General features: G+C 60.2%; 54 protein-coding genes and 1 tRNA gene. 22 read left to right on the top strand and 33 right to left on the bottom strand.

Annotated elements, in window-relative coordinates; translation table 11 throughout:
* Positions 1–26: 26 nt before the first annotated feature.
* The 3 genes from NZ453_RS10850 (at position 27) to NZ453_RS10840 (ending at position 2,542) form a co-directional block, all read left to right on the top strand.
* Entirely contained in the window at positions 27–809 is a 783-nt protein-coding gene (locus NZ453_RS10850; protein ID WP_263770587.1) for a UDP-2,3-diacylglucosamine diphosphatase, read from the top strand.
* The gene (locus tag NZ453_RS10845) at positions 800–1,990 is read left to right on the top strand and encodes a glycosyltransferase (protein ID WP_263770586.1); all 1,191 of its coding nucleotides are present in this window, start codon (positions 800–802) and stop codon (positions 1,988–1,990) included. The genes NZ453_RS10850 and NZ453_RS10845 overlap by 10 nt, the downstream gene beginning before the upstream one ends.
* A gap of 177 nt (positions 1,991–2,167) precedes the next feature.
* Entirely contained in the window at positions 2,168–2,542 is a 375-nt protein-coding gene (locus NZ453_RS10840; RefSeq protein WP_338051160.1) for a diacylglycerol kinase, read from the top strand.
* Here the strand turns inward: NZ453_RS10840 and NZ453_RS10835 are convergent.
* The 4 genes from NZ453_RS10835 to aceE form a co-directional block, all read right to left on the bottom strand.
* A complete protein-coding gene (locus tag NZ453_RS10835; protein WP_263770585.1) occupies positions 2,446–4,155 on the bottom strand; it encodes a GGDEF domain-containing response regulator in 1,710 nt (569 codons plus the stop codon). The two genes, NZ453_RS10840 and NZ453_RS10835, sit on opposite strands and share 97 nt — an antisense overlap.
* Before the next feature lie 235 nt (positions 4,156–4,390).
* A complete protein-coding gene (gene lpdA, locus NZ453_RS10830; protein ID WP_263770584.1) occupies positions 4,391–6,244 on the bottom strand; it encodes a dihydrolipoyl dehydrogenase in 1,854 nt (617 codons plus the stop codon).
* A 13-nt stretch (positions 6,245–6,257) separates the two neighbouring features.
* A complete protein-coding gene (gene aceF, locus NZ453_RS10825) occupies positions 6,258–7,583 on the bottom strand; it encodes a dihydrolipoyllysine-residue acetyltransferase (RefSeq protein ID WP_263770583.1) in 1,326 nt (441 codons plus the stop codon).
* 13 nt (positions 7,584–7,596) lie between these two features.
* Entirely contained in the window at positions 7,597–10,284 is a 2,688-nt protein-coding gene (aceE, locus tag NZ453_RS10820; protein WP_263770581.1) for a pyruvate dehydrogenase (acetyl-transferring), homodimeric type, read from the bottom strand.
* 279 nt (positions 10,285–10,563) lie between these two features.
* Here aceE and NZ453_RS10815 point away from each other — a divergent pair, with 279 nt between their 5' ends.
* The 5 genes from NZ453_RS10815 to NZ453_RS10795 all read left to right on the top strand — a co-directional run bounded on the left by NZ453_RS10815 (position 10,564) and on the right by NZ453_RS10795 (position 15,571).
* Entirely contained in the window at positions 10,564–12,459 is a 1,896-nt protein-coding gene (locus NZ453_RS10815) for a thiamine pyrophosphate-dependent enzyme (RefSeq protein ID WP_263770580.1), read from the top strand.
* A 33-nt stretch (positions 12,460–12,492) separates the two neighbouring features.
* Positions 12,493–13,107 (top strand): indolepyruvate oxidoreductase subunit beta, encoded by a 615-nt coding sequence (locus NZ453_RS10810; protein ID WP_263770579.1) that lies wholly within the window; start codon positions 12,493–12,495, stop codon positions 13,105–13,107.
* A gap of 77 nt (positions 13,108–13,184) precedes the next feature.
* The gene (gene folD, locus NZ453_RS10805; protein ID WP_263770578.1) at positions 13,185–14,039 is read left to right on the top strand and encodes a bifunctional methylenetetrahydrofolate dehydrogenase/methenyltetrahydrofolate cyclohydrolase FolD; all 855 of its coding nucleotides are present in this window, start codon (positions 13,185–13,187) and stop codon (positions 14,037–14,039) included.
* A gap of 10 nt (positions 14,040–14,049) precedes the next feature.
* The gene (gene purE / locus NZ453_RS10800) at positions 14,050–14,553 is read left to right on the top strand and encodes a 5-(carboxyamino)imidazole ribonucleotide mutase (RefSeq protein ID WP_263770576.1); all 504 of its coding nucleotides are present in this window, start codon (positions 14,050–14,052) and stop codon (positions 14,551–14,553) included.
* Between the two features lie 4 nt (positions 14,554–14,557).
* The gene (locus NZ453_RS10795; protein ID WP_263770575.1) at positions 14,558–15,571 is read left to right on the top strand and encodes an L-threonylcarbamoyladenylate synthase; all 1,014 of its coding nucleotides are present in this window, start codon (positions 14,558–14,560) and stop codon (positions 15,569–15,571) included.
* A 27-nt stretch (positions 15,572–15,598) separates the two neighbouring features.
* Here the strand turns inward: NZ453_RS10795 and NZ453_RS10790 are convergent, their stop codons facing one another.
* Together NZ453_RS10790 and NZ453_RS10785 are read right to left on the bottom strand one after the other, a co-directional pair.
* Complete coding sequence (locus NZ453_RS10790; protein WP_263770574.1) at positions 15,599–16,177, bottom strand: SRPBCC family protein; 579 nt, start codon at positions 16,175–16,177, stop codon at positions 15,599–15,601.
* 155 nt (positions 16,178–16,332) lie between these two features.
* A complete protein-coding gene (locus tag NZ453_RS10785; protein ID WP_263770573.1) occupies positions 16,333–16,794 on the bottom strand; it encodes a CreA family protein in 462 nt (153 codons plus the stop codon).
* 226 nt (positions 16,795–17,020) lie between these two features.
* Between NZ453_RS10785 and msrP the strand changes: the two genes are divergently transcribed.
* Positions 17,021–18,016, top strand: coding sequence for a protein-methionine-sulfoxide reductase catalytic subunit MsrP (msrP, locus tag NZ453_RS10780; protein WP_263770571.1), 996 nt, complete (start codon positions 17,021–17,023; stop codon positions 18,014–18,016).
* A 73-nt stretch (positions 18,017–18,089) separates the two neighbouring features.
* Complete coding sequence (locus NZ453_RS10775; RefSeq protein ID WP_263770570.1) at positions 18,090–18,758, top strand: protein-methionine-sulfoxide reductase heme-binding subunit MsrQ; 669 nt, start codon at positions 18,090–18,092, stop codon at positions 18,756–18,758.
* Between the two features lie 324 nt (positions 18,759–19,082).
* On the opposite strand, the gene NZ453_RS10770 is transcribed toward NZ453_RS10775, so the two are convergent.
* Positions 19,083–20,186, bottom strand: a complete 1,104-nt coding sequence (locus NZ453_RS10770) for an EAL domain-containing protein (protein WP_263770569.1) — start codon at positions 20,184–20,186, stop codon at positions 19,083–19,085.
* 231 nt (positions 20,187–20,417) lie between these two features.
* On the opposite strand from NZ453_RS10770, the gene NZ453_RS10765 reads away from it, so the two are divergent.
* A complete protein-coding gene (locus tag NZ453_RS10765) occupies positions 20,418–21,581 on the top strand; it encodes an MFS transporter (protein WP_263770568.1) in 1,164 nt (387 codons plus the stop codon).
* A gap of 16 nt (positions 21,582–21,597) precedes the next feature.
* On the opposite strand, the gene NZ453_RS10760 is transcribed toward NZ453_RS10765, so the two are convergent.
* From NZ453_RS10760 to NZ453_RS10705, 12 genes are all read right to left on the bottom strand, one after another.
* A complete protein-coding gene (locus NZ453_RS10760) occupies positions 21,598–22,254 on the bottom strand; it encodes a MerR family transcriptional regulator (RefSeq protein ID WP_263770567.1) in 657 nt (218 codons plus the stop codon).
* Between the two features lie 52 nt (positions 22,255–22,306).
* Positions 22,307–22,498 carry a MerR family transcriptional regulator gene (locus tag NZ453_RS10755; protein WP_263770565.1) on the bottom strand — a complete coding sequence of 64 codons (192 nt, stop codon included), beginning with the start codon at positions 22,496–22,498 and terminating at the stop codon, positions 22,307–22,309.
* A 142-nt stretch (positions 22,499–22,640) separates the two neighbouring features.
* Positions 22,641–23,219: a hypothetical protein gene (locus NZ453_RS10750; protein WP_263770564.1), complete on the bottom strand. Its 579-nt coding sequence runs from the start codon at positions 23,217–23,219 to the stop codon at positions 22,641–22,643.
* Between the two features lie 96 nt (positions 23,220–23,315).
* Entirely contained in the window at positions 23,316–24,947 is a 1,632-nt protein-coding gene (locus NZ453_RS10745; RefSeq protein WP_263770562.1) for a methyl-accepting chemotaxis protein, read from the bottom strand.
* A 286-nt stretch (positions 24,948–25,233) separates the two neighbouring features.
* The gene (locus NZ453_RS10740; protein ID WP_263770561.1) at positions 25,234–25,929 is read right to left on the bottom strand and encodes a helix-turn-helix transcriptional regulator; all 696 of its coding nucleotides are present in this window, start codon (positions 25,927–25,929) and stop codon (positions 25,234–25,236) included.
* Positions 25,916–26,218: a helix-hairpin-helix domain-containing protein gene (locus tag NZ453_RS10735; protein ID WP_263770560.1), complete on the bottom strand. Its 303-nt coding sequence runs from the start codon at positions 26,216–26,218 to the stop codon at positions 25,916–25,918. The genes NZ453_RS10740 and NZ453_RS10735 overlap by 14 nt, the downstream gene beginning before the upstream one ends.
* A gap of 85 nt (positions 26,219–26,303) precedes the next feature.
* Positions 26,304–26,672 (bottom strand): VOC family protein, encoded by a 369-nt coding sequence (locus NZ453_RS10730; RefSeq protein ID WP_263770559.1) that lies wholly within the window; start codon positions 26,670–26,672, stop codon positions 26,304–26,306.
* A 203-nt stretch (positions 26,673–26,875) separates the two neighbouring features.
* Positions 26,876–27,430 (bottom strand): YbhB/YbcL family Raf kinase inhibitor-like protein, encoded by a 555-nt coding sequence (locus NZ453_RS10725; protein ID WP_263770558.1) that lies wholly within the window; start codon positions 27,428–27,430, stop codon positions 26,876–26,878.
* A 55-nt stretch (positions 27,431–27,485) separates the two neighbouring features.
* A complete protein-coding gene (locus tag NZ453_RS22200) occupies positions 27,486–27,824 on the bottom strand; it encodes a helix-turn-helix transcriptional regulator (protein ID WP_420851626.1) in 339 nt (112 codons plus the stop codon).
* A 491-nt stretch (positions 27,825–28,315) separates the two neighbouring features.
* Positions 28,316–30,703, bottom strand: a complete 2,388-nt coding sequence (gene parC, locus NZ453_RS10715; RefSeq protein ID WP_263770556.1) for a DNA topoisomerase IV subunit A — start codon at positions 30,701–30,703, stop codon at positions 28,316–28,318.
* Position 30,704: 1 nt separating this feature from the next.
* Positions 30,705–32,654: a DNA topoisomerase IV subunit B gene (parE, locus tag NZ453_RS10710; RefSeq protein WP_263770555.1), complete on the bottom strand. Its 1,950-nt coding sequence runs from the start codon at positions 32,652–32,654 to the stop codon at positions 30,705–30,707.
* A gap of 444 nt (positions 32,655–33,098) precedes the next feature.
* Positions 33,099–33,359: a hypothetical protein gene (locus NZ453_RS10705; protein WP_263770554.1), complete on the bottom strand. Its 261-nt coding sequence runs from the start codon at positions 33,357–33,359 to the stop codon at positions 33,099–33,101.
* A gap of 223 nt (positions 33,360–33,582) precedes the next feature.
* Between NZ453_RS10705 and NZ453_RS10700 the strand changes: the two genes are divergently transcribed.
* Positions 33,583–33,957, top strand: coding sequence for a hypothetical protein (locus NZ453_RS10700; protein WP_263770553.1), 375 nt, complete (start codon positions 33,583–33,585; stop codon positions 33,955–33,957).
* Positions 33,958–34,408: 451 nt separating this feature from the next.
* Here NZ453_RS10700 and NZ453_RS10695 read toward each other — a convergent pair whose 3' ends face one another.
* A complete protein-coding gene (locus tag NZ453_RS10695) occupies positions 34,409–34,957 on the bottom strand; it encodes an NUDIX hydrolase (RefSeq protein ID WP_263770552.1) in 549 nt (182 codons plus the stop codon).
* Between the two features lie 1,306 nt (positions 34,958–36,263).
* Here NZ453_RS10695 and NZ453_RS10690 point away from each other — a divergent pair.
* Positions 36,264–37,217 carry a TonB family protein gene (locus NZ453_RS10690; protein WP_263770551.1) on the top strand — a complete coding sequence of 318 codons (954 nt, stop codon included), beginning with the start codon at positions 36,264–36,266 and terminating at the stop codon, positions 37,215–37,217.
* A 183-nt stretch (positions 37,218–37,400) separates the two neighbouring features.
* Here NZ453_RS10690 and NZ453_RS10685 read toward each other — a convergent pair whose 3' ends face one another.
* From NZ453_RS10685 to uvrA, 10 genes are all read right to left on the bottom strand, one after another.
* Positions 37,401–37,871 carry a hypothetical protein gene (locus NZ453_RS10685; RefSeq protein WP_263770550.1) on the bottom strand — a complete coding sequence of 157 codons (471 nt, stop codon included), beginning with the start codon at positions 37,869–37,871 and terminating at the stop codon, positions 37,401–37,403.
* Positions 37,868–38,020: a hypothetical protein gene (locus tag NZ453_RS10680; protein ID WP_263770549.1), complete on the bottom strand. Its 153-nt coding sequence runs from the start codon at positions 38,018–38,020 to the stop codon at positions 37,868–37,870. Before NZ453_RS10680 ends, NZ453_RS10685 begins: the two co-directional genes overlap by 4 nt.
* Entirely contained in the window at positions 38,007–38,315 is a 309-nt protein-coding gene (locus NZ453_RS10675; RefSeq protein WP_263770548.1) for a helix-turn-helix domain-containing protein, read from the bottom strand. Before NZ453_RS10675 ends, NZ453_RS10680 begins: the two co-directional genes overlap by 14 nt.
* 11 nt (positions 38,316–38,326) lie before the next feature.
* The gene (locus NZ453_RS10670; RefSeq protein WP_263770547.1) at positions 38,327–38,581 is read right to left on the bottom strand and encodes a helix-turn-helix transcriptional regulator; all 255 of its coding nucleotides are present in this window, start codon (positions 38,579–38,581) and stop codon (positions 38,327–38,329) included.
* 82 nt (positions 38,582–38,663) lie between these two features.
* Positions 38,664–39,164 (bottom strand): hypothetical protein, encoded by a 501-nt coding sequence (locus NZ453_RS10665; protein ID WP_263770545.1) that lies wholly within the window; start codon positions 39,162–39,164, stop codon positions 38,664–38,666.
* A gap of 98 nt (positions 39,165–39,262) precedes the next feature.
* On the bottom strand, positions 39,263–39,457 hold the full coding sequence (locus NZ453_RS10660; RefSeq protein ID WP_263770544.1) for a hypothetical protein: 195 nt from the start codon (positions 39,455–39,457) through the stop codon (positions 39,263–39,265).
* A 56-nt stretch (positions 39,458–39,513) separates the two neighbouring features.
* Positions 39,514–40,731, bottom strand: a complete 1,218-nt coding sequence (locus NZ453_RS10655; RefSeq protein ID WP_263770543.1) for a tyrosine-type recombinase/integrase — start codon at positions 40,729–40,731, stop codon at positions 39,514–39,516.
* 166 nt (positions 40,732–40,897) lie between these two features.
* Positions 40,898–40,973, bottom strand: a tRNA-Ala gene (locus NZ453_RS10650).
* A 144-nt stretch (positions 40,974–41,117) separates the two neighbouring features.
* The gene (locus NZ453_RS10645) at positions 41,118–41,414 is read right to left on the bottom strand and encodes an HU family DNA-binding protein (protein ID WP_263770542.1); all 297 of its coding nucleotides are present in this window, start codon (positions 41,412–41,414) and stop codon (positions 41,118–41,120) included.
* Between the two features lie 161 nt (positions 41,415–41,575).
* The gene (uvrA, locus tag NZ453_RS10640) at positions 41,576–44,422 is read right to left on the bottom strand and encodes an excinuclease ABC subunit UvrA (RefSeq protein WP_263770541.1); all 2,847 of its coding nucleotides are present in this window, start codon (positions 44,420–44,422) and stop codon (positions 41,576–41,578) included.
* A 124-nt stretch (positions 44,423–44,546) separates the two neighbouring features.
* Between uvrA and NZ453_RS10635 the strand changes: the two genes are divergently transcribed.
* From NZ453_RS10635 to NZ453_RS10625, 3 genes are all read left to right on the top strand, one after another.
* Positions 44,547–45,734 carry an MFS transporter gene (locus NZ453_RS10635; RefSeq protein ID WP_263770540.1) on the top strand — a complete coding sequence of 396 codons (1,188 nt, stop codon included), beginning with the start codon at positions 44,547–44,549 and terminating at the stop codon, positions 45,732–45,734.
* 42 nt (positions 45,735–45,776) lie between these two features.
* Positions 45,777–46,247 (top strand): single-stranded DNA-binding protein, encoded by a 471-nt coding sequence (gene ssb, locus NZ453_RS10630; protein ID WP_263770539.1) that lies wholly within the window; start codon positions 45,777–45,779, stop codon positions 46,245–46,247.
* A gap of 324 nt (positions 46,248–46,571) precedes the next feature.
* Positions 46,572–48,203: a methyl-accepting chemotaxis protein gene (locus tag NZ453_RS10625; protein ID WP_338051159.1), complete on the top strand. Its 1,632-nt coding sequence runs from the start codon at positions 46,572–46,574 to the stop codon at positions 48,201–48,203.
* 415 nt (positions 48,204–48,618) lie between these two features.
* Here NZ453_RS10625 and NZ453_RS10620 read toward each other — a convergent pair whose 3' ends face one another.
* Together NZ453_RS10620 and NZ453_RS10615 are read right to left on the bottom strand one after the other, a co-directional pair.
* A complete protein-coding gene (locus NZ453_RS10620; RefSeq protein WP_263770538.1) occupies positions 48,619–48,930 on the bottom strand; it encodes an H-NS histone family protein in 312 nt (103 codons plus the stop codon).
* A 309-nt stretch (positions 48,931–49,239) separates the two neighbouring features.
* Positions 49,240–49,941 carry a GntR family transcriptional regulator gene (locus NZ453_RS10615; protein ID WP_263770537.1) on the bottom strand — a complete coding sequence of 234 codons (702 nt, stop codon included), beginning with the start codon at positions 49,939–49,941 and terminating at the stop codon, positions 49,240–49,242.
* A gap of 218 nt (positions 49,942–50,159) precedes the next feature.
* On the opposite strand from NZ453_RS10615, the gene uxuA reads away from it, so the two are divergent.
* Complete coding sequence (gene uxuA / locus NZ453_RS10610; RefSeq protein ID WP_263770755.1) at positions 50,160–51,203, top strand: mannonate dehydratase; 1,044 nt, start codon at positions 50,160–50,162, stop codon at positions 51,201–51,203.
* A gap of 102 nt (positions 51,204–51,305) precedes the next feature.
* Here uxuA and NZ453_RS10605 read toward each other — a convergent pair whose 3' ends face one another.
* Positions 51,306–52,085, bottom strand: coding sequence for an IclR family transcriptional regulator (locus NZ453_RS10605; RefSeq protein WP_263770536.1), 780 nt, complete (start codon positions 52,083–52,085; stop codon positions 51,306–51,308).
* Positions 52,086–52,399: 314 nt separating this feature from the next.
* Between NZ453_RS10605 and NZ453_RS10600 the strand changes: the two genes are divergently transcribed.
* The 5 genes from NZ453_RS10600 to NZ453_RS10580 all read left to right on the top strand — a co-directional run.
* Entirely contained in the window at positions 52,400–52,879 is a 480-nt protein-coding gene (locus NZ453_RS10600) for a NanQ anomerase/TabA/YiaL family protein (RefSeq protein ID WP_263770535.1), read from the top strand.
* A 1-nt stretch (position 52,880) separates the two neighbouring features.
* On the top strand, positions 52,881–53,873 hold the full coding sequence (locus NZ453_RS10595) for a Gfo/Idh/MocA family protein (RefSeq protein ID WP_263770534.1): 993 nt from the start codon (positions 52,881–52,883) through the stop codon (positions 53,871–53,873).
* A 71-nt stretch (positions 53,874–53,944) separates the two neighbouring features.
* A complete protein-coding gene (gene yiaK / locus NZ453_RS10590; protein WP_263770533.1) occupies positions 53,945–54,949 on the top strand; it encodes a 3-dehydro-L-gulonate 2-dehydrogenase in 1,005 nt (334 codons plus the stop codon).
* A gap of 179 nt (positions 54,950–55,128) precedes the next feature.
* Complete coding sequence (locus NZ453_RS10585; RefSeq protein WP_263770532.1) at positions 55,129–56,103, top strand: C-terminal binding protein; 975 nt, start codon at positions 55,129–55,131, stop codon at positions 56,101–56,103.
* Between the two features lie 15 nt (positions 56,104–56,118).
* The coding region (locus tag NZ453_RS10580) for an alcohol dehydrogenase catalytic domain-containing protein (protein WP_263770531.1) at positions 56,119–56,323 on the top strand (205 nt) is incomplete at its 3' end.

The following is a 56,323-nucleotide window of genomic DNA, read 5'->3' as shown; positions in this document are numbered from 1 at the left end:
TAATACGCGCCGCTCAGCATGGCGGCGTGATCCAGGTGCGCTCGATATTTCTCTCTGATATCCACCTTGGTACGCGAGCGTGCCAGGCGGAGCGCCTTCTCGATTTCCTGCGCCACTTTGCGGCGGAGAACGTCTTCCTGATCGGCGATATCGTCGACTTCTGGGCGATGCGTCGTAGCATCGTATGGACCACCGCACAAAACACCTTCGTACAGAAGATCCTTCGCCGCGCCCGGCATGGCGAACGCGTCGTCTTTATCCCCGGCAATCACGACGAAGCGTTGCGTGATTACCTTGGGATTGCCTTCGGCGACATCGAAGTGGTCGGCGAATATGCGCACACCTTGGCTGACGGGCGCCGTTTCCTCCTATTGCACGGGGACGAATTCGATCAGATCACCCGCTACCACCGCTGGGTCGCCGTCCTCGGCGACGTCATGTATGACCTGCTGGTCCGCCTCAACTCGATCGTTTCGCTCGTTCGCCGGCGTTTCGGAATGACCTGCTATTGGTCGCTGGCCGGTTACGCAAAACGCCGCGTGAAGACCGCGATGCAGTTCATCTTCGATTTCGAGGACACAGCGCGCCGGGCCGCGCGTCAACGCGGTTTCGACGGCATCGTGTGCGGGCACATCCACAACGCGGTGATCCGGGAGACTGACGGAACGATCTACGTGAACTGCGGCGACTGGGTCGACAGTTGCACAGCGATCGTTGAGCACCTGGATGGGCGGCTCGAACTGATTGCCTGGGGAAGCCAAGAAGCTGTTGCAGCAATCACGAGAACAGGAGTCGCCGAATGCGCGTAGTCATGGTTTCCGACGTCTATTTCCCACGCGTCAATGGCGTTTCGACTGCGATCCAGACGTATCGCCGCTCACTGCGGGCGCATGGTGTCGAAGTCGCGCTGGTAGCGCCGGATTACGGCGCCGGCGACGATGAGCCGTGGATCACTCGCGTCCCGGGGCGACCGGTGCCCGGCGATCCGGAGGACCGGATTGCGCGTTGGGGGCATATGCACGATGCGGTCGAGGCCATCGTCGAGCGCGGCTGCCACCTGATCCACATCCAGACGCCCTTTGCCGCCCATTACGCGGGGCTATTCGCCTCGCGCCGGTACGGCGTCCCGGTCATAGCAACGTATCACACGCTCTTCGAAGAGTATCTCAAGCATTATGCGCCCTGGGTGCCCGCCGGCTGGTTGCGCGCGCTGGCTCGATCTTTTTCGCGGCGGCAATGCAATGCGCTGGACGGCGTCATCGTCCCGTCACGTGCGATCCGTGACCGGCTGGGGATGTACGGAGTGGGCAAGGTCATGCACATCCTGCCGACCGGCGTTGCGCCGCACTTGGCCGAACCCGGCGCTCGTGCCGCTTTTCGTTCCCGCCTGGGTGTCGGCGAAACGCGACCACTCGCCCTGTTCGTAGGTCGCGTGGCGCACGAGAAGAATATCGGCTTTCTGCTCGACGTCGTCGATCTCGCCAGGGAATCGATTCCCGATCTTCTACTCGTCATAGCCGGTGAAGGCCCGGCGGTTGCGTCGCTGCAACGTTCGGTGGCGGACCGAAAGTTAGGCAGTAACGTAACCTTTATCGGATATCTCGACCGCAAAACCGAACTGCCGGCGTGCTACGCAGCGGCCGATGCCTTCGTGTTCGCTTCGCGTACCGAGACACAGGGCCTCGTCCTGCTTGAAGCGATGTCGGCCGGGTTGCCGGTCGTCGCACTGGCCGAAATGGGAACCACCGACATCGTTGGCCCTCGCAAGGGGGCTATCGTTCCCGACGACAATCCTTACGCGTTTTCCATGGCGCTGGTCGAGCTTCTGCGCGATCCTTGCCTCAAGAGCCGTCTTGCCGCGGAGGCGCGGGCCTACGCGGCGCAGTGGTCGGATGCAGCACTGGCCGGCAGGATGGCGACGCTCTACCGGCAGATCGTTGCCGAGCACGCGCGCAACAACGCCCACGACTTTCACCTGTTACCGCGTTGAGCGGACATTCCACCGGTCGTTTGCGATACGCGAAAGGCACATAGCGCCTTGATGCGGGAGCTTATGGTGAAACGGCTACCCCAGCCTTGCACTGACTCTCGGTCTCGCCTCTAGGGCGGGAAAACCCCTTTCAAACTCGGTATACTCGCCGCTTTTCTGGCCGGCAAGGAGACGCGTGTGCTCAACGAGAGCCCATTCAAGGGGAAAACGGGGCTGCAACGAATATGGAACGCCTTCCACTATTCGATGGCCGGCCTGCGTGCAGCGTTCGCCGGGGAGCAGGCGTTCCGCCAAGAGGCGCTGCTTGCTGCCGTCTTGATTCCCTTGGCGTTCTGGCTACCCGTGAGCGGGATCGGGCGCGCCGCAATGATCGCAAGTGTCCTGCTTGTTCTGATTGTGGAGCTGCTCAATTCAGCGATCGAAGCCGTGGTCGACCGCGTTTCCCTCGACCGGCATCACCTTTCCAAGCGCGCCAAGGACATCGGCAGCGCCGCCGTGCTGCTGTCGCTGCTCGACGTCGCCGTCGTCTGGGCCTGCGTGCTCATTGGCTGAGCGTAACCCGCCGCTTTTTCAACGCGGTTGCGGCCTAGTCGCTTCGCATCGAGAAGCGCATTGTCTGCCGCTTCCGTCAATATCTGCGCGGTGTCGTATTCCGGGTAGGAGGCGATACCCGCGCTGAACGTCGCGAAAAGTACGCCGCGCTGATGCGCGTGCGGTAGGGTGGAGAAGTCCTCGCGAATGCGGTTGATCACCGTCTTCGCTTGGTCGGGCGTGACATCCGGGAGCGCGATGAGGAACTCTTCCCCACCGTAACGCCCGATGAGATCAGAAGAGCGCAAGCGCCCCTTGAGCAGCCACGCTAGGCCGCGGATTACCTGATCGCCGACCGGGTGGCCGTACGTATCGTTCACCGACTTGAAGTGATCAATGTCGATCATGGCGACTGTCAGCCCGGTCTGCGGCGCCATTTTTTCCGCCATGATCTTGAGCCGCGACTTGGCGGCCGTGTGATTGAGCAGCCCGGTGAGCCCATCGAGCCGAGTGGAGCGCTGCGTTTCGCGGAAACGCTCGATCTTCGTTTTGACGACCGCTGCAAGCAGCACCGGGTTGAAGGGCTTCATCAGGAATTGGTCGCCGCCCAGACGCAACGCTTCGACCTGCATGGCTACATCCGATTCGCCGGAAAGGTAGACGATCGGCAGCGAGGTGTAGGCCGACATCTGGCGCAGCACCCGCGTCGCCTCGACGCCGTTGAAGCGCGGCATGTACATGTCCATAAGGATCAGATCGGGGCGGTAGGCTTCGAGCACGCCGAGCAGGGTTCCGGGATCGCGGATCGCATGGCTTTCGATGCCATGTTCGGCGAGGGTGCGCTGGATGAGAGCGACAGCGACGCGCGAGTCTTCGACCACCAGCACACGGTACTTCTCTGGCTCGTAGCTCTGCACGAGATCAAGCACGCAGTTGAGTACCATCGCCGAGCCTTCTTCTTGCGGGATGGTGACGTCAATGCCCGAGCGCATCAGCGCGACGATGGTTTCAATGGCCGGATGCGCGCCGAGGTAAATAAGTTGGCTGGCGGCGCAGCGAGCGCGAATTTCGGCGATGCGGGCGTGATCGCCGGCACCGGTCGATTTCGGCGGCGGGATGAAGAGGACGGCCAACGGCATATCGCCGGTGGGCAGCTTGCCGCTCCAAGCGAGTTCGCGCGTCTGGAAACCGTAGAAATCGATCTGTTGGCGCAGCGCGGCCGCCATTTCGCGCATCTCGGGGGCGACTACGAGCCAGACGAGACGCGGCTTGATCCAATCAACTCCACCGAGATCCGGCGCGCGCTCTTCGAGTCGGCGTTCCGGTGCCGTATTGCGGGAGTTGGCGACGGCACCGAGCAGCGTGTCGAGTTGCCGCTGCAGCGCGGCGGTGTCCTGTGCATCGATCGGGTGCGAAGCCGGGCTGCCGAGCTTGGCCAGGGCTGAATTCTCGAGCCCCTCGCAAATACGCACGAGGCCCGGAAGGCGCATGCGGTTGAAGTGCTCCGCCAGGCAATTGACGGCGACGGCGAATTCGATGAAGAACTCGAATGTGCCTTCTGCGAGATAGCTCTCCCAGCGTGTTCGCAGCACGTAGATGCGATCGTTGATGACGTTCTGGGAAGGCTGAGCCATGGTGGGGACGTATCGAGACGTCCGGCCATTATCCGGCATCGCCTCCCGCGAGACAATGTTTGCGTGCTGAGCGGTCGAGCTAAGCAGATATATGGGCGCCAGATATCGGCAGGGCAGTGCTTTCTTGAAACGTAAAGGTTACGGGATCGGACGAGTTACTTCTCGTCCACGAGGCAAAAAACGCCCCGGGCACCGAGCAGCGATCTCGGCGGCCGGGGCGTACTTGGAGCGAGGATTACTTTCTGGACCTTGCCGGCGGCAGATCGGTACAACTGCCGTGAGCGACTTCCGCCGCCAAGCCGATCGTCTCGCCCAAGGTCGGATGCGGGTGGATCGTCTTGCCGATATCGATCGCATCGCAGCCCATCTCGATGGCCAGACAAATCTCGCCGATCATGTCGCCTGCCGCCGGCCCAACAATCGCGCCGCCGATGACGCGGTGCGTTTCGGCGTCGAAGAGGAGCTTGGTGAACCCGTATTCGGCCCCGTTGGCGATGGCCCGTCCCGATGCCGCCCACGGAAAGCGGGCGACTTCAACGGTGCGCGATTCCTTCTTCGCCTGCGCCTCGGTGTATCCGACCCACGCGACTTCCGGATGCGTGTACGCCACGCTGGGGATGACTTGGGCGTCGAAGGCCGCGCGGGCCAGGTCGTTATTGCCGTTCAACTCGCCCGCTGCCACTTCCGCGGCGACGTGGCCTTCATGCACGCCCTTGTGCGCGAGCATCGGGTTGCCGACGATGTCGCCGATAGCGAAGATGTTCGGGACGCTCGTACGCATCTGCGCATCGACGGCGACGAAACCACGCTCGTTGACCGCGATGCCGGCGTTTTCCGCACCGATCTTCTTGCCATTGGGCGAGCGTCCGGCGGCTTGCAGAATCAGATCGTACTTCACTGGCCCGGCCGGGGCGTTCTCGCCCTCGAAGGTGACGTAGAGGGCGTCTTCCTTGGCTTCGACGGCCGTCGTCTTGGTCTTCAGCATGACCTTGTCGAAGCGGTGCAGGTTCTGCTTTTCCCACACCTTCACGGCGTCGCGGTCGGGTCCTTGCATCAGCCCATCGAGCATTTCGACGACGTCGACGCGCGTTCCGAGGAACGAGTAAACAGTGGCCATTTCCAGACCGATGATGCCGCCGCCGACGACCAGCATTTTCTCCGGGACGAAGCGCAGTTCGAGCGCACCCGTCGAATCGACGATGCGCGGATCGTCCGGCAGGAACGGCAGGTGAACCGCCGAACTGCCCGCGGCGATGATGCATTTCTTGAAACGGACGGTCTTCTTGGTCCCCGTTTTTTCCTGACCCTCTCCTGAGGTCAGTTCGACTTCGACGTGGCTGGCGTCGAGGAAACGCCCGTAACCGCGCACGACGTCCACCTTGCGCGCCTTCGCCATGCCGGTGAGGCCCGTGGTCAGTTTGCCGACGACTTTGCCTTTGTAGTCCCGCAGCTTATCGACTTCGATCTTCGGCGCGGCGAAAGAGACGCCGCAATCGGCGAGATGGCCGGCTTCTTCGGCGGCCACGGCCACGTGAAGCAGTGCCTTCGACGGGATACAGCCGACATTCAGGCAGACGCCGCCGAGCGTCGCATAACGTTCGACCAGCACCGTCTTCAAACCGAGGTCGGCGGCGCGGAACGCGGCCGAGTAGCCACCGGGACCGGCACCGAGGACGAGCATGTCGCATTCGATGTCGGCTATTCCCGCATACTGGCTGGCAGGTGCAGCGGTAGCTTGCGCGGGCCCGGTTGGCGATGCGGCTGGCGCAGGCGCCGCGGTGGACGAGGAAGCCGCGGCTCTCGGGGGTTCGGGCGGAGCGCTTTCGGCGGCCGGGGCTGTGCCTGACCCCTCCGCGTCGAGTAGCAGCACGAGCGATCCCTCGGAGACCTTGTCGCCGACCTTGACCTTGAACTCCTTCACGACGCCGGCCGCTGGACTCGGAATGTCGATCGTCGCTTTGTCGGATTCGAGCGTCACCAGCGGATCTTCCGCCTGCACGCTGTCCCCGGGGCTGACGCATAGATCAATGATCGGGACGTTCTTGAAGTCGCCGATGTCCGGAACCTTGACTTCGATGATCTGGCTCATTCGTCTCCCTCCGTCAAACCAGCGCACGCCGCATGTCGGCGAGAAGCTGCGCGACATAGACGTTGAAGCGCGTCGCCAACGCGCCGTCGATCACGCGGTGGTCGGCCGAGAGCGAGAGCGGAAGAATGAGGCGCGGCAGGAATTCCTTGCCGTTCCACACCGGTTTCATCACCGATTTGCTGACACCGAGGATCGCGACTTCGGGCGCGTTGACGATCGGCGAGAACTGCGTGCCGCCGATGCCGCCGACGCTCGAAATCGTGAAACAGGCACCGGTCATGTCGGCCGGGCCGAGTTTGCCGTCGCGCGCCTTCTTCGCCAGCTCCCCGCACTCGGCAGCGATCTGGCTGACTGATTTCTGATCGACGTTCTTGATCACCGGCACAACGAGGCCGTTCGGCGTGTCGGCCGCGAAACCGATGTTGAAGTATTTCTTCAAGACCAGATTCTCGCCTTCGAGCGAACTGTTGAATTCGGGATATTTCTTGAGCGCCAGTTCGCACGCTTTGATGATGAACGCAAGCATGGTGATCTTGGCGCCGCCCGACTTTTCGCTTTCCTTGTTCAACGCCAGTCGGAAAGCTTCGAGTTCCGTGATGTCGGCATCTTCGTGATAGGTCACGGCCGGGATCATCACCCAGTTGCGTGCCAGGTTCTGAGCCGAGATTTTCTTGATGCGCGAGAGCGGCTGAACGTCGATCGGGCCGAACTTGGCGAAGTCGACCTTTGGCCATGGCAGAAGGTCGAGACCAACGCCCAGCGAGGCGGACGGGGCGCCCGCCGGCGATTGCATGACGCTCTTCACAAAGTTCGCGATGTCGTCGCGCAGGATGCGCCCCTTCGGACCACTCGCGGGCACTTTGGTGAGATCGACGCCGAGCTCGCGCGCGAACAGTCGCACAGATGGGCTCGCGTGCGTCTTGGCGCCGAGCGGCAGTGCGGGCGCCGGCGCTTGAACCTGGGATGCCGGCGTGGGCACAGGCTGCGACGGAGCGGCCGGCGGGCGCGGGGCTTCGGGCTGCGCCGGAGCAGAGGCCGGAGCGGTAGCCGCCGGGGCTGGCTTGGCCGGTTCCGGTGCGGCCTTTGCTTCACCGGCGTCGGAAGTTTCCACGAGCGCGACGACGCTTCCCTCGGAGATCTTGTCCCCGAGCTTGACCTTGACTTCCTTTACGACACCGGCGACAGACGAGGGCACGTCCATCGTTGCCTTGTCCGATTCGAGCGTGAGCAACGTATCGTCCACACTGATCGTGTCACCCGGTTGAACGGCAATTTCGATGACCGGTATGTCATGAAAGTCGCCGATAGCCGGTACCTTGACTTCGATAACCTGACTCATTCTTCTTCTCCCTTTAAACCGTCAGCGGATTCGGCTTGTTGACGTCGATGCCGTACTTGGCGATCGCCTCGGCGACCTTGCTGCGGTCGATCGTGCCTTCATCGGCGAGGGCCTTCAGCGCGGCAATCGTCACCCAGTAACGGTCGACTTCGAAGAAGCGTCGCAACGCCTCGCGAGTGTCGGAACGGCCGAAGCCGTCGGTGCCGAGTGTAACGTAGCGGCGAGTGACGAACGGCCGGATCTGGTCGGCGAACTGGCGAACGTAGTCCGTCGCCGCGATCACCGGGCCGGTCGTGGCGCCGAGGCAACGCTCGACGTGCGAGACACGCTGTGGTTCGGTCGGATGCAACATGTTCCAGCGGGCGGCGTCGTTCCCTTCACGCGCAAGCTCGGTGAAGCTCGGACAGCCCCACAGATCGGCGTCGACGCCCCAGTCGTTCTTGAGCAGGTCGGCGGCGGCCATCACTTCGCGGAGGATCACGCCTGAGCCAAGGAGCTGGACACGCGGAGCGGCCTTCTTGCCGTTTGCCGCTTCGCCCTTACGCAGGAGGTACATGCCCTTGATGATGTCGGCCTCGGCGCCTTCCGGCATCGCCGGATGCTCGTAGTTCTCGTTCATTACCGTGATGTAGTAATAAACGTCTTCCTGGTTCTGGAACATGCGCCGCATGCCTTCTTGCATGATGACGGCGACCTCGAACGAGAACGTCGGGTCGTAGCTGATGCAGTTGGGAATCAGGCTCGACAGCACATGCGAGTGGCCGTCCTCGTGCTGCAGGCCTTCGCCATTGAGCGTCGTGCGGCCGGCGGTGGCACCGATCAGGAAGCCTCGTGCGCGCTGGTCGGCGGCGGCCCAGTACAGATCCATGGTGCGCTGCAGACCGAACATCGAGTAACAGATGTAGAACGGAATCATCTGTTCGCCATGTACGGAGTACGAGGTGGCGGCGGCGATCCAGTCGCTCATCGCGCCCGCCTCGCTGATGCCTTCCTGCAGGACCTGGCCGTTCTTCGATTCCTTGTAGAACATGAGCTGGTCATGGTCTTCGGGAACGTAATTCTGTCCCTGCTGGTTCCAGATGCCGATCTGGCGGAACAGCCCTTCCATGCCGAAAGTGCGCGATTCGTCGGGGACGATCGGGACGACGCGGCGGCCGATCTTCTTGTCCTTGAGCAGGACATTGAGCGCACGCACGATCGACATCGTGGTCGAAACTTCACGTCCTTCGCCGGAGCCGTTCAGCAGTGATTCGAAGGCGGAGAGCGGCGGGATTTCGAGTGGCTCTGCCTTGCCGCGCCGGCGTGTGAGAAATCCGCCCAGCGCTTGTCGGCGTTCCTTCATGTAGGTCAGTTCGGGAGATCCTTCCGGGAATTTCAGGAACGGCAACTCCTCGATTTGCTCGTCGGCGACGGGCAACTTGAAGCGATCGCGGAAGCGCATGATCGCTTCCTTGTCGAGCTTCTTCTGCTGGTGCGAGATATTCATCGCCTCGCCGGCGCCGACCATGCCGTAGCCTTTTACTGTCTTGGCCAGGATGACGGTCGGCTGACCCTTGTGGTCGACAGCGGCCTTGAACGCGGCGTAAATCTTGAATATGTCGTGACCGCCGCGGTTGAGTGCGAAGATGTCCGCATCGGTCCAATCGGCGACGAGCTCCTTGAGTTCGGGCGTATTGAAGAAGTGCTCACGCACATAAGCGCCGCTCTTGGCTTTGTACGTCTGGTACTCGCCGTCGACGACTTCCATCATGCGCTTCTTGAGCAGCCCCTTCTTGTCGCGCTCGAACAGCGAATCCCAGTGACGGCCCCAGATCAGCTTGATCACGTTCCAGCCCGCACCGCGGAACGTGCCTTCCAGTTCCTGGATGATCTTGCCGTTGCCGCGCACCGGTCCGTCGAGGCGCTGCAGATTGCAGTTGATGACGAAAATCAGGTTGTCGAGGTTTTCGCGCGACGCCATGCCGATTGCGCCCAGCGATTCGACTTCGTCGGTTTCGCCGTCGCCGAGGAAAGCCCATACCTTGCGGTCTTTGGCTTCGATCAGGCCGCGGCTTTCCATATAGCGCATGAAGCGAGCCTGATAGATGGCCTGCAGCGGGCCGAGGCCCATGGATACCGTCGGGAAACGCCAGAAATCGGGCATCAACCAGGGATGCGGGTAGGACGACAGCCCCTTGCCGTCGACTTCCTGGCGGAAGTTGTTGACCTGCTCGTCGTTGAGCCGTCCCATCAGGTGCGCGCGGGCATAGACGCCCGGGACTGAGTGGCCTTGGAAGAAAACGAGGTCGCCGGCAAAGTCGTCGGTCTGGGCGCGCCAGAACCAGTTGAAGCCGACATCGTAAAGAGCGGCGGACGAGGCAAACGAGGCAATGTGGCCGCCGACGTTGGTGTTGCGGTTGGCGCGTACGACCATCGCCATCGCATTCCAGCGGATGAAGTTGCGGATGCGGATCTCGATCGTCGTGTCACCCGGATACTTCGGTTGCTGATCGGCCGGAATGGTATTTACGTACTCGGTCGTCGCGCTGTAAGGAATGTTGATTCCTTCTTCACGCGCATGCGCAATCAGTTGTTCGATCAGGAAATGGGCGCGGTTCGTCCCTTCCTTTTCGATGACTCCGCTAAGCGCCTCACTCCATTCCTGAGTCTCCTGGGGGTCGCCATCGACGGCGGAGGGCTGCGCGTTTTCCGGTAGTGCCATGACTATCTCCTGTGTACCTGTGGGTCGACTGCCGCTTGTCGGTTCTTTTCAAGGCGGCAAGGGTAGGGCTTTGTGCTGATATCAGCGCTTGGGTGCATCACACGGCGTTATTCGCCCGTTGTTTTCATAATGTAAGATGTTATTCCGCAATGTGCAATTCTTCGAATTTTCCTTGGGACTATTTTTGCCGTAAGAAGTTCCGCCTGCCCGAGTCAGGATAGTGAATGCTATAAAATTTCCCACTTACCCTATCCTCAAGAATAACCGCAGGGAGAAATAATGGCGGCACTCATGCCCGCGCCGGCAAACAGTCGGCTCTTGATGTCCGGTAACGAGGCTGTTGCGCGGGCTGTATGGGAAGCCGGGGGCCGAGTCGCGGCCGCTTACCCCGGGACGCCAGCCACCGAAATGCTCGAAACGATCGCCACCTACCCGGATGTCTATTCCGAGTGGTCGGTGAACGAAAAGGTTTCACTCGAAGTGGCACTGGGTGCCGCCATGGCCGGTGCCCGGGCTTTTTGTGCGATGAAGCACGTGGGGATGAACGTCGCGTCCGATGCGCTGATGACCATGACGCTGACCGGCGTCTCGGGTGGGCTGGTGATCGCGATCGCCGATGATGTCGGGTTGTCGTCTTCACAGAACGAGCAGGATTCGCGGTATTGGGGCCGTTTTGCCCATCTACCCATTTTCGAGCCGGCTGACTCACAGGAGGCCAGGGATTTCACGCTGGCGGCATTCGAACTCTCAGAGCGTTTCCAGGTGCCGGTGATCCTCCGTCTCACGACCCGTGTGTGCCACGTCAAGGCTTTGGTGACCGTGGGGGATCGCCGCGAACGCGCCGGCAGCGGCTTTACCAAGGACACGGCCCGCTGGGTCATGGTGCCCGGCAATGCCGGCCGGCGATTGCCGATGGTGTTCGAGCGCGAGGCCAAGCTGCGCGCGGAGACCGAAATCTCGGCATTCAACGTGTTCGAAGATGGCGGCGACCGGCGTGTCGGATTCCTCACCTCCGGCCCGGCGTATATGCATGTGCGCGAGGCTTTTCCCGATGCGCCGGTGCTCAAGCTCGGCTTTTCCTACCCCGTTCCGTTCGAAAAGGTGCGTGAGTTCGCTAGCCGCTGCGAACGCGTCGTAGTTGTCGAGGAGGTCGAGCCGCTGATCGAAACCGAGGTACGCGCCGAGGGCATTGCGGTGCTCGGCAAGAATGTTCTCCCGCGCATGGGAGAACTGGTGCCGCACGTGCTCCGGCCAGCCATCGCGCGGCTGCTCGGGGAAAGCGACACCGAGATTGAAAAATCTGCCGCGCCGGCTCCGATGCCGGTATTCCCGCGTCCGCCGACGATGTGCGTGGCCTGTCCGCATCTGGGCGTCTATTACGCTCTCGCGCAACTGCGCAATGCGGCGATTTCCGGCGATATCGGCTGCTACACCCTCGGTTTTGGCCAGCCATGGAATGCCCTGGATACCTGCATCTCGATGGGGGCCTCGATGGGGGTCGCCCATGGGTGGGACAAAGGTCGCGCCGAATCGGAGCGCGAGAAGAAGATCGTCGCGGTGATCGGCGATTCGACCTTCCTGCATATGGGTATGCAAGGCTTGCTCGATATCGTCTACAACCGCGGCAACGTCACGGTGCTCATCCTCGATAACCGGGCGGTGGGCATGACCGGCGGCCAGAACAACCCCGGCAATGGCCGAGGTCTTCATGACGAGCCGGCGCCGCGCGTCGATTTCGCGACGCTGGTCAAGGCGCTCGGCGTGCGCGAGGAACGGGTACATGTCGTCGATCCCTACGAATTGCCGACGCTGTTCAAGGTTCTGCGCCAGGAGACGAAGGTGGCGGAGCCTTCCGTGATCATTACCAATCAGCCGTGCGTGCTCGGCCAGGATTACCAGCCGCGCAAGGCGTACGCCGTCATCGAGGAGAAGTGTACGGGCTGCGGCAATTGCGTCGATGTCGGCTGCCCAGCGATCCACGTTACCCGGCGCGATACGGTGACGAAGGCCAATGGCCGCGAAGTGGCGCGGTCGTTTGTGCGCATCGAAAGCCAGGCATGCACGGGATGCGGTCTCTGCCTGACCCCCTGTGCGCCGGAAGCGATCGTTCCGGCGGAAACGTGCGCACCGGGTTGCGCGCGGGGTATGCCAAAGCAAGCGGTCGTTGCAGAATAGGCGCTAATCGTTGCGAGCGCAAAGGATAAGAAGATGACGGGCGTTACGAACATTCTTGTGGTGGGAACCGGCGGTCAAGGCGTCATGACGGCGAGCGAGATTCTGGCCGAAGCCGCGATCGCGCTCGGGCACGACGTCAAGAAGACCGAAGTTGCCGGCATGGCGCAACGCGGCGGCGTGGTTTCTTCCCATTTGCGCTTCGGAGAGCGAGTGCTCTCGCCGCAGATCAGCCCCGGAACGGCGGATATCCTGCTTGGTTTCGAGGCCGCCGAAGGGCTGCGCTGGCGGCACATGTTGCATCCGGATGGCTTGGCGTTGATCAACACTGGGCGGCTCGTTCCTCCCGTGGTCGATATCGGGCTTTTTGAGTATCCGGACGACCCGATTGCGCTCATGCGCGAGGCCGGCACCCGCGTCTTCTCGTTTGACGCCTCAGCGATTGCCCGGGGACTCGGCGACATGCGACTGGGCAATACGGTCATGCTGGGCGCGATCGCCGATCATTTGCCGTTTTCTGCCGACGTTCTCGAACGCTGCATACTGAAGCGTTTCGCCACCAAGAAGCCGCAACTCATCGATCTGAACCGGCGCGCGTTTGCCGCCGGCCGTGCCGCCGCGGCCCTGGCGGCGAAAACGGCGACCGCCTGAAGTTACGGTAAAATCCGTCCTTCGCGAAAGGCTGCGTTCTGCAGCCTTCCTTTGGTCTCGTTCGGATATTTTCTCCCATGACGGCAAAACTACTCGACGGCAATGTGCTCGGCCAGAAGCTGCGCGCCAATTTCAAACAACGCGCGGAGGAACTCGCTCTGCTCGGTACGCGGCCGGGCCTCGCGGTGATCCTGGTCGGCGAAGACCCGGCTTCGCAGGTCTACGTCCGCAACAAGGTCAACGCATGCGCCCAAGCGGGTTTCCATTCCGAGAAACATGCCTATCCCGCGGAGGTGGATCCCGCTACCGTTTTTGCCAAGATCGCTGAACTAAATTCCGATCCGAAAATCCACGGCATTCTGGTTCAGTTGCCGTTGCCGAAGCATTTCGACTCCGATGCCGTGCTCGACGCGATTGCGCCGGAAAAGGATGTTGACGGTTTCCGGGCCGAGAACGTCGGTGCCTTGATGCAGGGGCAGCCGTGCTTCATTCCTTGTACGCCGTATGGCGCGATGAAGTTCTTCGAAGATGCGGGCATCGCCGTCAAGGGCAAGGAGGCTGTCGTTGTCGGGCGTTCCAACATCGTCGGCAAGCCGATGGCGATGCTTCTCATGCATGCCGGGGCGACTGTGACCGTCTGCCATTCGCAGACGCGGGATTTGAAGGGGCATTGCCTGCGCGCGGACATCCTGGTCGCGGCGATCGGCAAGCCGAAGATGATCACCGCCGACATGGTGAAGCCGGGCGCTGTCGTCATCGACGTCGGTATCAACCGGTTGCCGGACGGCAAGCTGTGCGGCGACGTGGATTTTGAAGCGGTGAAGGAAGTGGCCTCGTACATCACGCCGGTTCCGGGTGGGGTGGGGCCGATGACGATCACCATGTTATTGGGCAATACGCTCGAGAGCGCCGAACGCGCCGCCCGAGCCTGAAATCGAGGAGATGATCATGGTCAAGCACCCGCTGGTTGGCATCGTGATGGGGTCGGATAGCGACTGGCCCGTCATGTCGTCGTGTGCCGAAACGCTCAAGCGCTTCGGGGTTCCCTACGAGGCCAAGGTTCTGTCCGCGCATCGGACGCCGGATGCGGCGCTCGACTACGCGGCGAGCGCGCAGGAGCGCGGTATCAAGGTGCTCATCGGTGCGGCCGGCGGTGCGGCACATCTGGCCGGCGTTCTTGCCGCCAAGAGCGAACTGCCGGTGCTCGCCGTACCCATGCCCTCGAAACACCTGCAAGGGCTCGACTCCCTGCTCTCGATGGTCCAGATGCCGGGCGGTATTCCGGTGGCGACGTTCGCGATCGGCGAAGCAGGCGCCGTCAACGCGGCGCTTTTCTCGGTCGCCATGCTCGCCCTCAACGATGCGGAGTTGGCGAAGAAACTGACCGAGTTCCGCGTGAATCAGAGTGAAAAGGTCCTCGCCAAGACGTTGCCGGAGTTGCCGTAACCCGATGTCTCTCGAGTATGACCTTGCCGTCAAATTGTTGCAGAGCGGCGAGTTGGTCGCTTTCCCGACGGAAACGGTTTACGGGCTAGGTGCCGACGCCGCCAATCCAGATGCCGTGGCGCGAATTTTCGCGGCCAAGGGGCGGCCGGCGAACCATCCGGTGATTGTCCATCTCGCGGGCGCTGGGCAGCTCGACCAATGGGCCCGGGACATTCCGCCGGTGGCCTGGGAACTTGCCGAAGCCTTCTGGCCCGGCCCGCTGACCTTGATTCTCAAACGCGCCCCGGCGGTACCGCTCGCCGTGACGGGCGGTCAGGACACAGTGGGGGTTCGCGTACCGGCCCATCCGGTCGCCCTTGACTTGTTGCGCGCCTACGCCGAGGCAGGCGGCGGGCGAGGCGGATTGTGCGGGATCGCCGCGCCCTCGGCCAATCGCTTCGGTCGCATCAGTCCAACGGACGCGGCGCACGTGCGCGACGAGCTGGGCGATGCGGTGGCTTTGGTGCTCGATGGCGGGCGCTGTCCGGTCGGTATTGAGTCGACGATCATCGACCTGTCGAACGACAACGGGCCATTGCGTCTTTTGCGGCCCGGACACATCACGCCGGAACAAATCCGCGGCGTTGTCGGCGTCGCGCCGGAAAGCCCAGGTCTTCGGAAGCCGCAGCAAGGCACGCCGCGGGTGTCGGGATCTCTCGACGCGCATTACGCACCGCGTACGCCGATGCGCGTCGTCGATACCGCGCAATTGCGCGAGACGCTGGCCGCCTTGTCGGCGGCCGGGAAACGCTTCGGTCTGCTCGTCTACTCCTCCCCCGATTCATCTGCCTCGGCGCATTCGTTGCGGCAGATGCCGAACGATCCGGAAGGCTATGCGCGCGAACTGTACGCCGCATTACGTGACCTCGACGCGGCGGGGAACGAACTCATCGTCGTCGAGCGCATACCGGAATCACCCGCGTGGGCCGCGGTCAACGATCGGCTTCGGCGCGCCGCGTGCGGCGCCGGCAACTCCTGAAGCTTACGGGCTAGACCAAGCAGGCCGTCAGGAGGCGCCGGCAGGTACTCCGCGGCCAGCGGCCTCTCGGCGCTGCATCTCGGCGGCCATGGAAGCGAACTGTTCTTCCACCTCATGGCGTATGAACGGACCGCCGAAGGTCCGCGCTAGACCGGAGTCGGGAACGACTTCTGCGTGATAGCGGATTCGGGTCGTGTTCCCCGAGGGCGTGAGTTCGAGTTCGCTCGTGAAGCGCTTCGCGTTGCCGCTCAACTGCCGGGCACTGATGCGTTTCATCGGCTTCAGTCTGATTTCTCGCTCCGACGTGAAGGCATACGAAAAGAACCCATACCGGGCGTTTCCTTCCTGCTGTACCAGCAGGGTGTTGCCGCTACGCGCGACGACCCGGCTGGCCGTCAGATTGCTTAGGAAGGTGGCCATGCCGTCGAAATCGGTGAGTACTTCCCAAGCGACGCGTAGCGTGGCGGGGAACTCAATGACGGCGTCCAGGATGAACGCGTCTCCCCGGCTTTCCAAGACGACAGAGTTGTCGAGGTCCGCGGCGAAAGCGAGCGGGCAAAGGCATAACAGCAAGGCAGCCCGGAGCCATCGGGTAAGGTAGACCATGAGAGTGGATCGGTACGGCATCGGGGGCGGCATCGGCTTCTTGCGGCTGTATCGTCGGAAAGGATATTCCCATGACTGGAGCATGGGCGACAAGTTCCCGCTTTCCCGCCGCCTCGGCGTAATGCGGGCCTGATTCGGGTGGGCGTTCGGTTGCTTTAGCGATTACCCCACGGCATGACGGGAACCGTCGAAATGCTGTTTGCCGGGGCACCGTCAATCAGCTTGCGGCTGATCGCCAAATAGACGAGCGTCCGGTTCGCCTCGTCCCACAACCGCATGACGCGCGTTTCCTTGAACAGGACTGACGTGTCTTCGGTGAATACCGTCGCTTCTTTGGGCAGTTTTTCGGGAAGAGCGATGGGACCGGTCTGCCGGCACGCGAGCGAGAATTGCGACGGGTCTTGGGCAAGCCCCAAGCTTCCGCTAACGCCTCCGGTTCGCGCCTGGCTCACGTGGCAGGTCACGCCGGGGATCTTCGGGTCGGTGAACGACTCGACGCAGACGCGGTGATTGGCGCCGATCAGCTTCCACTCGGTCGTTACGCAACCGACCTTTTCGGCCAAAGCGGGACCGGTAAGGATGGCAAGCACGAGGGGAAGGGTATGGCTGGGTTTCATGGCAGAGCCTCCGAAGTTCGCCCTTCAAGGGCGTTTGCCATAGGCCTTCGTGCCTAGGCGAGTGACCGAACGTCATGCTAGGAGGGGGGCCGGAGGGCGTCAACGCGTCACGCAAGAGGCCTCGGAACCTTTGAGCCGTTGTTCGCTGTCTACGCGAGACGAGAGAACCGCGGTCAGGGAACCCGGAACGTGGCATCGATGACCGTGAAAGGAAATGGGGTTGGCAATGAAACGAAGCTACGGCGATTCCGATTCGCTTATCGCTCCCAGCGAAATTACCCCGCGCGACGTCTTTGAGCGCCGACGCGCCTTGATCCGAGCTGCTGCCGCAGGCACTTTCGGAGCGGCGCTCGCTCCCCTGTTTTCACGCCAGGCACTGGCGGCCGTCGCCTCACCGAATTCGGGAGGCACGAAGCTGGAAGCGAAGACGAATCCGGAGTATGGGTTGGTGGACAAACCCACGCCGTACAAGGACGTCACGACGTACAACAACTTCTACGAATTCGGTACCGACAAAGGCGATCCGGCCAAACACGCCGGTACGCTCGTCACTCGGCCGTGGACAGTCGCCGTCGAAGGGCTGGTCAACAAGCCGAAGGTATTCGATATCGATGAGTTGATGAAGATGGCCGCATTGGAGGAGCGCATCTATCGACTGCGCTGCGTCGAGGGCTGGTCGATGGTCATTCCGTGGATCGGCTTCCCGCTCTCGGAACTCATCCGCCGTGTCGAACCGCAGGGCAGCGCTAAGTACGTCGAATTCATCACCCTCGCCGACAAGAAGCAGATGCCCGGTCTCGCGATGCCGGTGCTCGAATGGCCGTATGTCGAAGGATTGCGTATGGACGAGGCCATGCATGCGCTCACTCTGCTCACGTTCGGGCTTTACGGCGAGGTGCTGCCGAAACAGAACGGCGCGCCGGTACGTATCGTCACGCCTTGGAAGTACGGCTTCAAGAGCCCGAAGTCGATCGTCCGTATCCGCTTCACGGAGACCGAACCGAAGACCAGTTGGCATGTGGCAGCACCGCAGGAGTATGGCTTCTATTCCAATGTCAACCCGGCGGTGGATCACCCACGCTGGAGTCAGGCGAGTGAACAAAGGATCGGCGAGGGCGGAGGCGTGTTGTTTCCGCCGAAGCGCAAAACGATGCCATTCAATGGGTACGCGTCTCAGGTGGCTTCCCTGTATACGGGGATGGATCTGAAGAAGTTCTTCTGATGGCGATGCGGCGCTCGGCCAAGGCCTTCGCTTGCGGGCGCCGACGGGGCAAAAGATGCGCGGGGGACGATCGATGACCGTTATCAATGCGATGCGGCTCTCCGTCTTCGTCGCCAGCCTCGGGCCCTTGGCCCGCCTTTTCTGGCTCGGGACGCACGATGGTCTAAGCGCCAATCCATTCGAATTCGTCACGCGCTCCACCGGAACCTGGGCACTTGTTTTTCTTTGCCTGTCGTTGTCGATGACGCCGCTGCGGCGACTGACAGGGCGACCGCAATGGGTGAAGTTCCGCCGCATGCTCGGTCTGTACTGTTTCTTCTACGCCGTGCTTCATTTTTCGCTCTGGTTCTGGGTCGATCATGCATTCGATCTATCGGAAATGTGGCGCGACGTACTCAAACGCCCTTTCATCGCTGCCGGATTCACGGCCTTCGTGTTGCTCATCCCATTAGCGGCGACATCGACCAAGGGCATGATGCGGCGCCTCGGGATGAACTGGGTGCGGCTGCACCGGCTGGTGTATGTGATCGCGATGGCGGCGATCCTGCATTATTGGTGGCATAAGGCGGGAAAGAATGATTTCGGCACAGTGAGCATCTATGCCGCCGTTGTTTTTACGCTGCTTGCCATGCGCGTTTGGTGGGCAGTGAAGGCTCGCTGGCAAGCGGGGCAACGCGCCGCAGGGCGCTTGGAAAGGGCTCGGCCTGTGGAATCCCGCAAAATGCGCGGGGCTGACAAATAAGCGTCGTTCTATCGCTGACGGGACGGCGGTTCGCACGTCAAGAGCGTCGCGATCGACCTCGCCGAGGAGATCGCGGGCCTGTTCACGCTGACCGGATGCAGGCGACGGCGAGCGGCCATGATCCGGACTGGGCGCCGAATCCCGATTCCGCCCTGCTGGCCTTGTGCCAGTCCCTCTTCCGGAACGCGTTTCAGGCCGAGTAGACGATCCACGCAATCCATGCGGGCCCCGGAGGCGGATTCATCGGTGGCAAGTATCCGGGCTTGGACACGGTCTCGTTCGGACCGATGATCTGCGGCGCACACGCGCCCGGCGTGGACCGGTCTAGAGCGCGTCAGCCGGGATTGGCCGCCCCGTAAGGAAGCCCTGGATCAGCTGGAAGCCCATTTCGATGCACGACTGGGCTTCTTCCTCGTCTTCAACGCCTTCCGCGAGCGGGACCGAGCCGGCAGCCAAGACCAATTGAACGAGGTCGCGCACGATCTGACGCTTGCGCGGACTTGCCTTGTGCAATCCACGGATCATCGAAATGTCGAACTTGACGAAGTGCGCCGGAACATCCGCAAGTTCGAGAAGACGCGCCTGCCCGGCACCGAAATCGTCGTACGCAAAGCGGATGTCGAGTTGCGTCAGGCGGTAGGCGAGTTCGCGGAGCTTCTCGGTGTCGGTGACGGCCGACTCGTGGATCTCCACCACGATGCTGAGTTTGGGTGAGGACGAGCGAAGCCTTTCAAGCGAAGCGAGGAAGCTCTCGGTGAAAGTCTCCTTGGGGTGCGCGTTGATGAACACCGTGTGATTGCCAAACCGCGGGACGATTCTGGCAATGCCGAAATCGCGGAAGGCGTGGCTGAGATCGAGTTCGCGATCCATCGCTTCGGCTAGCCCGAAGAGTTCGATCGGCGTCGTCGGCAGTTGCGGATGCGTGGCTCGGCCAAGAAGCTCGTAGCCGACCATCTGCCGGGTCTTGGCGTCGACAATCGGCTGTGCGGCACCGGAGAGGCCGTGGCCGAGCAGCAATTCGTCGAACTCCGCTTCGTTGGGAACGAAATGCTCGGGCAACACCATGCCGGCGGGCATGATCGTCGTATGCATCTGGTCGAAGGCGAGTACGCTGTTTTGCTCTACAAGGCGCGCACGCAGTTTGAATTCGGCCGCGCCGAAATGGACGACGTCGTTTTCTTTGAGCAGGCTGTAGCCTTCGACGCGGCGCCTGTTAACGAACGTACCGTTGGTGCTGTTTTCGTCCGATACGCGCAATTGGCCGCTGATGTCGCGGGCGATGATGGCATGGCTGCGGCTCAGCCCAAGGTTGGCGATCACAAGATCGTTCTCCTTGCTGCGGCCGATTCGGCAGGGCAGGTGGGTAATCACGAAGTCCACATGAGCGCCATCGGCACCCGAGGACTCGAGGGTCCACTGCTTTTCCAAGACCTCGCTCCTGTTGAATTAACAACCTTCTACTGATATTAGCAGATATGTCATGCCGTCGTTATCAAGCCATCGGGATTATTGAAGAGGAATTGCGATGGCAGGTTGCGCGTCTTGAGCCGAGCAGGTCAATTGACCACCCGCCGCGCTTCATCGTTCAGTTATAGTGACGGCTCTTCCCCACCAGCGATCGGTTTGACCCGGAAATATCGCCGATCGGTACAAAAAACAATGACGTCGCCCGCTATTCGCCTCAATGTGCCGCTGCTGCGCTTGATCGGCGTTCACATCTGCATCAACGGTTGCATGGCCGGTATCCGTATGGCCGCCCCTTTGCTGGCTTTACGACAAGGTTTCAGTGCCGCGGCGGTCGGTATGCTGCTCGCGCTCTTCGCTCTGGCTCCGCTGTTCCTCTCCTTGCCGGCGGGGCGCTATGCTGATCGCCATGGATTGAAGCGGCCGTCCCTGATCTATATGGCTTTAGCCGCAGTCGGCGCTGCCTTGGCGGCCATATGGCCGACCTTTCCCGTTCTCTGCGTTGCCGCCCTGTTGAGCGGCGGAGCGACGGGTGCCGCCGTGGTGACGCTGCAACGTCACGCCGGTCGGATGGCCGACGATCCATTGCGGCTGAAGCAAGTGTTCGGCTGGTTGGCGATTGCGCCATCGATCGCCAACTTCCTTGGCCCGTTCGTTGCCGGCTTGATGATCGACAATGCAGGTTTCCGCGCGAGCTTTGCCGTGATGGGCGTGATGGCTCTCTTGTCATGGCCATTCGTACGCAACAGTACAGACTCACCGGCTGAACAGCCAGCGAAGGAAGGCGAACGGGGAAGCTCGTGGGAACTCCTGGCCAGTCCGCGCATGCGGGTTCTCCTGTTGCTCAACTGGGTCCTTTCGTCGTGCTGGGACGTGCATACCTTCGTCGTGCCCATCCTCGGCCATGAGCGCGGCATCAGTGCCTCGCTGATTGGCACCATCCTCGGTGCCTTTGCGGCGGCGGCTACCGTAGTTCGCGCCTTTCTGCCGTTGGTCGCGGCTAGGCTGCAGGAGTGGGCGGTGATCACCTCCGCGATGGTCGCGGCGGCGGCCCTGTACGCGGCTTATCCGCTGCAGGATTCGGCGTTCGGCATGGGGATCTGTTCGGTACTGCTTGGCCTTTCGCTCGGCACGGTGCAGCCGATGGTAATGAGCACCTTGCACCAGATCACCCCGCCGCATCGCCAGGGCGAAGCGCTCGGTTTGCGCATGATGTCGATCAACGTGTCGAGTATTCTCATGCCAATGGTTTTCGGCACCGTCGGGGCGACGATCGGTGTGTCGAGCGTGTTCTGGGCGGTCAGCGCGATGGTTGCCGCGGGGACACGCGGGGCCGTGAAACTCAAGACCTGGCGCTGATTCTCGAACGCTCGTCTTAGTCGGGGGAAGCGGCCGCACGCGGTTCCTCGGCGCATCCCGTTGCGGATTTGCGTGCCGCGCGCTGGCGGTTTTTCGTTGGCACCTTGTTCCCCGCGCGGCCAGTCTCCAGGGGCGGCGTCGAATAGCTCCCAGCAGCTCTTGAGTACTCTCGGATCAAGGTGATTTCCCGCGCTTCGATACCCAGTGACTCGAGGAAATCCTGATGTGCCTCGGGTGCCGAGCGTTCGAATTCGGCGTGCCACTTTTGCATGCCGTCCTCGTCGAGCCCGGCGGCCGAGAGAATCTTCACCCAGCGTTCCTTCGTCATAACCCCGTACAGCGACGGTTCATGCGTCGTGCCGAGTAGTTTGAGGATGATTTGCTGCTGTCTCCTTAGTCGGCCGATTTCCTGCCCGATGCTTTGCAGGCGTCGTCCGAGTATGGCCGATGGCGACGATTCATCCGACTGGAGCAGCTCTTTGATCGAGTCCAGCGAAAGGCCGATATTCCGGAACGTATTGATGCGCTCCATGCGACGGACTTCCGCCTCGGTATAGAGGCGGTAATTGCCGGCGCTCCGGCCCGATGGTGAGAGCAGGCCAATTGAGTCGTAATAAAGCAGCGTGCTGCGGGAGATCCCGAAGCGTTTGCCGATCTCCCCGATCGTATGCACATTGAGCTCCAGTGAAAGCGGCGCCGGCTCCGAGCCAGCGCACGGCTTAGTTTCAGTTGCCGGTTTGCGCCCGGATCACCGAGATTTCCTTCGCTGGCAGTTGGATCCACTCCAGAAAAGCCTGATGTCCGTCTGGGTAGCGCTGTTCGAATTCTTGATGCCAGCGTGTCATCGCGGCCTCATCCAATCCGGTGGCGCGAAATACCTCCACCCATTTGTCGCGATCCATGCGTGCGTTTGCCATGATTTTCTCCTGTGTGAACGACGGCCGATTGCCGCCGGACGCGCAGTTAAAAGTATCAAGCCATAGACAGGTCAACGCCAAGGACGAGCCGACTGCCGACGCGCGGCTCGCGCAAATACGCCTGGCCGCTTGGTACGGCGCGTTACTGCCGCGCTACAGGGTCGAGCGTGATCGAAAGCCCGGTTGGTTCGATCCGGAACGATGCCGGCTTGTACATCCAGCCTTCGGTTGCTTGAAGATCCTCGGGCTGGAGCTTGTACAGCGCGTAATCCTTGAGCAGCTTCTTTGCAAGCGGTGCTCCGAGCTTTTCGATCGGGCGTTTGAGAACCTCCGGGGCCCCTTCGACGCTGAAGCGGCTGACTCGTACGTCCGTCATGCGCACGGTATAGTCGCTTGGTTCGAAGCGCAGGCCATAGCTGAGATCCATTGCACCCTGATAGGTTTTCGTGGTCAGCAGCCCGATCAAGCCCTGGCCCGAAACACCGAGGTCAAACGAAGTGTTGATGCGGTTGTTAACCGGATCGAGCGTGATGCGTGGTGCGCTGACGTTCACGTCGAGGACTTCGAGCATCTCGCTGTTGAAGGGAAACTGCGAGCCGATCATTTGCGCGAGCCGGGCCTCGCTGACGGAAACAGTGCGCGGTGCTGGTGGAACGATGGCGCAAGATGCGAGTAAAGCGGTTGCCGCGAGCAGCAGCGAATTCAGGGAAAGCGAGCGCATCCAATTCCTCTCCTTCGTATGTGCTTGTCATTCTGAGGCTGACGCTGAACGCGGCGGCCGGCTGGAGCCGCCGCGTTCAACCAAGGCGCCTTGCGGTCAGCAGCGGAAGCGGCTGACCAGTGCCGACAGTTCGCCGGCGATTTTCTCCATCTGACGGGCGGTGTCCGCCGTCGACTGCATGGCGGCCGTCGTTTCCTCGACCATTTGGGCGATCTGCTCGACGCGCTGCGCGATGTTGTTGCTCGCGATGCTTTGCTCGCGCGTTGCATCGGCGACATTGGTAATGCTCGTCAGCGTCGTTTGCGCACCGTCCTTGATCTGCTGCAAGGAAGCTGCGGCGCCGTCGGCGGCTTCGACACTGGCCGCGACTTGCGGCAGCGCAGCGGTCATCACGGCGACCGTATCGCCTGTGTCGGTCTGGATGCCGGCGATCATCTGCTCGATCTCCACCGTCGCCGAGGAGGTTCGTTCGGCGAGCTTGCGGACTTCGTCGGCGACCACGGCGAAGCCGCGTCCCTGTTCTCCGGCGCGGGCCGCTTCGATCGCCGCGTTCAATGCCAAGAGGTTGGTCTGGCCCGCAATATCCTTGATGACACCAGCGATCGACGAGATCTGGCGGGCGTGTTCCTCGAGCGCATGGATACGTTGCGAAGCATCGCTGACGGTCGACGAAATCTCGCGGATGTTCTTGGTCGCCGCTTCGACACGGGCGTAACCGTCCTCGGCCAAACGCACCGAGTTCTGCGAACTGTTGCGCGTATCGTTCGCACTGTCGGAGATGTGGTTGACGCTGACCGTCATTTCTTCGATGGCCGCCGCCATCGACTGGGTAGCGTCGGTCTGGTTACGCGCGGCGATGGCCACCTCGCCCGACGCCGTGCTGATCTGTTCCGCGCCGCGCGTCAGCGAGGCGGAACTGTGGGTGATCTCGGCCACCATGTTGCGAATGGAGCGGACCATTTGTCCCGCCGAATCCAGAATACTGCCTTTGCCGGCCGATTGGACCTCCGCTGTCAGATCTCCCGCAGCGGCACGCGACATCACCGCAATCGCCATGGCCGGCTCGCCGCCCAGTTGGTGCACGATGCTGCGCGCGACAAAGAAGCCGATCACGCCGACGAGCGCCAAGACCACCAGCGATATCAGGCCATAACTGAGCGCCGCTTTGTTCACCGCCTGGTCGACGTCGTCGATGTAGACGCCCGTGCCGAGAATCCACTGCCATTCGGGAACGGCGGCGAGGTAGGCGAGCTTGGGTTTCGATTCCTGTTGGCCCGCGCGCGGGAACCAGTACTCGATAAAGCCTTTGCCCGGCCCTTTACCGGTCGCCACGATCGCGTCCCAGAGCTTGAAGCCCTTGGCGTCGGTCTTGCCGAGCATCGCCTGGCCTTCGATTTTCGGGTTGCCGGCGACCATGATCGCCTTGCCGTCGAAATCGTAGATGAAGAAATAGTCGTCGGCGCCAAAGCGCACGATGCGCAATGCCTCCTTCGCCTGGGTCTGTGCTTCCTCAAGTGTCAGTTTCTTGTCGGTTTCGAGCTTCTGGAAGTGGGCAACGATGCCCTTGGAAGAATCGACCAGGTCCTTGATTCGCGTGCTGTGCGCCGCGACCGCCTCGTTCCGGATCTGAATCAGCGTATATCCGGCGACGAGCACGAGACCGAGCAGCACCGCAATGCCGGCAACCAACAGCCGCGTCCTGACGCGCATGCTTTCGAATGAGATCATAGCCCTCCTCCTTATTTGATTCTTGTGGGGTTTCCCAACCCAGCATAGCAGGGAAAGAAGGGGATGCGTGACGCTAAAGCAAAGGGGACGAAGGCGAAGCAGGCCTGGCTTCAGGACGTTTTCTCCTCAAGCGCGTAGAGCAGGATGCACCGAGGCGCAGGACGATAGCAAGGAGCATCATGGGTCTTCCCTGACTCCACCGTTCCTTGGCTACCTGTCACCGATTCTTGCCGTCGAGGGGTCCGTGACGGGGCCAAGCCCCTAACTATCAGGTGCGGGAGAGCGTTCAGTCGCGGGGAACGGTAATGTTCTCGCGTTGTTCGAGCAGGTCGAAATAGTCGTCAAGCCGCCGGCCCGGGGTCACGGGGTAGCTCGCGCCTGGACGTTCCAGGTGGGCTATCCGGTCTACGCGAAAGTGGCGGAAGTCGTCGCGCAGCGTGCACCAGCCGACGAGCGTCCACGTGTGCCCCCAGAAGAACAGACCGAGCGGCCAGACCGTACGCGACGAGGGTTCGCCATCCTCGCGCTTGTAGTCGATCGACACCACTTCACGTTGCCGGATCGCGGAGCGCAATTCCTGCAACCAGCGCGGCCGCTTCGGCGTCGGCGGCACATAGAGTTGGGCGATGCGTGCCTCGCGGCGCAAGAGTTCGGGCAACGCGTTGTGAATCTTGGCCAGTGCCGCGCCGGCGGCGACGGCGAGCTCCGTGTCGCCCCACGCCTGTACCATGCGCGAACCAACGAGCAGCGCTTCGAGTTCCTGTACGTCGAAGAGCAGCGGCGGTACGTCGAGTCGGTAACGCAGGCGATACCCGACCCCCGCTTCACCCTCGATCGGCAGGCCGGAGGCGGAAAGATCGGCGACGTCGCGATACACCGTGCGCAGGGAAACCTGCAACTGCTCGGCAAGCCAGGCGCCGGTGGCGAAGCGACGGCTGCGCAGCAACTCGACAAGGCGAAACAGGCGGTCAGCGCGGCGCATGATCGCTCTGCATGTGACGCTTGCGCTCGGCGGTGAAATGCCACCAGGGCAGCGGTTTGCCTCCGGACATGAAGCTCGTTACCGATAGGAACACGTCGATCACGCAGGGATCGTGGCGCCTGCCGGTTCGCGTACACAGCTTCGCGTAGAGCGCCCAGGCGTCCTTGCCACGCAGGTCATCAGGCGTATGGATGCCGAGTAGCCGAAAATCCGCTGCCATCGCGGGGCCAACGTTCGGCAAGTCTTCGAGGCGCGCCAGATGTGAGCGATGAACTTTGCGCGGATTCATGGACGGCTATTGTGCCCGATCTTCGTCGATGATCGAGACCGGCGCCGGGATGAGCGTCTAGCGTCTATCCCGGCGAGGTCCTCGGTCAGTGCAGCGAGTGCAGCCCAACAAGGTTGCCTTCGGTATCACGGAACATCCCGATGTGGCCGATATCCTCGCGCAGGAACGTTTTCGGCATGATGACAGAGCCGCCCGCCGCGGCGACGCGCCCGAGAATCGGGGCCAGATCGTCACCACCATGCAGATAGATGCGCACCCCATCGGCATGCGGGCGCGCCTCGGCAAATTCGATCAGGCAACCGGTCGCGTCTTCATCTGCGGCCGGGAAAATGGCCATGCGCATGCCGGGAAAACTCTCTTCGACCTTGAGCTCCACGGCCATGATTGTTTCATAGAAGCGGCGAGCACGCGCGAAGTTGGTAACGGGAATCTCGAACCAGTTGATGACGTTCATGGGAATCTCCTTCGTTGGATGGAGAGCCCAGTATGCGGAAGGACTGCTGACAGGGTTGTGTCAGCAGACCCTTGCAGTACGCCGGCTGCCGATTCCGAAGTGCAGGCGGCGAACCAACCGAAGACGCCGGCGGAGCCTTCCGGCTCGCCGGGAAATCGGCCGGCTTGGCGATGGAATCGAAAACCCGGTTTTTCGCCGTGCGCTCAGCGTGCGTATTTGGCTTGCACTGAAGCACTGCCAAGCCGGTTACCGTGGATCATGAATCCAACCATCGCCGCCGAAGCATCCGCCGGCAGATCGAGATGCGGGGTCTTGAGCGCATGAACCGTGAAGATGTAGCGGTGCGGCTTGTCGCCGGCCGGCGGGCAGGCGCCGCCGTACCCGGGGCCGCCGAAATCCGTCCGACCCTGCACTGATCCCTGCGGCAGCTTTCGACCGTCCGTGCTCCCGGCGCCTTCGTCCAGCCCGATTGCCGTGGCGGGAATGTCATACACCACCCAATGCCACCAGCCTGAGCCGGTCGGAGCGTCCGGATCGTACACGGTGACGGCGAAGCTTTGGGTGCCGACGGGTGGGTTTTTCCATTGCAACGCCGGCGACGTATTGCTCCCCTGGCAACCGAAGCCGTTCAACACTTGGGCTTCTCCCAGCCTGCCGCCCGGAGCGATCGACGGGCTGCGCAGGGAAAAGCCGCCCGCGTGCGCGGAAAAAGTCAATGCCGAGAGAGTGACGAGAAGCGTCTGAGCAAGGCGTTTCATGGAGGATCTCCGTGACGTTGAAAACGTCATCGTCGCCGCAGGGGCCACAGGGACGTTAGCCGTTTTCCGTCAATGCTTGTGCGGATTCCTTCAACCGTGCGCGGACGACGATAGGCGCGACGCTCCACCGCTCCTGGAACGCCGCAGAGAACCGGCTATGCGAATCCCAGCCGCATCGCTGCGCGACCTCACCGACAGGAAGTTCCGTTGTTTGCAAGAGGGACAACGCCGTTTCCAGGCGCACCTCGCGGACCAGCCGGGCGAGTGTGTTCCCGCAGCCCTCGACCCGGCGCCGGAGAGTCGATTCGCTGACGTTGAAGGCGCTTGCCAGCGTGTTGGCGTTCCACTCGGCGTGCGGACGCTGGCGACCATGCGCCGAACACGCTCGGCCCACGCCATTTCCGCCATCGGGGCGAAGCGATAACCGCGCTCGGCAAGCTGAAGCAGCACCTCAAGTACTCGATGGCGAAGCAGGCGGGCAGAGGGCCTTAGCGTCTGTTTTGGGGGCAGGGTGCGCTGCATCGCTTCGCTCAATTCGGCGTCAACGGGCAGCACGTGAGCGCCAGTGACGACGATGGACTTTTCATCGGGCGGGCAACTGCCGAGTTCGCGAACCGCCTCGTCGTCGAAAGCCAGCACCACGGCCTCGTAGTGGCCGTGGCGAGCGGGGTCGTTGACGACGTCCCACTGCGTTCCGCAGGCCAGCAGGACGCCTGTCCCCGGAGTGACGGCTATTTTCCGGCCGGCAGAATAGAGGCCTTTGTTTCCCGTGAGGACCATCGAGAAAAGATGGTCCCGAACGGTCAGCGTTCGCAGTCGGTAACGCTCGCCGGCGACGACCCGCGCACCGTGCTGGATTTCCATGTCCGGTCCTCCTTTCGCCGGTCAGGCGGCGTTTGTTTCCTCCCTCGTGATGCCCTCGATAGCCGGGGCATTGACGAGGCCCACAGCCGCGCCCCGCCGGGCGCGCTGCCCGAGATGCTTTTCTTCCGAGAGCAGTTCTTTCGGTTTGTTGCGGAACACTCCCTTTATGCGGACGACGGGACCGTGGACGGCGATCGCCGATTTCAGCGTTTCCTTGCCCTTGAGGCCGATGATCTGCACACCTTTGCCACCCGAGAGGTGCTTCATCTGGTCGATCGGGAAGACCAGCAGGCGGCCGTCGTCGGAAAGCGCCGCGATGTGGTCAGTGCCTGCAACCGACGAGGGCTGCAGGACGCTGGCGCCGTCTTCGACTGTCAGGAAGGATTTACCGGCCTTCTGACGCGAGAGCAGGTCGCCGTACGTGCAGATGAATCCGTATCCGGACGATTTGGCCACCAGCAGTTCATCTTCCGGACGGCCGACGAGCACGTGCGCGATCCGGCTGTGGCCCATGTCGACGAACGAGGGCAGCGGGGCACCCATGCCGCGTCCGTCGGGCAGTGCCGCAATCGGCACGGTGAACGCGCGTCCCTCGTTCGAAAGGATGACGAGCGAATCGACCGAGCGGCACTCGTAGTTCACGCCGGGCCCGTCCCCGTCCTTATAGGCCACACCCGACAGGTCCAGATTGTGCCCCTGGCGCACACGGGCCCAACCTTTCTCGGAGACGATCAAGGTCACCGGTTCATCGGCAACGGCAGCCACCTCGGAGCGTGACGCCATGGCCGCCGGTTGAATTACCGTACGCCGCGCGTCGCCGTGCTTGGCTGCGTCGGCTTTGATTTCCTTGACCACCAGCTTGCGCATCAGCGTGTCGCTGGCAAGCAGCTTCTCGAGATCGTCTTTTTCTGCACGCAGCTTTTCGAGCTCTTGCTCGATCTTGATGCCTTCGAGACGCGCAAGCTGACGCAGGCGGATCTCGAGGATGTCGTCGGCCTGGCGGTCCGAGAGGGAAAAGCGCGCAATCAGCGCCGGCTTCGGCTCGTCCGACTCGCGAATGATGCGAATCACCTCGTCGATGTTGAGGAAGACGATGTGTCGGCCTTCGAGGATATGGATGCGGTCGTTGGCCTTCGCGAGCCGGAACTCGCTGCGCCGGCGCACCGTCTGCAGGCGGAAGCGGCACCACTCCGCAATCAGATCGACGAGCGTTTTCTGGCACGGCCGACCGTCGAGGCCGACAGCGACAAGATTGATGGGGGCTGTGGTCTCCAGACTCGTGTGTGCGAGCAGCAACGCGACGAACTCGTCGCGGTCGAGCCGCGAACTGACAGGCTCGAAGACGAGACGAACGTCGTCGTCCTTGCCCGATTCGTCGCGCGCGCGTTCGAGCTGCGAAGCGAAGAGCGCTTTCAGCTGGGCGGCAGACTGCTCGATCGATTTCTTGCCCGGTTTGGGCTGCGGGTTCATCACGCCGCCGATTTCGGACAGAACCTTGGCGCTCGATACGCCGGGTGGCAATTCCTTGACGACGAGTTGCCACGCGCCGCGGGCGAGCTCCTCGAACTCGTAGCGTGCCCGTACGCGCAGGCTGCCGCGGCCGCTTGCGTAGGCGGCGGCAATCTCGGATTCCGCGGAGATGATCTGCCCGCCGCCGGGATAATCCGGGCCGGGGATGTATTGCATCAGTTCGGCGAGCTCGGCTGTCGGGTTCTGGATCAACGCGATCGCCGCGTTGGCGACTTCTTGCAGGTTGTGCGGCGGCATTTCCGTCGCCATGCCGACGGCGATCCCCGAGGCGCCATTCAGGAGCGAGAAGGGCAGCCGTGCGGGAAGAAACGCCGGCTCGTCGAAGGAGCCGTCGTAGTTCGGTTGGAAGTCGACGGTGCCTTCGTCGATTTCGCCAAGCAGGAGTTCGGCAATCGGTGTCAGACGCGCTTCGGTGTAACGCATCGCCGCCGCGCCGTCGCCGTCTCGCGAACCGAAGTTGCCTTGACCGTCGACCAGCGGATAGCGGAGCGAGAACGGCTGCGCGACGCGCACCATCGCGTCGTACGCCGACGAGTCGCCATGCGGATGGTATTTACCGATCACGTCGCCGACGACGCGCGCCGACTTCACCGGCTTGGCGCCCGCGGCAAGGCCGAGTTCGTGCATGGCGAACAGCACGCGCCGTTGCACCGGTTTCTGGCCGTCCTTCACGTCGGGCAGAGCGCGGCCCTTGACCACGGCAACCGCGTACTCAAGGTAGTCGCGCGCCGCGGTTTCGTGCAGCAGGATGCTGTCGCCGTCGTCCTCGGCGGTGATCGTCGGTGTCGGCGGAGCCGGTGGGGCTGGCGGTGCCACGGCGCTTGTTGCCGCGTCGGAAAACATGTCTGGGGTGGCGGTGTCGTCGTAGCGTTGCGTCATCTCAAATCTCCGCGCCGATCAGCGCGCCGTTAGTCTCCATCCATGCCCGGCGCCCGGCAGATTCGTTCTTGGCCATCAGCATGTTCATTACCGGCTTGGCCTCGCTTTCCTGCGGCAGACGCACCCGCATCAAACGGCGTGTGTCGGGCGACATCGTCGTTTCCCAAAGCTGCTCCGGGTTCATCTCTCCCAGCCCTTTGAAACGCGAGATGGCGACGGATTCGGGTTTGATGCCTTCGATCTGCAAGCGGTCGAGCAGGGCGGTACGCTCGACATCATCCAGCGCGTAGAGCTTGCGCGGCGGGCGCTTCTTGCCCTGCGCCGGGACGTCGAGGCGGTAGAGCGGTGGTTGCGCGAAGTAGAGGTGGCCGTGTTCGATCAGTTTCGGGAAGTGGCGATAGAACAACGTGCACAACAGGACGCGGATGTGGCTGCCGTCAACGTCGGCATCGGTCATGATCACCACTTTGCCGTAACGCAGGTTCTCGAGCACCGAATCGGAAGCGTCGGGCAGGTGCGGGTCGATACCGAGGGCGACGGCGATGTCGTGTACTTCGCGGTTGGCGAACAGGCTGCCGGGTTCAACCTCCCAAGTATTGAGGACCTTGCCACGCAAGGGAAGAATCGCCTGCACCTCCTTATCGCGGCCCGATTTGGCTGAGCCGCCGGCGGAGTCGCCTTCGACGAGAAACAGTTCGTTGCGGTTGATGTCCTCGCTCTGGCAGTCCGACAGCTTGCCCGGCAGGATGGCGACGCCCGATTGCTTGCGTTTCTCGACCTTCTGGCCGGCGCGCGAGCGGGCCTGTGCGGCTTTGATCGCCAATTCGGTGATCTTTTTCGCTTCGTCCGGGTGTTCGTTGAGCCAAAGTTCGAGCGGGTCGCGGAGCATGCGCGAAACGAGCGCGACCGCATCCCGCGAATTCAGCCGTTCTTTCGTTTGCCCTTGGAACGAGGGGTCGAGCACACGTGCCGCGAGCACGAAGCTGACGCGCGAGAACACGTCTTCGGCCGCGAGCTTGATGCCTTTGGGGAGCAGGGCATGGTGTTCGGCAAAGCTTTTGACGGCATCGAAAGTAGCTTGGCGCAGCCCGGTTTCATGCGTACCGCCAGCGGGCGTTGGGATCAGGTTGACGTACGATTCGCGCGCCAGGTTACCATCGGTGCTCCAACAGAGTGCCCACGCAGCACCGGAACCCGTCGGAAAATTCTCGTCGCCCGCGGCGGCGTATTTCTCGCCAGTGAAGATCGGCCCGGCTAGCTCGCCGTCGACCTGTTCCGCCAGATACTGTTGCATCCCGTTTTCGAAACGCCATGTTTTCGTCTCGCCGGCTTCTGTGGCGAGCGAAATTTCCAGACCAGGCAGCAGAACCGCTTTGCTGCGTAACAGGCGTTCGAGTTCGGCTTGCGGAATGTTCGGCGAATCGAAGAACTGGGGATCGGGCCACGCGCGAACGCGCGTTCCGCTGGCGCGCTTGGGGGCGTCCCCGACGCGCGCGAGCGGCTCGATCACATTGCCACCCGCGAAAGCCACTTGAAAACGGCCGCCGTTACGCACGACCTCGACTTCCAGCCGCGTCGACAGCGCATTGGTCACCGAAACGCCAACGCCGTGCAACCCTCCGGAGAATCGGTACGCAGAGGTTCCGTCGTTCTTGTTGAACTTGCCGCCGGCATGAAGTTGCGTGTAGACGACCTCGACCGTGGGTACGCCCTCCACCGGGTGAATTTCGACCGGGATGCCCCGCCCGTCGTCCTGGACCGTGGCCGAACCATCGCGATGCAGAATGACACCGATGCGCGTACAGAAGCCGCCCAAGGCCTCGTCTGCCGCGTTGTCGATCACTTCCTGGATGATATGCAGCGGATGGTCTGTCCGCGTGTACATGCCAGGGCGGTGGCGGACGGGCTCAAGCCCTTTGAGGACGGATATCGATTCAGCGGTGTAGCTCATAGCACGGAAATACTCCAACAGGCGCCTCGCCGGCCAGCGCCGGAAAGACAAAGGCCAGAACGCGTCTGGCCTTGAGAATGTGTTCGCTTGACCACCGGAAAGTTGTTGCGTGATGCCCGGGCCGTTCTTCCCGATGCGGATGCTCCTGGCGATCAGCTATTGGCACCTTGGAAGCGCCGATAGCGCACCCATTGTACCCGCCTTCCCAGGGGGGCGTAAGCCAATGGGCTTCGCCTCGGAGTTCGCTTCCAATCTCAGCAAAACTCCATAGAGGCCGCGGACGACCTTCAATAATCACTGCGACCTTCAGAAAACGATGAGCAAGGCATCGGAACGGGCGTTTGCGCCGTTTCTGCAATTCGACTTGTTTCCGGAGTTGGCGGGCAGGGCATCCTCGCCCCGGGGAGCCGGGAAGCGCAAGTCGTCAAGCGGTTCTTGGATGTTTCAGATTCGGCCGAGTAGGCCGTCCTGACCACCGATGGCGTTGTCTATTTTGGCGCGCACGACCACCTCCGCCAATCGGCACGCGGCTTCCGCACTAGTAAGCACGTCGAGAGTGGTAACCATATTGCCGCCGCGCAGAATGTGGTCACCCTCCTTGTCGAGAATGTCGTAATACCCATCCCAAATCACGCCGTGCGGATCCCTTTTCTTGGCGTACACGCGGTAGGAATAAAGCCCGTAGTTGATTGTTGTGGTTTCCATGTCCGAACTCCAGGGGCGAACGGCAAATACCGCGCATTTGATGGTACGCAGAACAAGGGGCTCCCGGAAGCGGGCTTTGTGGTGGTAATGTAGCTCTTTCGCGAGCCGGTTCAGTAGGTCACTCCATCCCTCCTGCTTGGTGGGCCTCTGAAATGCCCCTACGTGGGCCTGGGGATGCCGGCCCGGTCGCGGCTCAACCCCATCCTTCGATCAAGGAGGCGTTTTGGCTTCGCTGGACCGAGACGAAAAGCCCAACTATCGGCGTTACCTTGCCGGTGTCGTTTTCTATCTCGCTATCTGCGGCGGTCTTTACTTACTGTTCCCAGTCATCGATCGACGCGCCGGCTTCGACTGGGCGGAAGTCCTGCTCACTGTCTTCGCCTTCTGCGCAATCGTCATTGCCGTTCCCGTCAAAAGGCGTATCACGTGGGAGATGAGGCGGCGTCAATGCGCAAAAGAAGGTCACCTCTTCAAATCCGTGAAGAATGCTGAAGGAGTTGGCTACACGGTCTGTCAGCGCTGTTATCTCGTTGAGCACAACAACGGGCGGGCCGTTATTCCCGGCGAGCGGAACACCAACCACCAGAGGGCGGACTAGGCGACGGTCAGAAGCTCAGGGTGAAAAAAAGCCGGAAATTCAATTAACGAACGTCCGGCTTTTTTTGTCCATTGCTGGACAGTGTTCTGGTGACGGGCACTATCGAATAGTCGCCGGTAAGCCTTGCAATTGCTAGCCTTTAGGGTATGGCAAAACAAAATGTACCCCCAGATATACCCCCAATCGGAGTACGTTGGCCCTAATTGTCGAAATGGCGATTGGTGGGGAGTTAGCCCCGAAAACTCCGCAAAAAAACGGGCGGTTACGGGGTTGTGTCAGACGGTGCGTTTGAAAAAACGCTTTGCGGAGGAAAAATTCTCCGGGTGAGAGAACGGGCGGTTTCCCGCTTTTCAAAGCCTGCTTTGCGACGGCCCTACCATCGCCTTCGCTTTTTTTCTCGCATTGCCCAAGGTCGGACACTCGCAAAGGTGTTTTTAGTCCTTCGTCTCTGCTAGGGCTTTCTCGTCATCTTGTACTTTGACCAAAGGGCGATCGTATCTGAACTTGCCACTTTGCCCTCCCTGATCCATTGATCGAGCTGTCTGGAATCTGCCCGGATTACGTCGATATCTTCGGTCTGGTCAAAGTCCTGCTTCTCGGAAAAAACACATTCCGTTGCAACAAATCCAAAGACCCGCGTCGAATCCTTCGTCGGCGCAGGGAAGAATTCTCCGATGGGTTCGAGAGAACCTGCTTTGAGTCCGGTCTCCTGTCTTAATTCCGCGTGAGCAGCCATCTCAGGGGTTTGATCGCTCTCGATGCGTCCAGCAGGGAATTCAATGGTTATCTCACCGATTCCGTGTTTGTATTGCCTTACCAAGACAATCTCTCCTGTTGGCAGGACCGGGATGACCATCGCAACGTTTCCTAGCCGGGACACAAAAAAATCATCAATGGTTTCGCCGCTGCCAATGACTACTTTGTGTCTAAACAAGGGGAACCACTTGCTGGGCGAAATATCTTCTGACTCAAGTAATTGCCACTTGAAGATTTCTTTCATGCCTACTCCTGGCAGACTCGGACGCGTTGGGGAAACGCAGACATCATAATCAGTTGGCGGCGTGTGCGGCGACGCTCTGGCAAAAAGACGCCGCGCATAACCGCTGGGCTCGGCAGGCGGAGTTGATTGAAAGAAACGTACGTTTATGCGAGCAAAGGGGGGCGGTCGGTTTATGGTAAGGCGCGCCGGACTTTCGCGACCCCCTGCCGTTTTAGGAGCATGACAGAGTGCCTTGTTTTGTCGTTCGGACCTTACAAGCGACGATGATCGCTCAAAAAAGGTAGCCTGCAATGCGGCGCTAATCGGCACTCACCGCCCCTATTGCCTGTTTTCAGAAAGAAGCGACCAGCAGAGGAACGTCAGGTTTGTTTTTATTTACCCTCTGGAGACTCGGGCTCGCCTGGCCGCTCGGCGATGCTTAATTCTTGCTCAGCAGACCGAGTTGCTGATCCACGCGACAACCAAGCCGCAACGTCTTTACCTAACGCGCCAGCTACACGATCAAGAATTGCACAGGTACCGGAAAATCCACCGAGCACACCACCCCGGGACGAACGGGTAAGTACGGTCGAGCCGACGGAGGCTCCTCCCTTCATGATGTCAGCGCGGACACTCATCGACTTCGAACCACTCCACGCCCCTCCTCCAAAGCCATGGACTGAGATAATGGTTAGTTGAATAACCTTGTCCATGCCAGCTTGATCTGGGGCCGTTATCGATTGAACAGAGCCGACTCGTCGACCTATTGCTGACAACGCATAGTTTCCAAGAAGCATCTCAAGTGAACACTCGTTTCGTACTGCGGTTGGTATGGGCGCCGAAGGGTCGACCAGTGCGGGAACCTGAACGAAGAGGCGCTCATCGGCTGACGCTCGCGGTATAACGAGTACAACCAGTGAGAACGCAAACAAAAGATGCTTCATTGACGAAATGCTCCCTATGTAGTGATTGTATGGACGGCTAATGTTTAGTATCTCCGGCCGGCTTTTGGTGCAGGTCCGATGGAATGATGGCGCATAGATCGCCTGTTTCTTTAAATTGCAAACCGAACTGCACCCCTCGTGAGACGTCAATTATGGGAACAGAGCGAAGGCGCGCCGCGAGGCAGTTTAACGCTTCGGTATGTTCGCGGAAACTTTGTCGAGGCTCAGATCCAACCGACCGGCGGCGATCGCGAGGATCGGGTCATATAACCTTGAGCATTGGGTATGATAAGAGCAATCAAACAGCAATCGTTCTGTTGAAATAGAGGCAGAAAAGCTGCCCTCAGAAACAAATCTTTTTTTGGTGGGGTGACGGGGAGATCATGGGGCGCGCGACGGTACTTGTCCTTTTCTTTATCGGACTTCTGTCCGCATGTGCTTCTCTGCAGCAATCAGCCAAGGTTCAATGGGCTGGCACCTATTCGGTCACTTCAATCACGCGTATACCCGATGCTGAGAGCCTTACCGGTATGCGCAACGAGATACAGGGCGCGCGCTCCGTACGAGACTCGGGGCAAGTTGAAGGTAAACTTGGCGACCATATCGGTGTGGGCTACCGGCTTGTCGGAGGTACGCCTGGAGAAAAAATCCTACTTCGTGCGGCGGTCACCTATCCGAACGGTGGTTTAACGAATCCGGACAACGGTCGAACACTTCAGCATCGGGAGTGGGATCAGACTTGTGTGGTGGGTAAGCAATGTGTAATTGGCTTCTTCTTTCGTGAGCCTTGGGAACTAAAAGCCGGAACATGGGAATTTGAGGCATGGTACGGATCAAATCGGCTCTTTCAAGAACAAATCGAAGTAGTCATCCCGTCAAATGATCAGCTTGTGAGGCGCGCGATTGATAGCTCACGCCCGGCGGCTAATTATGTTCGAGAGTTGGAGAAAAGCTCTCCTGCACACTTTCAGAGACGGTTTGTGGCAGGGCAACGCGCAGGAGAATTCCAGCCGTACGTAACGGAATGCCTGAGGAAAATTAAGGTTTTTGCCGAGGCCAATTACCCAGACGAGGCTCGCGGTACGCTCTACGGCCATGTACACGCAACCTTCGCCTTGGCTCGAAATGGAATGATCGATTACGCGATAGTAGAAAGAAGTTCTGACCATAAAGCGCTCGATGATTTCGTCATCAAGGCAATTAAGCTCGCCGCGCCCTTTCCTCCTTTTCCCCCGGGATCACTCAATGAGGTTGACCAACTCGTTGTGACGCAAGTGTTCTCATTCGTAAAAGCTGAACCAAGTGATTCAGTGCAAAGTGAGCGCGAAAGCCGATAGCACGTCACTCCCACCCTTTTCCCGCCTTTTTTAAACGGCCTACCGTCCCTCGGAAGATCCTCCGGGGGTACATGGTATTTCTAGATAGCACTACGGCAGGCGTAGCAGGGGGAGGGCGAAAAAAACGCCGCATAGCTACGGGGTGCGTAGTAGGCGGCGCTCTCTCTGCTACGGTGGGCGTAGCTATCCTGACGGCGCTGCTACGGCAGGCGTAGTAAGGGCGTCAATTCTGGCCGGGATTCTCGGCAGGGGATCGAGCAGGCGATACGCGCCACGGTGGAAGGCGGCGGGCGATATGTCGAGCTTGCCCCCGCAGTGATCCAAGGCGCACCACGTCACGGCGTATAAGCTCGCCTTGTTCGGGCGGGCGCCTTTTCGCGTTTCCACGATCAGGCCCGCGTCGAGCAATTCTCGCTTCGCCTTCTGCAAGGTTTCCTCGGATCGCCAGCCGCGCGGCTGCATGAACTTCCACGCGGCGCACAAATCCCCGTTGTTGTCGCCCCGGTACTGGATGAACAAATCGAACAGCAGCATCCGGGCACGTGGCGACAGGCCGATATAAGCGCGGGAGGTCAGGACGGACAGCGGCACGGTGATGAACGCGCCGCCGTCGCGCTTCTCCTTCCCGTCGCGGAAGGATTTGCGCTTGCTCATCCTTGGTTATCCGCCAATCGCCGCAGGAAGCAATACAAGCCCCATAGCGCCGTCAAATCCATCGCCGCCATATCAGCGGTTACGCCGTAGCTCTCGAAACGAATGGCGAGGGCCGCAAGGCGTTCCAGCCATGTTTCATGCGGTCCCATGGTCGCCCCTTTCCGGCTCAGCGATCAGGACATAACGCGCGACGCTGTGCTTGACGCCGAAGCCTGTATCGGCGGGCACGCGCACGGTACGAATGTCGTACCCCTCCAGTCGCAATTCGCGGACGCGCATCGCCGGGTGCAGAATGTCGAGATCCTGCCGCGCCTCCAGCGTCGAGACGGCATCGCAGCGGAGCACGTCGAGCAAGCGCTTTCGTTGTCCCTCGGCGGAGAGGTCGGCATAATAGGCTTTGGTTTGGTTTAAGGCTGCCTGCGGGTGGCCTTTTTCTTTTGTCATGGCGTCCCCCGTTACTTGGCTGCGATCAGGGCGCGGATATCCTCCACGCGCCAGACAGTCGTACGAACACCGAGCTTGACGGGCCTCGGGTACTTGCCGGTTTTGATGCCCGCCCAGAAGCTCGATTTGCTGATCGGCAGGATGGGCGGAAGGGGCGGGTTAGCCTTGGGGTTGCCAACGATTTGCGGCAGGCGGAGAAAGCCGGTTTCGGGAAGTTGCTGGATCACGTTTGCCATGGTTCGCCTTTCTTGGGCGGTGTTGAACATGGCTACGTATTATTTACGCCTAGAATATGCTGCCAAGCTAGCTGTCCTAGCTGAGTGCGCACCCAGCAAGCAAAATGCTCCCTCAGCTAGCAGAGTTCCGGTTTGATTCCCACTGCCGGCACCAGTCCTCGATTTTCTTTTGGCTTCTCAAGTTCTCACATTTTGTCAGCATATCGCGGGCAAACTCGGCCTTGCTTTTGTACGTCGCCGTTTTTTCTTGCCATGCTGTCCAACATTCTTTAACGAGTGCTTTCTCTTTCTGCTTCGGGTCAAGAGACACCCTCAACCTAGCATAGGCGCTCATCAACCTAGATTTTCTTGTTGCTTGTCCGAGGCTCGTCGATATCGCGCCTGCACCGATCAGAGCAATGGAAAGAAACATAAGCCAATCTCCAGAGCGTGGGTCATCTGCAAGAGACACCTGGGCTTGGCTTAAGGCATCTTGTAGAGTCCCAATAGTCTCGCATAAATCCTTTTTCTGGTCGGCGTTGAGTCCGGCCATGCCCCCGATTTCCCTCAAGTCATCGCGCGTATCTTCCAGTATCGTCTCGATGATTGTTTCTGCTGTTTCTTTGACGCTCATTGATTCGCCCTCTCCTTGCCTGCCGTGCTTTCAGCTGCGCCAGCCGGGTAAGGGTTGCCCGGTTTTCGGTGATCAGCCTAGGCGCGGCTATTTTGATATCAGTTGTTTCTGGTCTCCAGTATCGCGGAAAGGGCTTTCCCTCGCGCCGGCCCGATATCTCTCGGCATGGCGGAAAACTCCTTGATTTCGGCATCGGTGGCTTTCCCGGCTTTGATGGCACGCATCAATTCTCTGCACCGCTTATTCTTGGCTTTCAACTCTTTGGCCGCTGCACTCGCGTTCTTCATAACCATTGCTGAATCCTCCGTTGCCTCGTTCACCTGAACCCGTCAGGTCGCGGTGTTGCCCTTTACGCCACGGTGCCGTGAAGTGGGATCACTTCGGCCCCGGCTTTCAGCTTGTCGAGATAATCTGCCCATAGTTGCATCATGGCGCGGCGTTCCTTCAAGAACTTCGTTCGGTTGTAAGCGGTGCCCAAAGCGTCCGGTACGGCGTGCGCGAGCTGGTGTTCGATCACGTCCGGTCGTTGGTGCAGTTCTTCGGCGAGGATCGTCCGCGCCATGGCCCGGAAGCCGTGGCCGGTGATTTCCGATTTTGTATCGTAGCCCATGCGGCGCAGGGCGGCATTGATGGCGGCATCGCTCATGGCGCGTCTAGGGTCGCGCCCGCCCGGAAAGACGAAACGGCCCGTGCCCGAAAGCGGGTGCAGTTCGCGCAGGATGGCGACGGCCTGCGTCGACAAGGGGACCAAATGTTCGGTGTTTGTCTTGGTCACGAGATAACGCCATTCGGCTTTATCGAGGTCGATATCGGCCCATTGGGCCTGCCGTAGCTCGCCAGGACGCACGAACAGCAGCGGGGCAAGACGTAGGGCAGACAGCACGACAAACGAGCCGCTAAATGCTTCGATGGCCCGCAGCAGTTGCGCCACTTTGTCCGGGTCGGTGAGGGCGGCGAAGTTGTTGCCACGAGCGGGCGGGAGGGCGCCGCGCAGGTCGGGGATCGGGTCGCGCTCGGCCCGCCCGGTGGCGATGGCGTAGCGGAATACCTGACTGCAATTTCCCCCGGCCCGGTGGGCGGTGTCGAGCGTCCCCCGGCTTTCGATGCGGCGCAGGACGGCGAGAACTTCCGGGGCCGTGAGTTCGGCAATCGGGCGACCGCCTAGCCACGGGAAAACGTCTTTCTCCAAGCGTCGGATGATCTTGTCCGAATGGCTCGCTGCCCACGTCTCGCGGTGTTTTTCAAACCATTCGCGGGCGACCGTCTCGAACGAGTTGGACGCGCGGAGCATTTTCGAGGCGCGAACGGCCTTCTTGTTTTCGGAAGGATCAACCCCTTGGGCAAGCAGTTGCCGCGATTCGTCGCGCTTGGCTCGGGCCGCTTTGAGGCTCACGTCGGGATAGACGCCGTAGGCCAGCAGCTTTTCCTTGCCGAGATAGCGGTACTTGTGCCGCCAGTATTTCGAGCCGTTGGGGTGGATCAGCAGGAACAGGCCTTTTTCGTCAGGCAGCTTGTAAGCCCTTGCGGTGGGCTTGGCGTTCCGAACGGCGGTGTCGGATAGCGGCATTTGGGGGTATCTCCGATGGGGGTATCGGTATGTACCCCCGTTTTATACCCCCATGTACCCCCGGATTTCAACAGTTCGCGTTGGACTATTGTGGACGCAAAAAAGGCCAGAAACCTTGCTGTTACTTGGTTTTCTGGCCTTTATTGTCCGTTGCCGGACTGTGTTCTGGTGGAGACGGGCGGGATCGAACCGCCGACCTATTGATTGCGAACCAATCGCTCTCCCAACTGAGCTACGCCCCCATGGAATCCGAGATTTTACGTGGACGCCCCCACCGCGTCAATTGAACACTCTCCCTATTGGCTCTCGGTGAGGGCGCAAACGTTTATTCTTGTTTATTGGTAACACGCCGACCAAACGGTTGGCGCTTGTTGTCGTTTTGCGACTTACTTTTTCTTCTTGCCCTTGGCTGTGGCGACAGCGGCCTTGAACGTAGCACCGGCCGTAAACTTCGGCACGGTCGTCGCGGCGATCTTGATCTTTTCGCCAGTCTTCGGGTTCTTGCCTTCGCGGGCGGTACGGGCAGCTGCCTTGAAGGAGCCGAAGCCGACGAGGCTCACGCCGTCGCCCTTGGCAACAGCCTGAACGATTGCTTCGATGACTGCGTCGAGCGCCTTGCCGGAGGCAACCTTGGACAGTTCGGTACGAGCGGCGATTGCGTCGATCAATTCAGACTTGTTCATAGTATCTCCTGTTGTTTGATTGTTTAGAGTAGTGCTGGTACTCCGCCGCGATTCTCACACTTCATGCCGCCCGTGGGAAGAGGGAAAAGCGACGAATTTGTAAAGAGTCCACCAATCTGTTGTTTTTTTTCGCCGCGCCCAGGCAAAACGGCGCCAATGCTTCACCGGCCGGCCTTCAGCAGCGGTTTCAGGAAGCGGCCCGTGTGACTTGTGCTAACTTTGCTAACGCTCTTCGGTGTCCCGGTGGCTAGGATTTGTCCGCCGCCGTCACCGCCTTCAGGACCGAGGTCGACGATCCAGTCCGCCGTTTTGATCACATCCAAGTTGTGTTCGATGACCACCACAGTATTCCCGTGATCGGCAAGGCGGTGCAGAACATGGAGCAGCATTTCGATATCCTGGAAATGCAGTCCGGTGGTGGGTTCGTCAAGAATGTACAAGGTGCGCCCGGTGTCCCGCTTCGACAGTTCGAGCGCAAGCTTGACGCGCTGCGCTTCGCCCCCGGACAGCGTGGTCGCTGACTGGCCAAGCGTGATGTACGAGAGGCCAACGTCCACGAGGGTTTGCAGCTTGCGTGCAACGACCGGCACGGCGTCAAAGAATTCGCGCGCTTGCTCCACGGTCATCTGCAGGACGTCGCGAATGTTCTTGCCCTTGTATTGGATTTCCAGCGTTTCTCGGTTGTAGCGATGTCCATGGCAGACGTCGCAATTGACGTAGATGTCGGGCAGGAAATGCATTTCCACCTTGATCACGCCGTCGCCCTGGCAGGCTTCGCAACGACCTCCTTTTACATTGAATGAGAACCGGCCCGGCCCGTAGCCACGCGTGCGCGATTCCGGCACGCTGGCGAACAGTTCGCGGATTGGCGTCAGCAGGCCGGTATAGGTGGCCGGGTTCGAGCGCGGGGTGCGGCCGATCGGCGACTGGTCGACGTTGATCACCTTGTCGAATTGTTCCAGCCCGACGATCTCATCATGCTCGGCGGGCTCGGTTGTGGAACCGTAGAGATGCTTTGCAGCGGCGGCGTAAAGCGTGTCATTGATCAGGGTGGACTTCCCTGATCCGGAAACACCTGTGATGCAGGTGAGGAGGCCGACGGGCAGTTCGAGCGTCACGTTCTTCAGGTTGTTGCCGCGTGCGCCTACGATTTTCAACACGCGCTCGGAGTCGGGGCGTCGCGGGGCGTTCGGCGCTTTGATGCGGCGACGGCCGGCGAGATAGTCGCCGGTCATCGAGTTGGGATTGTCTGTGATTTGCTTCGGGGTTCCCTCGGCGACAACGGCACCGCCGTGAATTCCCGCGCCCGGTCCGATGTCGACGACATAATCGGCGCTACGCATGGCGTCCTCGTCATGCTCGACGACGATCACTGTATTGCCGATGTCGCGTAACTGATGCAGCGTTTCCAGCAAGCGGTGGTTGTCGCGTTGGTGCAAGCCGATCGACGGCTCGTCGAGGACGTACATGACACCGGTCAATCCGGAACCAATTTGCGAGGCGAGGCGGATACGCTGCGCCTCTCCACCCGAGAGCGTTTCTGCCGAGCGGTCGAGTGAAAGGTAATCGAGCCCCACGTTGATCAAGAATTGCAGACGGCTGGTGATTTCCTTCAGGACCTTCTCGGCCACCTGTGCCTTGTTGCCGGTGAGCTTGAGCTTGAGAAAGTAATCGCGGGCGTGGCCCAACGGCAGTCGGCTGATTTCGTGTAGCGTCAGCGAATCGTCGTCGCTGCCGATATGTACGTGGCGTGCCTCCTCGCGCAGACGCGCGCCGTTGCATTTGGGACACGTCTTGTTGCTGATCAGCTTGGCAAGTTCCTCGCGTACCGCGACCGAATCCGTTTCCTTGTAGCGGCGCTCGAAGTTGGTGACGATGCCTTCGAAGGTATGCGTGCGGTCGAAGCGCGTTCCCTTTTCGTTGAGATAGCGGAAGCGGATCGCCTCATGGCCGGAGCCGTAGAGGATGACGTCGCGAATCGCTTCGGGTAGATCCTCGAAGGGCGTTTCGACGTCGAAGCCGTAGTGATCGGCGAGCGAGGTGAGGAGTTGAAAGTAGAACTGGTTGCGCCGGTCCCAGCTGCGGATCGCTCCCGCGGCCAGCGACAGGTCGGGCCGGCTGACGATCCGCTTGGGGTCGAAGAACTGGATCACGCCGAGACCGTCGCACTTCGGGCACGCGCCCATCGGATTGTTGAACGAGAAGATGCGCGGTTCGAGTTCCTGCAGTGAGTATGAGCAGATCGGACAGGCGAACTTGGCCGAGAACAGGTGTTCTTTTCCCGAATCCATCTCAAGCGCGATCGCCCGTCCGTCGGCGTGGCGAAGAGCAGTTTCGAAGGACTCAGCGAGCCGCTGGCGCATGTCGTCACGGATCTTCAAGCGATCAACGACGACGTCGACGGTATGTTTCTGGGTCTTTGCCAACTTGGGCAGGGCATCGATCTCGTAAATCTTTCCGTCTACTCTCAGGCGAGCAAAGCCTTGCGCGCGTAAGTCGGTGAAAAGCTCCTGCTGTTCCCCTTTGCGGTTGGCGACTACCGGGGCAAGGATCATCAGCTTGGTATCGGCCGGCAAAGCCAGCACGTGGTCTACCATCTGCGATACCGTTTGTGCGTCGAGCGGTTGTTGGTGTTCCGGGCAGTAGGGCGTTCCGGCGCGGGCAAAGAGGAGGCGCAGGTAGTCATGGATCTCGGTCACCGTGCCGACCGTCGAGCGGGGGTTGTGGCTGGTGGCTTTCTGCTCAATCGAAATGGCCGGCGACAAGCCCTCAATGAGGTCGACGTCCGGCTTGTCCATCATCTGCAAGAACTGCCGCGCGTAAGCCGACAAGGACTCCACATAGCGGCGTTGCCCTTCGGCGTACAGCGTGTCGAATGCCAGCGACGATTTTCCTGACCCGGAGAGCCCGGTGATCACGATCATCCGGTTACGCGGCAGATCGAGGTTGATGTTTTTGAGATTGTGCGTGCGCGCACCGCGAATGCGGATTTCTCTGAGTTCGTCCATGGGGAGTCCGGCTGAGGGGTGAAGCAAACCTGTTAATATAACCAGTTCCGACCGGCCAAACCAATCTGCGTTCCACACTGCGCTGTCTACCGCCGCACCGATGCTTTCTCCCACCCGTGATCCGATGTCGCCGGCCGAAAAACGCGCCGGCATCAGCCTCGCTGCCGTGTTCGCGTTGCGGATGCTCGGTTTGTTCCTGATTCTTCCGGTGTTCTCTGTCTATGCCAAGCAACTGCCCTCCGGCAATGACCTGAGCTTGGTGGGGTTTGCGCTTGGCGCCTACGGTTTGACGCAGACGTTTTTGCAGATTGCCTATGGCGCGGCTTCGGACCGTTTTGGTCGTAAGCCGGTCATCGTCTTCGGCCTATTGCTCTTTGCCGCAGGGAGTTTCGTTGCCGCGTCGTCGCACGATATCTACGGCATCATTGCGGGCCGCGTCCTGCAGGGCGCCGGCGCGATTTCCGCCGCCGTCACGGCGCTTGCAGCCGACCTTACGCGCGACCGCCACCTCACCAAGGTCATGGCGATGATCGGGTCGTCGATCGGCCTCGTCTTCGCTTTTTCGATGGTCGGGGCCCCGTTGCTCTACGCGACGATCGGCATGCCGGGGATTTTTGCCATGACCGGCGTCTTGTCGCTCCTGGCGATCTTCGTGGTGCTCAAAATCGTTCCGGCGGCCCCGGCAATTCCGCGCCAACCGGCGTGGGCGAGTTTTTCGGAAGTGCTGCGCCATCGACAGTTGCTCCGGCTCAACTTCGGCGTATTTACGCTGCACTTGATTCAAACCGCCATGTGGATTCTCGTTCCGTCCGCCTTGATAAACAGCGGTGGACTGGCGGCCGGCGAGCACTGGAAGCTGTATCTTCCTGCTGTACTTTGTTCGTTTGTCGTCATGGTTCCGGCCATCATCGCGGCCGAGCGGCACGGTCGGATGAGACAGGTCTTCAACGGCGCCATCGGCCTGTTGCTTGCCGTGCAATTCGGCTTTGCTTTTCTGGCGGATGGGCGCTACACGGTCTTCCTATGGCTGACGCTTTTCTTCGTGGCTTTCAATATCCTGGAAGCGACACAGCCTTCGCTGATTTCCCGTTTCGCGCCTCCCCATGCCAAAGGCGCCGCGCTGGGGATCTATAACACGACTCAATCCCTCGGCTTGTTCATCGGCGGAGCTTTGGGCGGGACGCTGGCGAAGCAGGCGGGGCCAGCCGCCGTTTGGCTTTCGTGCGCCGGTTTGGCGCTTGTCTGGCTTGGCCTCGGCTGGACGATGACGATTCCGGCTTCCGGGCGGAATCAGCCGGCCGCTCATTTATAATGGCGACCCAAACCTGCATCGAAAACCCTTTTAGGAGGCAACATGGCTTCGGTCAATAAAGTAATTCTCGTCGGCAACCTGGGCGCGGATCCCGAAACCCGCTATATGCCGAATGGCGACGCTGTTGCCAATATCCGCCTCGCCACAACCGAATCGTGGAAGGACAAGGCGTCTGGGGAAAAGCGCGAGGTCACCGAGTGGCATCGCGTCGTGTTCTACCGCAAGCTGGCCGAGATTGTCGGCCAGTACCTGAAAAAAGGTTCGTCGGTCTACGTCGAGGGCCGCATTCGCACCCGTAAGTGGCAAGACAAGGAAGGGCAGGAACGCTATACGACGGAAATCGAAGCCAACGAAATGCAAATGCTCGGCGGCCGTCAAGGCGCATCGTCTTCCGGCGGAGAGGTCGAGTACGGTGGCAGCATGCCGTCGTCTAGCCCGGCCGCTCCTGCTCGCGGCGCCCCAGCGAAGAAGGCCCCCAGCTTCGAGGATATGGACGACGACATTCCGTTTTAAAAAACGACTACGACAATAGTTGTAAAAATTTCTCCGTAAGAGCCCAGCATAGCTGGGCTTTTTCTTGCGCGGGATTGCCGGTGCCTCGCGGTCGGTTTTGGGTGACGCTGACCTGCCTATCGGATCAGCCGGTGGGTTCGTCGGTACCAGAGGGAAAAAACGCATCGCCTCTGTATAACCCCGGATTGAATACGGAAAAGCACCGTGGTAGCGTGCTAACACGAATTAGCATGAGGCGTACCGGTGCCTCATGATTTGGATGCCAGCGGAAATTCCGAACTTCGGGATGACGCGCTAATAACCATCGAGGATTTGGGTTTGCTCATGCTTAACCATATGAAAATCTCTGCACGGCTCAGTGTCGGCTTTGGAACAATCTCTTTCCTTCTACTCGTTGTCATGGGGTTGGGGCTGCAGAGCCTTACATCAATGAAGTCCGGTCTCACGGCGGCGAATACCGCTAGCCAGTACGCGAAGACGACTGGAGATGCGCAAAGCACGTTGCTGAATCTGGTCCTAACGATTCAAATGGCTGTCAGCGGTTTCAATGACGCCAAGATGGACGAGAGCATCGCGCGTATCAAGACGCTGCGGGAAGCGTTGGAGGCAAATGTGGCCGGCTTCAGCAAGCTTGACTCCTCAGTTCTCTCCGACAGCGAAAAGACGCTTTTTGCGGACCTCTCTGGGGAATCGAAAAAACTTGCTGCCCCACTGCAGAAAATGGGGGAACTCCTCAAATCATTCCAGAATGCAGTAGCGAGCGATGTCGCACAGCAGGAAGTAGCCCCCATTGCCGACAAGATGAGCACGGCGCTCACTGAACTCGCCAAGTTGCAGAGCGTAAAGGTCGCGGAAATGGAGAGCTCGTCGGCCGCTACTTACCGTACGACGCTGGTTGTTCTTCTGACGATGAGCGTGATCGCTTTGGCGATTAGCGCCGGGCTCGGTTTTTGGGTCATCCGGAGTGTGACCAAGCCGTTGCAGGAGGCCGTTGCCGTCGCAAGCAAGGTCGCGGCCGGGGATTTGACGGGCAAGACGGCCGTTGTATCCCAAGACGAAACGGGGCAACTTCTGGCCGCGTTGCAGGATATGAAAGAGCATTTGGCGCGTGCAGTGGGAGGTGTGCGGAATGGCTCCGATGCGGTGAAATCGGCATCCGCCGACCTGTCCACGACGGCGGGAACGCTGCTTGATGGGGCCAACCAACAATCGGAGTCGGCGGCGTCGACCGCGGCGGCGCTTCAAGAAATTGCAGTCAGCGTTGCGTCAGTAGCCGATGCGGCGGTCGAACTGCGCACGCTTTCAGAGCAGAGCCTGCAGGCGAGCAACCACGGAAACGCGCAACTCGAACAACTGCTCGGCGAAATGAACGGCGTTGAAACGTCGGTTGGCGAAATCGAGAAAGTGGTTAACGATTTCATCAAGAGCACGCACGCCATCACCAGCATGACTAAGCAGGTGCGCGATATCGCGGACCAGACCAATTTGCTGGCACTCAACGCGGCGATCGAGGCGGCCAGGGCGGGTGAGCAGGGGCGCGGCTTTGCCGTCGTCGCCGACGAAGTGCGCAAGTTGGCTGAAATGTCCTCCCAGTCGGCAACGCAAATTGATGGCGTCACCAAAACCCTTGCGCAGCAATCATCATCCGTATCGCAGGTAGTGGCTCGAAGCAAAGCGTCGTTGCAAGCCAGCGGTGCGGCAACGGAGAGCGTGTCGGCAGCTCTGCGCAAAGCGCACGCGGTATCCGAGCAAACCAATCATGGAGTCGGAGAAATCACCAGTTCGGTAAACGAACAAAAGGTTGCCATTAACGAGATTACCCGCGCAATGGAAGGTATCTCGCAAATGGCCGATCAGAGTCGGGGCAGCGTTGAAGAGGCGGCAGCGAAGGCCCGGGCGATGGAGAATGTCGCAGTGCAGATGGAGTCTTCAGTAAAAGCATTCAAGATTCCGTGACTGAATGCCTCACAGCCGCCAAATCTAGTATCCAGGTGGTTCGAATTGCAATTTCAAGTGCGGCTGTTTCTCCGGAAGACTGCAGTTGTATTTTCTCCCTGCAGCGAAAATTTCGTTGCCTTGAAAAGGCACGGAGAGGCGTCAGTGCAAGGACAAAAAAAGCACGATGCCTGCCCCTGGGGAAAATTTATGACGGGAATCGTAGATGGATGGAACGGGATACCCCCATCTACGATCATGGAAAACTCTATGGAGGCGCTAGTAGCACCTTTGTTCTATTGCATTAATATGGCATACGGGCGAGTAGCCAATGCGGCAGTGTTACGGAGCGAACCTCTAGCGTGGTATATGTGCTCCATAAAAAAGTGCGGCCTGGACCGCACTTTTTTATTAATAAAAGCGGGAAGCGCCGGTATTACTTGACCCGGAATTGCTCCTTAGTTTTTCCTTCGGCAATCTTCTGCTTCAGCCAGGCAGGCAGGGGGCCTTTGCCGCCGTAGGTGTCGTTGGGGTTCGTATCGCTACGGTATTTCGGCCCGTTTCCGACTGAGCCGGATGCCCTTTTGCCTTTTTTTGCCAGGCCGAGATCGGAGGCGCTCAAATCGTATTTGGCAATGATTGCCTTTGCTTCTGCGATTGCGGCTTGAATCTCCGCTTTTCTGAGCAACTCGGCTTCTTTCTTGAGAGCCTCGATTTCCTTTAGTGCTTCTTCGTAAGTCTTTGCCAAGATTTACCTCCTCGATAAAAAACAACCCAAGTGAACATGAATAAATGTATCACAGGATTTCCGCTACGCAGCATTGTAATTTCCTGCCGCCGAGGAGTAGTTGCGTACCGTCAATTGCCAATTAGGGAAAACGCCATTCGGGGAATCGATTGGCCGATTTTGTGTTACGCAAGCAACGCGTACGGGAGTGGGGCGGACACCAGCGAACCATATGCGGAGTAAATAGGCCCGGGAAGAACGAGGAATGCAGCGCGGCTCTTCGCTGGAAAGAGCGGCAGGAATTCACTTTCTTGCCCTACCGCTATTTCTTCAGTCGTTGTCGAAATGCTCCGGATATTGTTTTGCAATCAGGGGAAGTGACGCCAAAATGCCTTGCAGGTGGCCTTGCATACATTGTGCGGCGAGATCGGGATCCCCTGTTTCTATGGCGTCGACGATGGATGCATGCTCGGCGATCAATTGCGGGCTCGGGGTTGCGAAGTCGTACGCGAGGAAGCGTACGCGGTCCATTTGCGCCTTGATGCCCTCGGTGACCCGCCAGGCATACTCGCGCCCGGCGTACAGGGCTAGCGCCTTGTGCAACGACTCATCGAGCGCCAGAAAAGCGCGGCTGTCGCCCGGCTTTACCTGTTGCTGCTTAGCGATCAACTCGCGCAAGGTTCGCACCACTTCACGGTCGCGGTTCAAGGCGACTTCGCGCACGATGGAGACTTCAATGACTTCCCGCAGATGGCGTGCGTCAAGAACGTCGCGCACGGAAATTTTTCGTACATAGGTGCCGCGCTGAGGAAGCACTTCGATTAGTTTTTCTTCGCCGAGTTTGATGAAGGCCTCGCGAACCGGTTGGCGACTGATGGAAAAGCGGCGACTGGTTTCGACCTCCGAAATTGCCTGACCCGGCGCCAAATCGCCCTGGATGATTTCGGACCGTAATATCCGATGCAATTGGGCTCCGATCGATTGCGGTTCTGCTCGCCGAAATGGCTGGGTTGAAGAAGTCTTGTCTTCCATTTTTCGTATTCCGTTTGTGCCAGGCTCTTTTCCTAACTGGCCGGTGAATGCTAGTATACAAGTATACATCGGTCCTGGGCGCTGTAATTACTAGCGTGAAACCAAACCGATGCAGTGGCAGCCGCTCGCTCGATGAATGTGCGGGCAGGCTTCGAGATAGTTGACGAGCAGCGCTCGCCCAGTCGTTGCATTCGAATAGGAGTCAGACAAAAGTGAAAATGACGTTCCGTTGGTACGGCGAATCGGATCCCGTGAAGCTTGAGCACATCCGGCAGATCCCTGGGATGTACGGGATCGTTTCGGCGATTTACGACGTTCCGGTCGGCGAAGTATGGCCGATTGAAAAACTCAAAGCATTGCGAGACCGAATCGAAAGCGCGGGCCTCAAGTTCGAGGTGGTTGAAAGCGTCCCTGTGCATGAGGACATCAAGCTTGGCAAGCCAAGCCGCGACCGACTGATCGCCAACTTCCAGCAGAACATTCGCAATTGCGCGGCGGTCGGCGTTAAGGTCATCTGCTACAACTTCATGCCGGTGTTCGACTGGACCCGTACCGAAATGGCCAAAGTGCTCCCGGATGGCTCGACGACGCTGGCCTTCGACGCGGCTGCCGTCGCCAAAATCGATCCCGAGAAAGGCATCTCGCTGCCGGGTTGGGACGCGAGCTATAAGCCGGACCAATTGAAGAGCCTGCTCGGCGAATACAAGTCGGTCAGCGAAGAAAATCTGTGGGCCAACCTCGAATACTTCCTCAAAGCGATCATCCCGGTGGCCGAAGAAGTTGGTGTCAAGATGGCAATGCATCCGGATGATCCTCCCCGGCCGATCTTCGGTTTGCCGCGTATCGTGAAGAATCGCGACGACTTGGCACGCCTCGTCAAGATCGTCGATTCGCCGGCAAACGGACTCACGTTGTGTTCAGGCTCGCTTGGCGCCGATCTGTGCAACAACATCGAGGCGCTCGTACGCGAATTCGGCGGCATGGGGCGTATTCATTTCGGCCACCTGCGCAACGTTAAGGTCGAACCGGACGGCACGTTCTACGAGTCGACGCACCGTTCATGCGACGGATCGCTCGATATGGCGGCGATCGTCAAGGCGTATTACGACACGGGCTTTACCGGCTATTGGCGTCCGGACCACGGTCGCATGATCTGGGGCGAAACCGGAAAACCGGGTTATGGCCTCTATGATCGTGCACTCGGTGCCGTTTACTTGAACGGGCTCTGGGAAGCGGTCAGCAAGTATTCCCGGGCGGCGTAACCACTAACCACTAACCACTAACCACTAACCACTAACCACTAACCGCTACAGCCCGACAGGCTCGGCGTAATGCGCTGACCTGTCGGTCTCTCCATGTTTGGGCTAGGCGCCGCCGAGTTCCTCGGATATTCGGCGCGCCGCCGTCATGACTTTGGTGGCGAGCGTTTTTTCCCCGATTTGCTTGAGCTTCGCCAGCGTGAGCGAAACGGACACCGCGTATTGCACGCGACCCATGACGTCGAAAACCGGCGCGGCGACGCAGCAGATACCCAATTCATTCTCTTCTCGATCGACGGCATAGCCCGCCTTCTCGATTTCCTGAATCTCCTTCTTCATCGCCGATAACTCGGTGATGGTGTTTTTCGTCAGGGTTCGGATCTCGTCGCGATGCGATTCCCAGTAGTCGCCGATACGGTCTCTGAAGCAATGGGCCAGATAAAGCTTGCCCATCGCAGAGCAGTAAAGCGATAGCGGCTGGCCGATATAGGCACGGGTACGTACCATCCCGCGCGTCGGGTCGAGCTTGTTGATCATGATCGCGCGACCGTTTTCCATACAGGAAAAATTGACCGTTTCTCCCGTGTCGATGTTCAGCGTTTCCAGATGCCGTGCGGATACGTGAATGACGTTCAGCGAGGACAGCGCCTTCTGGCCAACCGCTACGCACTTTGTCGTCAACCGATAACTGCCATAAGTAGGTGCGGGGGTGACATATCCGGCGCTCTGCAATCCCTGCAGTAAACGGTGCGTCGTGCTCTTGCTCATGCCCGTTTCTTCGGCCAGGCGTGCGAGCGGACAACCGTTGGCATAGTCACTCAGCAACTCCATGAGCTGGAGTCCCCGGAGCAGGCTCTGTGTTCCGGAAGGGCTATCGGTTTCCATTTTCTTCTTCATACGCCGTTCGTTCCGCGTTGTTTGCCTGAACACCGTTGTGCTTGGCGTTCCACGAGGGCGGGATGATACGCAACGTGGCCGTTCCTGTCCGCGTCCCGCCATAAACCAGCGAGGCGCTTGACAGCCCAACCGCTGCTCAATATTCTACATTTCAAAACGACATTCTGAAATGTAGAACGCGCTTGAAGAGAGACGAAGCGTACTGCCTCGATAGCTTTTGCTTCTTGACGGGAGCCGGGCGTGTCGCGAGCGGTGTTCGTTCAGAGCGCATCCGTTGGACTGATTGCAGAGGGAGGAGGAGCATGATTTTTGGACACGTCAATGATCTGGAAAGCGGTTTCGCATGGTTGCCCAAGCCGCTACGGACGGCGGTGGGCCACCTGAAGAGCACGGATTTCGAGGCGCTTGCCGCGGGCAACTACGACCTGCAGGGCAAGGACATCTACGTTCAAGTCATCGACATGATGACGAAACCTTTTGTTGAAACGCGACCTGAAGTGCATCGTCGGTACATCGATGTGCAGTTCCTTGTGCGCGGTCGCGAACGGATCGGCGTCGCTTCGGATACGGGCAACAATGCCGTTGCCGAGGATTTGCTGACCGAGCGCGATCTCCTGTTTTACGCGGGCATGCAAAACGAGTCGACGCTGACCATGACACCCGGGAGTTTTGCCGTCTTCTTTCCATCCGACGTGCATCGGCCGGCATGCGCGGTCGAAACACCGGAAACGATTCGCAAGGTGGTTGTCAAGGTGCGTGCGTCGCTATTGGCAGGAGCCTGAAGTGGCGACGATACGGTGGGGCATGATCGGCTGCGGTTCGGTCGCCGAAGTGAAGAGCGGTCCGGGTCTGTACAAGGCGCGCGATTCGAAGCTGGTGGCCGTATGCAGCGCGCATCCAGCTTCCGCTTTGGCGTACGCGCAGCGCCACGGTGTGCCGAAGGTCCATGACACGGCGGAGCAGTTGGTGGTCGATCGGGACGTCGACGCGGTGTATATCGCCACGCCACCAGCATCGCATAAGGACTTGGCTTTACTTGCGGCGAATGCGGGTAAGCACGTCTATGTGGAAAAGCCGATGGCGATGCGCTTCGGCGAGTGCGAGGAAATCGTCGAAGCCTGTCGGGCGAACGGCGTCCGCCTCTTCGTGGCGTTCTACCGTCGCGCGATGCCGCGTTTCATGCAGGTCAAGGCGTGGATTGACGCCGGGGCGATTGGCGACGCCCTTATCGTGCGCGCCGTACAGCACCAACCGCCGGCGGCAGACGAACTGTCGCCAGCGACGTTGCCCTGGCGTCTCAAAGCCGATGTCGCCGGCGGGGGCAAGTTTCTCGACATGGGAATACACGAACTCGACTTCTTCGATTTCCTCTTTGGGGCAATCGATGAAGTGCGCGGCATTGCCAGCAATAGAGCGGGCCTTTACGAGGTCGAGGACACGGTGACCGCGGCATGGCGCCACGCCAACGGTGTTCAGGGCAGCGGATCGTGGTGCTACGCGTGCGGGCACAGTGAGGACCACATCGAGATCGTCGGGACCAAGGGGCGTATCGCGTTCGAGTTCTTTTCCGACAAGCCGCTCGTTCTGATCAACGAAGGAGGGCAGCAGCACGTGTCGATTCCGAATCCTCCGCATGTCCAACAGCCGTTCATTCAGAGCATTGTCGACGATCTGAATGGCTTCGCCCCGTGCCCGGGGAACGTCGATAGCGCTGTTCGTTCCACTTGGGTTGCCGACCAGGTGTTGAAAGACTATCGCGTGCAAAAAGGATATTGAGTGAGCGCGGTGCGGTCGGTTGGTTGGCGCGCCTTTTCTTAGGTAACGATTCGATTTCAAGAGATAGCAAGATGCCACGTATTTCATTTGATGAACTGAAAGCCGAATTCAAGCGCGTCCTGATCAAGAAAGGCTGCGACGACACCGCCGCAGAATTGTCTGCGCAACTGATGGCGGAGACGAGTTGCGATGGGGTGTATTCGCATGGTGTCAATCGTTTCCCTCGCGTCGTCGAATACATCGACAAAGGCTACATCGACGTCAGAGCACGGCCAACGTGTACCGAGGCGATGGGCGCCTTCGAGCGCTGGAACGGCAACCTGGGATTGGGTAACGTCAATGCCAAACTGTCGATGGATCGAGCCATCGAACTAGCGCGAATGCACGGAATCGGGTGTGTGGCGCTGGCGAATACCAACCATTGGCTGCGCGGGGGCAGTTATGGCTGGCAGGCGGCCGACGCCGGCTGCGTCGGGATCTGCTGGACGAACACGCAGCCGAACATGCCGGCGTGGGGCGCGAAGGACAGGCGAATCGGCAACAACCCGTTCATCATGGCTGTTCCGCGCGAAGGTGGACATGTCGTGGTCGACATCGCGATGGCGCAGTTCTCTTACGGCCAGATGGAGGGCAAGGCGCTGCGCGGCGAGATGCTGCCCGTCGCGGGCGGATACGACGAGCGCGGAGAACTGTCCCGCGACCCGAAGGAAATCGCCAAGACCTGGCGCGTGCTGCCGATCGGTTACTGGAAAGGATCGGCGCTATCGATCGTCATGGATCTGGTCGCCGCCGTTCTCTCGGGCGGTCGCTCCACCTGCGGTATTGGCAAGCTGGGCAGCGACGAATACAGCTTGTCACAGATGTTCATTGCGATCGATGCACGCCGGATTGCGGGTGACGATTATCTGTCGGACGTCGTCAACGAAGCGCTCGATAACCTGCACGGGTCCGACCCGGTGGATCCGGCGAAACCTGTGCTTTATCCAGGAGAGAACTCGCTGGCGATCCGCAAGGCCAATCTTGCGAAGGGAATTCCCGTGGATGACGGGGTGTGGGCCAAGATCACAGGCTTCTGACGAGGCGCCTCGGGGCTTGTTGCTACTCGCGTCGAGGGTGGGCCGCTCCCTTCTACCTGCCACACCGGGTGCCCAATTGCTGTTGACAATAGAACGATGTTCCACAAAAATCACCATCAGGTATTTTTTAGGAACGATGTTCCGTTTTACTCATCGGCACCCAGATAACAGGAGGGCAAGTGGAAAGAGGGTCGGATAAGCAAAGGATTGTCATCGTGGCGGACTGCGACCATCCATCGATTGAGATCGAGCAGGGTGTGCTGGGCGACATTTGTCCGCAAATCCGCTGGCTCGCCTGTCGGACGGAGGAGCAAGTGATTGCACAATGCACGGATGGGGAAGGGCTCCTCATCCAGTACGCGCCGATGACCCGTCGGGTACTCGAACAGCTTCCGAACTGTCGCATCATCGCCCGCTACGGCGTGGGGGTCGATACCGTCGACCTGAAGGCGGCGGCGGATTTAGGGATCGTCGTCAGCAACGTGCCTGATTACGGTACCAACGAAGTGTCGGATCATGCCCTGGCGATGATGCTTTGCCTGACGCGCAAGATTCCCATGGCCAACACGCAGATCAAGAGCGGTCAATGGGACTTCCGCTTGATGCATCCGGTTCGTCGTCACCAGGTACAGACGATCGGCATCATCGGGTTGGGCCGTATCGGCCGCGCCATGGCACACAAGACGCATGCCCTCGGGATGAAGGTCATCGGCTGTGACCCATACGTCGATCAGGCGAACTTGCCCGACTACATTTCGCTCGTCACGCTCGAAGAAGTGCTGCGCCGTTCGGACGTGGTTTCGATTCACTGCCCGCTGACCGAGGCGACGCGCAACCTGCTCGATGAGGCGATGCTCAGTCTGATGAAGCCGACGGCTTATCTCGTCAATACGGCGCGCGGCTGCATCGTTGACGAAGCGGCGCTCGACAAGCTGCTGACTGAGAAGCGGCTGGCTGGGGCGGCGATGGACGTTCTGGCCATCGAGCCAGGCACCACCGATCACCCGTTGTTCAAACACGACAACTTCTATTGCACGCCGCACATGGCCTGGCATTCGGAAGAGTCGGCGCAGGAGCTGAAGCGCAAGGCCGCCGAGGAAGTCCGGCGCGTACTGCGCGGCGAAGCGCCCATGTATCAAGTCAATAGATTCTGAGAGAAGAGAACGAAGATGAAGAGCATCGAATACCAAGGGGTGCAAGCGGTGAAGGTGGGCGAGCGGGCGATTCCGGAGGTGGGGCCGGGCGAAGTCCTGATCAAGGTCGCCTACGTCGGCGTATGCGGTTCCGACATGATCATCTACCAAGGCGTGCACCCGCGCGCCCAAGCCCCGCTCATCATGGGCCACGAATTCGCCGGCACCATCGTCCAAGGGC

Source organism: Propionivibrio soli (genome assembly GCF_025770765.1).
In the GTDB taxonomy this organism is placed as follows: domain Bacteria; phylum Pseudomonadota; class Gammaproteobacteria; order Burkholderiales; family Rhodocyclaceae; genus Propionivibrio; species Propionivibrio soli.
The sequence above is the reverse complement of the archived record's forward strand: the minus strand, read 5'-3'. Positions and strand labels throughout refer to the sequence as shown.

Coding starts and splice junctions, on each gene's coding strand:
- NZ453_RS10845 (WP_263770586.1), top strand. CDS start 800: ATGCGCGTAGTCATGGTTTCCGACGTCTATTTCCCACGCGTCAATGGC.
- NZ453_RS10835 (WP_263770585.1), bottom strand. CDS start 4,155: ATGGCTCAGCCTTCCCAGAACGTCATCAACGATCGCATCTACGTGCTG.
- lpdA (WP_263770584.1), bottom strand. CDS start 6,244: ATGAGCCAGATCATCGAAGTCAAGGTTCCGGACATCGGCGACTTCAAG.
- aceF (WP_263770583.1), bottom strand. CDS start 7,583: ATGAGTCAGGTTATCGAAGTCAAGGTACCGGCTATCGGCGACTTTCAT.
- aceE (WP_263770581.1), bottom strand. CDS start 10,284: ATGGCACTACCGGAAAACGCGCAGCCCTCCGCCGTCGATGGCGACCCC.
- NZ453_RS10815 (WP_263770580.1), top strand. CDS start 10,564: ATGGCGGCACTCATGCCCGCGCCGGCAAACAGTCGGCTCTTGATGTCC.
- NZ453_RS10810 (WP_263770579.1), top strand. CDS start 12,493: ATGACGGGCGTTACGAACATTCTTGTGGTGGGAACCGGCGGTCAAGGC.
- folD (WP_263770578.1), top strand. CDS start 13,185: ATGACGGCAAAACTACTCGACGGCAATGTGCTCGGCCAGAAGCTGCGC.
- purE (WP_263770576.1), top strand. CDS start 14,050: ATGATCATGGTCAAGCACCCGCTGGTTGGCATCGTGATGGGGTCGGAT.
- NZ453_RS10795 (WP_263770575.1), top strand. CDS start 14,558: ATGTCTCTCGAGTATGACCTTGCCGTCAAATTGTTGCAGAGCGGCGAG.
- NZ453_RS10790 (WP_263770574.1), bottom strand. CDS start 16,177: ATGGTCTACCTTACCCGATGGCTCCGGGCTGCCTTGCTGTTATGCCTT.
- NZ453_RS10785 (WP_263770573.1), bottom strand. CDS start 16,794: ATGAAACCCAGCCATACCCTTCCCCTCGTGCTTGCCATCCTTACCGGT.
- msrP (WP_263770571.1), top strand. CDS start 17,021: ATGAAACGAAGCTACGGCGATTCCGATTCGCTTATCGCTCCCAGCGAA.
- NZ453_RS10775 (WP_263770570.1), top strand. CDS start 18,090: ATGACCGTTATCAATGCGATGCGGCTCTCCGTCTTCGTCGCCAGCCTC.
- NZ453_RS10765 (WP_263770568.1), top strand. CDS start 20,418: ATGACGTCGCCCGCTATTCGCCTCAATGTGCCGCTGCTGCGCTTGATC.
- NZ453_RS10755 (WP_263770565.1), bottom strand. CDS start 22,498: ATGGCAAACGCACGCATGGATCGCGACAAATGGGTGGAGGTATTTCGC.
- NZ453_RS10750 (WP_263770564.1), bottom strand. CDS start 23,219: ATGCGCTCGCTTTCCCTGAATTCGCTGCTGCTCGCGGCAACCGCTTTA.
- NZ453_RS10745 (WP_263770562.1), bottom strand. CDS start 24,947: ATGATCTCATTCGAAAGCATGCGCGTCAGGACGCGGCTGTTGGTTGCC.
- NZ453_RS10740 (WP_263770561.1), bottom strand. CDS start 25,929: ATGCGCCGCGCTGACCGCCTGTTTCGCCTTGTCGAGTTGCTGCGCAGC.
- NZ453_RS10735 (WP_263770560.1), bottom strand. CDS start 26,218: ATGAATCCGCGCAAAGTTCATCGCTCACATCTGGCGCGCCTCGAAGAC.
- NZ453_RS10730 (WP_263770559.1), bottom strand. CDS start 26,672: ATGAACGTCATCAACTGGTTCGAGATTCCCGTTACCAACTTCGCGCGT.
- NZ453_RS10725 (WP_263770558.1), bottom strand. CDS start 27,430: ATGAAACGCCTTGCTCAGACGCTTCTCGTCACTCTCTCGGCATTGACT.
- parC (WP_263770556.1), bottom strand. CDS start 30,703: ATGACGCAACGCTACGACGACACCGCCACCCCAGACATGTTTTCCGAC.
- parE (WP_263770555.1), bottom strand. CDS start 32,654: ATGAGCTACACCGCTGAATCGATATCCGTCCTCAAAGGGCTTGAGCCC.
- NZ453_RS10705 (WP_263770554.1), bottom strand. CDS start 33,359: ATGGAAACCACAACAATCAACTACGGGCTTTATTCCTACCGCGTGTAC.
- NZ453_RS10695 (WP_263770552.1), bottom strand. CDS start 34,957: ATGAAAGAAATCTTCAAGTGGCAATTACTTGAGTCAGAAGATATTTCG.
- NZ453_RS10690 (WP_263770551.1), top strand. CDS start 36,264: ATGGGGCGCGCGACGGTACTTGTCCTTTTCTTTATCGGACTTCTGTCC.
- NZ453_RS10685 (WP_263770550.1), bottom strand. CDS start 37,871: ATGAGCAAGCGCAAATCCTTCCGCGACGGGAAGGAGAAGCGCGACGGC.
- NZ453_RS10680 (WP_263770549.1), bottom strand. CDS start 38,020: ATGGGACCGCATGAAACATGGCTGGAACGCCTTGCGGCCCTCGCCATT.
- NZ453_RS10675 (WP_263770548.1), bottom strand. CDS start 38,315: ATGACAAAAGAAAAAGGCCACCCGCAGGCAGCCTTAAACCAAACCAAA.
- NZ453_RS10670 (WP_263770547.1), bottom strand. CDS start 38,581: ATGTTCAACACCGCCCAAGAAAGGCGAACCATGGCAAACGTGATCCAG.
- NZ453_RS10665 (WP_263770545.1), bottom strand. CDS start 39,164: ATGAGCGTCAAAGAAACAGCAGAAACAATCATCGAGACGATACTGGAA.
- NZ453_RS10660 (WP_263770544.1), bottom strand. CDS start 39,457: ATGGTTATGAAGAACGCGAGTGCAGCGGCCAAAGAGTTGAAAGCCAAG.
- NZ453_RS10655 (WP_263770543.1), bottom strand. CDS start 40,731: ATGCCGCTATCCGACACCGCCGTTCGGAACGCCAAGCCCACCGCAAGG.
- NZ453_RS10645 (WP_263770542.1), bottom strand. CDS start 41,414: ATGAACAAGTCTGAATTGATCGACGCAATCGCCGCTCGTACCGAACTG.
- uvrA (WP_263770541.1), bottom strand. CDS start 44,422: ATGGACGAACTCAGAGAAATCCGCATTCGCGGTGCGCGCACGCACAAT.
- NZ453_RS10635 (WP_263770540.1), top strand. CDS start 44,547: ATGTCGCCGGCCGAAAAACGCGCCGGCATCAGCCTCGCTGCCGTGTTC.
- ssb (WP_263770539.1), top strand. CDS start 45,777: ATGGCTTCGGTCAATAAAGTAATTCTCGTCGGCAACCTGGGCGCGGAT.
- NZ453_RS10625 (WP_338051159.1), top strand. CDS start 46,572: ATGCTTAACCATATGAAAATCTCTGCACGGCTCAGTGTCGGCTTTGGA.
- NZ453_RS10615 (WP_263770537.1), bottom strand. CDS start 49,941: ATGGAAGACAAGACTTCTTCAACCCAGCCATTTCGGCGAGCAGAACCG.
- uxuA (WP_263770755.1), top strand. CDS start 50,160: ATGACGTTCCGTTGGTACGGCGAATCGGATCCCGTGAAGCTTGAGCAC.
- NZ453_RS10605 (WP_263770536.1), bottom strand. CDS start 52,085: ATGGAAACCGATAGCCCTTCCGGAACACAGAGCCTGCTCCGGGGACTC.
- NZ453_RS10600 (WP_263770535.1), top strand. CDS start 52,400: ATGATTTTTGGACACGTCAATGATCTGGAAAGCGGTTTCGCATGGTTG.
- yiaK (WP_263770533.1), top strand. CDS start 53,945: ATGCCACGTATTTCATTTGATGAACTGAAAGCCGAATTCAAGCGCGTC.